Here is a 54,618-nt window from a genome sequence, read left to right as displayed (position 1 = left end):
GAACCACCCTGCTCCCCGCAGGCGCGTGGCAAGGGTGATCGGCCGACGCAGGATCAAGCACTTGCATGCGCTGCAACGACGCGCAGACGGCAATGTGAAGGTTTTTTTCCAAAATGCTTGCCGAACCTGCCCGACGTCCGTAATATGCGCGTCCTCGGCAGCGACATCGCTGCAACGAAACAAGTGGCCGAGTAGCTCAGTTGGTAGAGCAGGGGATTGAAAATCCCCGTGTCGGCGGTTCGATTCCGTCCTCGGCCACCACTTTCGAAGACCTGCAGAAATGCAGGTCTTTTTTTTCCGGAAGCCGTCGTTGAACACGGCTGCCACAGTATTTGGCCGAGTAGCTCAGTTGGTAGAGCAGGGGATTGAAAATCCCCGTGTCGGCGGTTCGATTCCGTCTTCGGCCACCATGTTTCGAGACCTGCAGAAATGCAGGTCTTTTTTTTTGCCTGCGCTGCTGGCTACGCCATCGCGGTTGACGAAACATTCACACCGGCGCACGCGCGGCCACCTACGCTCAGGTTCCATGCCTGGAGCCTGCCGATGAAGCTGCGCCCTGCCCTGTCTGCCTGCCTGCTGCTGATGGCTGCCCCGGCATCCGGCGCCGATCCCGTCCGCGCGGTCAGCGAACTGGACATCGATCGCTACGCCGGCCAGTGGCACGAAATCGCCCACCTGCCCGTGTCGTTCCAGAAGAAATGCGTGGGCGACATCACCGCCCATTACGGGCTTCGCAGCGATGGTCGCATCAGCGTCAGCAACGCCTGCCGCATCGAAAGCGGCGATCGCATCGTCGCAGAGGGGGTAGCGCGCCCGGTTGCGGGTGAGCCCGGCCAGCTGCAGGTCCGCTTCGCCCCCGACTGGCTGAGCTGGGTGCCGCTGGTCTGGGCCGACTACTGGGTGATCGCGCTGGACCCGGAGTACCAGTGGGCAATGGTCGGTGAACCGGGCCACAAATATCTGTGGATCCTGTCGCGGCCGCCGGAGATGGATCGCAACGTCTTCAACCAGCTCAAGGCGAAGGCTGAAGCCATGGGCTACGACCTGGCGCCCCTGCGCGTGATGGCGCCCCTGCGCGACCCGCCGGCTGACTGAGCCGCGCACGCGGCACCTGCAATCCAGCACCGCGCACGCCTGGTGGCCATCTTCACGCGCTACCCTCTGCGGCGGGTCGCCACAGGCGATCCATTCCACCATACGCCGTAGTATGCTTATCCCACGCACCGCCTCCAGAGGACCTGCGCCCATGCTCCACCGCTTCCGTACCGTCTTGATCGTCCTGTGCACCCTGGCCCTGGCCGCTTGCGGCGATGGCATCGTCAAGCGTGTATCTGAACCGGCAGCGAGCCTGCAGCAGCTGACCGTGCAGGCAAATGGCGACTGGACCGTGGCACTGCGCCTGCAGAACTACAGCTCCATGCCGATGAGCTTCGACGATGTCTCGCTGGCACTGACCGTCGGCGATGCCGAAGCCGGCGCGCTGTCAGCCAAGCCGGGTATCTCCATCGGTGGCGTTTCCGCCGACGTCATCAACGTCACTCTCAAGCCGAGCCCGACCGCACGCCTGGTGATCGCCGATGCACTGGCCGGCAACCGCACCCTCGCCTACAGCCTGAAGGGCACGGTGTCGGCCACGCCGCAGGAAAAGAAGCAGCGCACCTTCGATATCAGCAGCCGCAGCACGCTCAACCAGGCCCCGGGCCTGCCCGGCGTGCTGCGCTGACCCCCGCCTTCCGCAGTGGCGCCCCGCGCCGCTCCCCCTGTCCCTGATCAAATCGAGACGCACCGATGAGCAGCTACACCGCCCCGCTTTCCGACCTTCGTTTCGGCCTGCACGATGTGCTCAAGGTCGAGCCGCTGTTTGCCCGCCTGGGCTTCACCGACGCCACCGCCGACGTGGTCGATGCCGTGCTGGAAGAAGCCGGTCGTTTCAGCGCCAGCGTGCTGGCGCCGCTCAACAGCGTAGGCGATGAGATCGGCTGCGTACTCGATCAGGCCAGCGGCGAGGTGACCACCCCGCCCGGCTTCAAGCAGGCCTACGACCAGTTCGTCGACGGCGGCTGGACCGGCCTGACCGCCTCGCCGGAGCTGGGCGGCCAGGGCCTGCCGCATACCCTGGGCGTGCCACTGAACGAAATGATCAATGCCGCCAACCTGGCCTGGGGCAACTTCCCGCTGCTTTCGCACGGCGCCATCGAAGCGCTGAAGCAGCACGGCGAAGCGTGGCAGCACGAAGCCTTCCTGAAGCCGCTGATCGAAGGACGCTGGACCGGCACCATGTGCCTGACCGAACCGCATTGCGGCACCGACCTGGGCCTGCTCAAGACCAAGGCCGAGCCGAATGCCGACGGCAGCTATTCGATCACCGGCACCAAGATCTTCATCACCGCCGGCGAGCACGACCTGACCGGCAACATCGTGCATCTGGTGCTGGCCAAGCTGCCTGACGCCCCGGCCGGCGCCAAGGGCATCTCGCTGTTTGTCACCCCCAAATTCAAGGTCGACCGCGACGGCAAGGTGGGCGAGCGCAACGCGCTGCGCTGCGGCTCGATCGAGCACAAGATGGGCATCAAGGGTTCGGTCACCTGCGTGATGAATTTCGATGGTGCGCAGGGGTACCTGGTCGGCCAGCCACACAAGGGCCTGCAGGCGATGTTCACCATGATGAACACCGCGCGCCTGGGTGTTGGCCTGCAGGGCATCGGCCTGTCCGAGCGCGCCTACCAGAACGCACTGAAGTACAGCCGCGAGCGCCTGCAGTCGCGCTCGCTGAGCGGTGCCAAGTTCCCGGACAAGGCCGCCGACCCGATCCTGGTGCACCCGGATGTGCGGCGCATGCTGCTGACCATCAAGTCGCTGGTCGAAGGCAGCCGCCTGCTGGCGCTGCACGCAGCCACCCTGATCGACGTCGCCCACCACGCAGAAGATGCCGGCGAACGGGAGCGCGCCGACACCCTGGTGAGCTTCCTGACCCCGATTTCCAAGGCCTGCCAGACCGAATGGGGCATCGAGAACACCTACAACGCCCTGCAGTGCTTTGGTGGCCACGGCTACATCCGCGAGCACGGCATGGAGCAGCTGGCCCGCGACGCACGCATCACCACGCTGTATGAAGGCACCACGGGCATCCAGGCGCTGGACCTGATCGGCCGCAAGACCGCGTCCAGCCAGGGTGCCGGCCTGAAGCTGATGTTGGCCGAGATCGAAGCATTCGCCAAGGAACACGAAGGCAACGAAGCGCTGGCCGAGTTCGTCGGCCCGCTGCGCGCCAAGGCTGCCGAATGGGGCAAGCTGACCATGGACGTATTGCAGCGCGCGGCGGCCAATCCGGACGAACTGGGCGCGGCCAGCTACGACTACCTGTTCTATTCGGGGTATGTGGTGCTGGCCTACTGGTGGGCCCGCAGCGTGGCTGCTGCCGATGCCAGCACGCACGGCGCGGCGTTCGCCCAGGGCAAGCGCGAGACGGCACGGTTCTACTTCGCCCGTGTACTGCCGCGCACCCTCAGCCATGCCGCGGCGATCCAGGCCGGTGCTGCCCCGCTGATGGCGATGGACGACGAACGCTTCGGCGCCTGAGCCGGGCGGCGCCCGGCACCTGCGGTAGTGCCGGCCGCTGGCCGGCAACCGCAACAGCAACAGCAACGGGACCCACCCCGCCGCCGACAGATTTCTGCTGCTGTTGGTAGGTGTCGACCTTGGTCGACACGGTACATCCACGCCGCGCGTGGATTAAAACCGCCGGAATCCATCTGGAGAAAAGCCCCCCTTTGTTAAGGGGGGCGCGCCAACGGCGCGGGGGATAGGAAGAATGCGCGGACCTGAATCCTGCGATTTGGGTTTCGCCCTCCAGGCGATACCCAAATCGCAATGATTCAGGTATAAGCTGTTTTCCCGATGGAGACAGACACTACACGCTTGGGTCTGATCGAAGCCGGAGCCTCGCTTTCTGCTCCGGGCGCCGAAGCATCGCCCAACGCCACGACGCTGCATCGCCCCGGTACGGTCCGGCTGCTTTCGCTTGATGCCCACGGACGCGTACTGGACTGGATCACCTGGCAGGACGCCGCCTGTCTCTATGCGCGCGAGGCCGTCGCCTGGACCCTTGGCGATCCCTGCCTGCACATCCATGGTGGGACAAATCGTCGCAGCGGGATGCAGAGTGGCATGGATCTGCACCCGATCATCGCCGCGCGCGGCCACGCCCGCTCACGCGCCATCGACCCCACTCCCAACCTGACCAATCCGGCACTGTTCGCCCGCGATGCCCATCTGTGCCTGTACTGCGGCCAGCAGTTCGGGCGCCCCACGCTCACCCGCGACCACGTCATGCCGTTGTCCAAAGGCGGCCTGGATACCTGGGAAAACGTGGTCACCGCTTGCTTCCACTGCAATTCGCGCAAGAGCGACCGCACCCCGCAGCAGGCCGGCATGCCGCTGCTGGCCGTGCCTTACCGGCCGAGCTGGATCGAGCATCTGATCCTGTCCAACCGCAACATCCTGGCCGACCAGATGGCGTTCCTGAAGGCGCAATTGCCCAAGCGCTCAAAACTGAGCACCTGAATCGCCGAAAATGCAACCCTCACCGTCCTGTCACGGGCGGCGGCGTTTGCTTGCCCCACCCCCGTTTGAGGGCGAAAATGGGCGTTCAGAACAAGTGCGAAGATGATGATCGACTCTGCCCGCTATCCCCGCCTCGCGCGCATCCAGACACCGGATGACCTGCGCACGTTCGACGAATCCGAATTGACGGCGGTCGCCGATGAACTGCGCGCCTACCTGATCGAATCGGTGGGCAAGAGCGGCGGCCACTTCGCCGCCGGCCTGGGCGTGATCGAACTCACCGTCGCCCTGCACTACCTGTACCAGACCCCGGTCGATCAGCTGGTCTGGGACGTGGGTCACCAGACCTACCCGCACAAGATCCTCACCGGCCGCCGCGACGAGATCCACACCGTCAAGCAGAAGGATGGCGTGGCGCCGTTCCCCAAGCGCGAGGAAAGCGACTACGACACCTTCGGTGTTGGCCACTCCTCGACCTCGATCTCTGCAGCGCTGGGCATGGCCATCGCGCGCCAGACCGAAGGTGACGACCGCAAGGTCGTGGCTGTGATCGGCGACGGCGCGATGACCGCCGGCATGGCGTTCGAGGCGCTGATGCACGCTGGCGGCATGGAGCCGGAACCGAACCTGCTGGTGATCCTCAACGACAACAACATGTCGATCTCCGAGGCCGTGGGCGGGCTGACCAAGATGCTCGGCCGCGCCACCGGCAGCCGTACCCTCAATGCGCTGCGCGAGGGCGGCAAGAAGATCCTCGGCGACAAGAAGAACAACCCCGCGCGCTTCGTCAAGCGCTGGGAAGAACACTGGAAGGGCATGTTCGTGCCCTCCACCATGTTCGAGGAAATGGGCTTCCACTACACCGGCCCGATCGATGGCCATGACCTGCCGGCGCTGCTGTCCGCGCTGAAGACGCTGCGCACCTCCAAGGGTCCGAAGCTGCTGCATGTGATGACCACCAAGGGCAAGGGCTACCAGCCGGCCGAAGGTGACCAGATCGGTTACCACGCCGTGGGCCCGTTCGATCCGGACAAGGGCCTGGTGGCCAAGACCGGCGCCAAGAAGCCGACCTATACCGATGTCTTCGGCGACTGGCTGTGCGACGCCGCCGCCGCCGAGCCGCGCCTGTATGGCATCACGCCGGCGATGCGCGAAGGCTCCGGCCTGGTGCGTTTCAGCCGCGAATACCCGCAGCGCTATTTCGATGTGGCGATCGCCGAGCAGCATGCCGTCACGCTGGCTGCAGGCATGGCCACCCAGGGCGGCAAGCCGGTGGTGGCGATCTACTCCACCTTCCTGCAGCGCGCGTACGACCAGCTGATCCACGACGTCGCCATCCAGGACCTGGACGTGCTGTTTGCGATCGACCGCGCCGGCGTGGTCGGCCCGGATGGTGCGACCCATGCCGGCAACCTCGATCTGAGCTTCCTGCGCTGCGTGCCGAACATGGTGGTGATGGCGCCTTCCAACGAAGCCGAGTGCCGGCAGATGCTCAGCACGGGCCTGCAGCACCCTGGCCCGGCAGCAGTGCGTTACCCGCGCGGCTCGGGTACCGGCGTCGATGCCGGCACCGATCTGTCGACACTGCCGATCGGCAAGGCGGAGCTGCGCCTGCAGGGCCGTCGCATTGCCCTGCTCGCCTTCGGCAGCACGGTCGCCGCTGCCGAACAGGTCGGCCGCGAACTGGGCCTGAGCGTGGTCAACATGCGCTTCATCAAGCCGCTGGATCGCGAACTGGTACTGGCCATGGCCAACCAGCACGAGGCGCTGGTGACGATTGAAGACAACGTGGTGGCCGGTGGCGCCGGTTCGGCCGTAGCCGAACTGCTCAATGCCGAGGACGTGCTGCGCCCGATCCTGCACCTGGGCCTGCCGGACAGCTACCAGCACCACGCCAGCCGCGAAGACCTGTTGGCCGAAGCCGGCATCGACGCTGCGGGCATCCGCGCGGCGGTCCTCAAGCGCTGGCCGCAGCTGGCGGCCGGCAACCCGCCGCTGAGCGCGGCGGGTTGAGGTAGATCCACGCCATGCGTGGATGGAACCATCGTGCGGACCAACGGTCCGCACCCACCAAAACCCCACCTCAGCCGTAACTGACCGCCTCGACAAAGGCGCCGCTGGACTCCACGCGCACCGAGGCACGCTGCCCGGTGTCGGTGAAATGCAGGCGCGCCAGGGTTTCGGCGAAATCAAAGGCTCGGACACCGTCGCGGAACTCGATCGGCTCCGGCTTGTCCGGGTGCAGCACGCGCCACTGGCGCTGCTCACATTGCAGTCGAATCAACATGCGTTGCTCACTCCTTGAACAGCGTATCGATGACGAAAGTGGGGGAACACGCCAGCCGCGACCTGGGTCGCCGACGCGAACCGGGACGCACAAGGCGTCCCGGGAGTCGACAATACGAGGAAAGAATTGTGATCGCTATCAGATTTTTCTGATCTTCAGCCGATTGCGTCGACCGCTCAGTTCACCAGGAACTGGCCCCTGCAGCCGTTGCTGACCCAGACGCCGCCGCGGTCCCAGCCCCACGTCTGTCCTTCGATGCAGGCACTGCGCGAGTCCTGCTTTACCAGGCGCACGCCACGTCGAATCGGTGCCTCGCAATGCTGCTGTCGACGGTCATTGGAATGGCAGGCAATCACCTGACCACCGCCGCCCCACTGGCTTCCGCCCCACCCGTTGCCACCGCCGCCAGGCCGACCGTACTGGCCGACAAACTCGGCACGGCAGCCCTGGGTGACCCAGACGCCATAGCGCGACTGCCCCCAGGTCTCACCCTCCACGCACGGCGAGCCGGACAGCTGGCGGATCATGCGCGCGCGCCCTTCCAGCCGGCACTCGTTGCTGCGGCCCTTGATGGATTCGCAGCGCACGATGCCATTGCCACCACGGTCATCGTAGCGATCGTCGTAGCCATAGTTCTGCGCCTGCGCGCCACCGGCGGCGGCCATCATCGGCAACAGAGCGTACGCCACGGTACGCCAGGTGAGTCCCTTGCCCATTCCACGTCTCCAGCTGAATACGATGGAAGCAAGCATCGGGGATTCGTCGTCCGCCGCACAGAGGGGGCCGCGACGGCAGTTTCTCTTCGTTCAAGCAACCCAACTGGACCTGACTGCAACCGGCAGTCGCAGCACCTGGATTTTCTGTCGCTGCCTGCGTGTCCCGTCATGGGGCACGCCGCTGTCTCAGTGGCCGAAATGCAGCGCATCCACCGTGTTACCCAGTGCTTCCACCCGCACGGTGCTGCGCTGGCCGGTACGCCGATGGTGTTCGCTGGCCCGCATGGCGGCCGCATCAAAGGCGGCGGCGCCGGTGCTGAAGGCTTCGGTCGAGTGTGTATGCGGGTCCAGGACGGACCACCGCTGGGCGCGGCATTGGACGGTGATGACCATGAAGGACTCCTGCGGTTGCTGGAAGGAGGGGAACGGCCCTGGCGGGGTCGATCTCCGAGGCCATCACCGTAGCGAGCCACTAGGAGAAGACCTATCGGATTAATCCGAAAAGCCCGTGCCTGCATCTCAGAAAGCGCCGCCCATCACATCCCTGAGGCCATTTAGCAAACGGATTCCGTGACCCTTGTCACGAAGTCAGCGGCGCTTCACACTATCGTCACCAACAGGGGCCCCTTCCACATGCGCACCTCTCTGCCACTGCAGCGCTCGACGCTGTTGAAGTTCTATTTCGCCGCCAGTTACGTCGTGCTGATCGAGGAGCTGGTGCGGGCAACGCTGAGTTGAAGGTGCGTCTGCAGCGCTTGCGGCTGCCGCAGGCACCCCGCACACCGGTTTACGGTAGGAGCCCTCGATGAAAGCCTTGTTCCTGATCCCGTTGCTGGCGCTGTCTGCATGCGCCAGCCCGGACAAGACAGCCCCGCAGGCCGATGCCGCACCCATGCTCGGTGGCGACCGCGATGCGCACGGCTGCATCGGCTCGGCCGGCTACCAGTGGTGCGAGCACAGCCAGCGCTGCGAGCGTCCCTGGGAACTGGCCCAGGCCCAGGGCCTGGCCAACACCGCCGAGGCGATCGATGCCTACTGCGCGACGCCGGCATCGCCGGCGCGCCGATAAGAGGCGCCCGGCATGTCCGACCTCGTACCGCTTCCCGCGCTGGTACCCGGCCGCTACCGCCACTTCAAGGGTGGCGAGTACCAGGTGATCGATGTCGTCCGCTGTAGTGAAACACTGCAGCCGATGGTTCTCTATCGTGCCCTGTACGACGAAAGCGGCCTGTGGGTGCGCCCGTACCCGATGTTCTTCGAGCAGGTACCCGGCGAACACGGCCCGCAGGCACGCTTTACCCGGATCGACTGATCCGCGCAGCTCACACCATGCGCACGCCAACGCCGCGCATGCTGGGGCACCTCAGCCACGCCCAACCCGCATGCGCCACACCCTGCTGATCGCTCTTGCCATGGCCAGCGCCCCCGCACTGGCTGCGGAACCGCCGGGCTTCGACCGCCCCGGCATCGGCTTCGGAACCGATACCGTTCCGCGTGGCGCGCTCGCTGTGGAAGCAGGCCTGCCCTCTTACGAACGTGATCGCGACCGCGATGGCGTGCGCAGCACATCCTTGTCCAGTGACCTGCTGCTGCGCACGGGACTGGCCCCCGGCTGGGAACTGCAACTGGCCGCCACGCCGTGGCAGCGCCAGCGCGAACGCGTTGCCGGCCTGCCGAGCACGCAGCAGCGCGGCGCAGGCGACAGCACGGTAGGCGTGAAATGGGCCGGCCCCGGCAGTACCGAGCGCACGGCGTGGGCGCTGCTGGCCAGTGGCGTGATCGCACGCGGCGACGCGGCCTTCAGCGACGGCCGCCAATACACGCTGGCCGCCAGCGTCGAGCACAGCTTCAATGACCGCTGGAGTGGCAGCCTGTATGGCAGCCACCAGCGGGGCGAGGGCCAGCGCAGCACGACCTGGTCACCCGGTCTGGCATTGGCGGCGACCGAGCGCCTCGGCCTCTATCTCGAAGCCGGTTTCACCCACAGCAACCATCAGCCCGACCAGTCCATCGCCGGTGCAGGCCTGACCTGGATGCTGCGACCGAACGTGCAGCTGGATGCCTCGTTCGATCTCGGCCTGGACCGCAACAGCCCGGACCTGCAGTTCGGGACGGGTATCGCGTTTTACCTGGACTGAGCATCGGCACCACCGTCGCGGCGGTGGCGCGGTACAATCATACCGCCCAGTCGGTTTCATCCCCGCCATGCCGGATTCATCGCCCCGCCCCCGCCGCAAGGCGCCCGACGACGTGCGCAAGGCCCTGCTGCACGCCACTGCCCATACGCTTGGCCGCTGCGGGCTGGCGGCACTTACCGTGCAGGAAGTCGCACGCACGGCCGGAGTGAGCAAGGGCGCGCTGTTTCATCATTTCAGCAGCAAGCAGGATCTGATCGAAGCAACCATGGTCTCTCTCATCGCCGAGTTCGAGAGCAAGGTGCGAGCGGTATTGCAACAGTCGCCTGCCCGCCACGGCGGTTTCAGCCGCGCCTATGTGCAGGTGAATTTCGAACACCTGTTGCAGCAGGAACAGATCAACGACCTGGGCCTGAGCATGGGCAATCTGCTGGAGCCGGCACTGCTGGTCTACTGGCGCACGTGGATGCGCGCCATGCTGGAAGAGTTCCCGGAAGAAGCAAGCGAGCCCCGCCTGTATGCGGCGCGCTGCGTTGCCGATGGCTACTGGGCGACCGCCTATGGACGGCCTTTCGAAGAGGACGAACGCCAGAATGCGCTGGCGATGGCCGGCGAGGCGTTGAAACTCTGCGACCCCATCTAATCAGGAACCGGCAATGAATCCGTATCTCTATCTCGCCGGCGCGATCGTGCTGGAAGTCATCGCAACCTCACTGCTGAAGGCCTCCGATGGCATGACACGCCTGGGCCCCACGCTGGGTGCACTGGCCGGGTATGGCGTGTGCTTCTACCTGCTGTCACTGACGATGAAGTCGATCCCCACCGGCATTGCCTACGCCATCTGGTCCGGCGTCGGCATCGTGCTCATCTCGCTGATCGGCCTGCTGGTGTTCAAGCAGCGCCTGGATACGCCGGCACTCATTGGTATCGGCCTGATCTGCGCGGGTGTGCTGGTCATCAACCTGTTCTCGCACAGCAGCGCGCACTGAGCGCGCTGCCGTGCCATCAGGCGACCTTGCCTAGGCGACCTTCTTTGCCACGGTCATGCCGATCAGGAACAGCACGACGGCAATGATGATGCCGGCCCAGAACAGGAACTTGGCGATACCCACCGAAGCACCGGCAATGCCGCCAAAGCCGAGCGCGCCTGCGATAAGGCCGATGACAGCGAAAATGATGGCCCACTTGATCATGTCGATCCTTTCCCTTGCCGGGAATGTAAACAGTGGGCTCAGGCTAGGCGGACTGCGATGCCACAGGCGTGAACGCCCCGCCGCAGTGGCGTGAAACCGCCAGCTCAGCGCGGGCGGAAGCGCAGCAGCGCAACCGCGAAGGCAAGGAACACGCTGCCGACCAGGCGTTCGAACCAGCGCTTTGCGAACGGCTTTGCCAGCCAGCGGCGCAGGCCATGGCCACCGGCGGCGTACATCACATACCAGAACAGCTCGCAGGTGGCGAAGGTGGCCACCAGCACGGTGTACTGCATCGCCTGGCCACGCGCAGGATCCACGAACTGCGGCAGGAACGCGGCGGCGAACAACAACAGCTTGGGATTGCTCAACCCCACCAGCAGGCCGCCGCGGAACACCGCAGCGACACCATGCACCGGTTCCAGCGGCGCATCGGCATCTGCCACGACCGGCGCCTGCCGCCAGCTGTCCCGCCAGGCTTTCAGGCCCAGCCAGGCCAGATAGGCCACGCCGAGATAGCGCAGCACATCGAACAGCATCGGCGAGGATCGCAGCACCGCGCTCAGGCCAGCGGCCGACGCGGCCAGCACCAGCAGCATCGCCAGCAGGCACCCTGCCATGGCGGGCACGCTGCGGCGGAAGCCGAGGCCGACACTGCGGCCCAGGATGTGCAGCATGTTCGGGCCGGGCGTACCACACAGCACGAACACCGTTGCCAGGAACCACCACCAGGTATGCAGGGCCATCACTTCATTCGCCGGGAAACGGCCTGCAAGGATAGGGCGCAGGCACGTTCACCGCTACGTACAGTGCTGTGCCGATTCGATGGCTACAGCCTGGCCCCTGCGCGCGGGCGCAAGCTGTGCTGCAATGGCTGTCCCTGCCACGGAGACACGCATGAAGACCTTGGGCCTGATCGGTGGCATGAGCTGGGAGAGTTCGGCGCAGTATTACCGGCTCATCAACGAGGAGGTGCGCTCGCGCCTGGGGGGTGCGCACTCGGCGCCGTTGCTGTTGTGGTCGCTGGATTTTGCCGGCATCAAACAGCTGCAGCATGACGGCAACTGGGACGCCCTGGCCGTGGAAATGGTCGATGCCGCACGTCGGCTGCAGGCTGGTGGTGCCGAGTTGCTGCTGATCTGCACCAACACCATGCACAAGCTGGCCGGCCAGATCGAAGCGGCCTGTCCGCTGCCGCTGCTGCATATCGCCGATCCGACCGCCACCGCGATCGTGGAGGCGGGTTTCAAGCGCGTCGGCCTGCTCGGCACGGCCTTCACCATGGAGGAAGACTTCTACCGTGGCCGCCTGAGCGAGCGCTTCGGCCTGGACGTGCTGGTGCCCGACGCTGAAGACCGCAGCCGGGTGCACGCCATCATCTACGAAGAGCTGATCGCCGGCGTGGTCAGTGAGCATTCGCGGCAGGTGTATGTCCAGGTGATCGAGCGCCTGGTCGCCCGCGGCGCCGAAGCGGTCATCCTCGGCTGCACCGAGATCATGCTGCTGGTGCGGGCCGAAGACAGCCCGGTACCGCTGTTTGACACCACTGCCCTGCACGCACGCGCGGCGGTGGATGCCGCACAGGACTGCATCGCGTGATCGCGGGCAGCGTCGAGCCTGCTCGACGCTGCAGACGGATCAATCGCCGCTACCCTGCCTGGATTTCCAGCGAGGTCACCAGCCACTCCACCACCGGTGGCGAATCGCACAGGAAGAACACTGCATCACCACCACGGGCTTCGGTCATCATCCGGTAGACACTGATGGCCACGCCGGACTGGCTGGCGATGAAAATCTCGCCGCTGCGCGGCCCTTCTGCCTGCCGCGACACCAGCCGCAGTGCGTGGCGTGCCGCAACGGTATCGCCCGGTTCGGCCTCGCGGCTCAGTTCCGGCCCGCGCAGACCCCACGCAACAAAAACCCGCTTGCCCTTGAACGTCGTGTCCAGGACCTGCACGTCGGCCGTGCCTGCGCCGGCCGACCGATGAATGACGATACTGCTGATCAACGCAACCCCCTGTGGTCGTCGTGGTCCGCACATCCTTGTCCGCACCCGTGCAGGCAACCGGGCCGAAGCCCGGAGGCCGCGTCCACAGGCGCTGCAACGTGTAAATAACTGTAAGCCGATGCAATCGGATGTGCCCCGGATGATACGGGATGTAAACCACTGCATGTGCCGGCGAATACTTCTAAATCCGTCCTGAGCCGGCGAACGTGGCGTCCACCGCGTGGCCCCGCGCGTAGGCCATTCTTGCGCCCCGTCCCCCCTCCGAGGTTGCAATGAATCTTCGCCTGCTCCTGCCCGTGGCCAGCGCCGCGCTTGCCCTGCTGTTGGCCGCCACTGCCGTCTCGGCCCAGGATTACGGCAGCGGATCATCGCCGCGCATCACCTGCGAATCGCATTTCAACAAGACCCAGCAATGCCCGTTCGAAGGCCGCGCTCGACTGGCCCGGCAGTTGTCGGTTACCCGATGCGTGGAGGAAGACAACTGGGGCCAGCGCCGCGGCATGCTGTGGGTTACCGATGGTTGCCGCGCCGAGTTCGTTGCTGACGACCGCGGCAGGGGCCGCTGGCCGAGGCGAGATCGTGATGATGACGGCGAGCGGGTGGTCTGCGAGTCCTACGCGCAGAAGGAAAAGCAGTGCCGTGTCCGCGTCCGCCACGACGTACGGCTGGTCAAGCAGAAATCGGTCACCCCCTGCGTTGAAGACCGCAACTGGGGCTGGGACAGGCGGGGGATCTGGGTCAGCGACGGCTGCCGCGCCGAATTCCGCGTCTACTGAGGCCGGTGGTTGCCCACCCGTCCCGCTAGAATGACGCTCCCACAGCAGGAAGCACGGCATGGAACGCTGGTATCTGGCAACGTTGCTGTCACTGGTGCTGCATCAGATCGATGCTGCGTTCTGGCACGAGTGGCGGATGTTCCATGTACCAGGCGGCATCCAGGGCTTTCTGCTGTTCAACCTGGTTGCCATCGGCGTGCTGTTGCGTGGCTATCGCCAGGTTGTGCTGAAGCTGCCTTCTGCACGCCGCTACGCGCTGCTGTGCGGCGCGTTGGGCGTGGCCACCACACTCATCCATGCCGGCTTCGCCGCGCTCGGCCGCGACGAATTCAACCTGCCCCTTTCGCTGCTTGCGCTGCTTGCCTGCCTGCTCTGCGGCAGCGCATTGCTGCTGCGGAGCCGGCCGCGATGAACCTGCAGATACGGGCAGCGACAGACATCGATCTGCCGGCACTGATCGCAGTGGACAGTGTCGCTGCCGTCGACTCGCGGCGGCGTGCGCAGATCGGCCACTGGCTGGTGGAGGCCGAGGTGCACGTTGCCCTGCTCGATGATTCGGTGGTGGGCTACCGGGTGCAGCATCAGCACTTCTTTGCCGAGGCTTTCATCGAGATGCTGATGGTCGCCGGCCCGCTGCGCGGACGCGGCATCGGCAGCGCCCTGCTTTCCCACGCCACGTCACGCAGCGCGGGCAAGCGGCTTTTCAGCTCGACCAACCAATCCAACCTTGGCATGCAGCGGCTGCTGGCCACCGCCGGCTTCCAGCAGTGCGGCATCGTGCATGGGCTCGATGCAGGCGACCCGGAACTGATCTACCGCTACGCCGCAGGCTGAGCAAGGCAGGCACTGACGCGTGCCTCCAGCAGCGCCCTCAGCGCAGGATCCATGCAGCGGTAGTCGTCCGGGATATCCAGGCAGTGCAGTGCCTTGTATTCCAGCAGGCGGGCAAACTGTGCCTGCAGCCGATGCTGGTGCTTGGGCTCCATCACCAGGATGGCATCGGCCCAGCGGATATCCGCTGGGCCGATGGGCCGGCGTGCATGCGGGCTGGTACCCGCCGAACGCGCACTGAAGCCTGGCCGCTGCCGCCACATCGCTTCGGCGGTGGGGCTGCGCAGCTGGTTGCGGCTGCAGACGAACAACAGATTCATCATCCCTGATCCAGCAGTTGGCGCGGGCTGAGCACCGGATAGGTGAAGCCCAGCTGGCGCGCACGCAGCAGCTTGTCGCTGCGCGTATACATCAGCTTCCAGTTCTTTTCCGGCTTGTGGATCGGCTGTGGTGCCGTGTGGTCGCCACCGTGATGGCGGGCCTGCGTGCGCCTCCAGGCGCGGTTCCTGTGTGTATCCATGATCGTGTTCTCGTGGGTTACCGGGGTCAGCAGCCGCGGTAGTACGAGTGCGCGCAGGATACAACGGCGCAACAAAAAAGCCCACGCATTGCTGCGCAGGCTTGTCTGTTTCATCACAGTGGTCGGGACGGCCGGATTCGAACCGACGACCCTCTGCCCCCCAGGCAGATGCGCTACCAGGCTGCGCTACGCCCCGACTGATGCTGCGATGTGCCCGCCGGTGTGGCGGGCCGTGAAGTATAGCGGATCACGCTGGGTTTGGGTCACCGGCGAAGCAATTGCAGCACTTCTTCCAGTTCCATCCGCACCTGCTTGATGATCTGGTTGCTCAGCGCCGATTCCTCGCGTGCATCCGGACCGTCCAGGCGCAAGCGCGCGCCACCGATGGTGTAGCCCTGTTCGTACAGCAGGCTGCGGATCTGCCGCACCATCAGCACGTCATGGCGCTGGTAGTAGCGGCGGTTGCCGCGGCGCTTGGCCGGCTCAAGGCTGGGAAACTCGGTTTCCCAGTAGCGCAGCACATGCGGCTTGACGTCGCACAGTTCGCTGACCTCACCAATGGTGAAGTAGCGCTTGGCCGGAATCGGCGGAAGTTCGCGGTTACTGCCCGGATCCAGCATAAGCTTCCACCCTCTCCTTGAGCTTCTGGCCCGGACGGAAGGTGACTACCGTACGGGCGGAAATCGGAATTTCCTCGCCGGTCTTGGGGTTGCGGCCCGGGCGCTGGTTCTTGCGCCGCAGATCGAAATTGCCAAAGCCCGACAGCTTCACCTGACGTCCCTGTTCCAATGCTTCACGCAGCACATCGAAGAACGCGTCGACGAATTCCTTGGCTTCCCGCTTGTTCAGACCGACTTCGTCGAACAGCTTTTCCGCCATCTCCGCCTTGGTCAATGCCATTGCCTGCTACCCCCGAGTGCTGCCCGCTCAGCCGCGGATCCGGGCGTGGTGTTCACGCTCGATGGCAGTGACCGCCTCGGCCACCACCGCTTCCACGTCGCGGTCCGTCAGAGTGCGCGACTTGTCCTGCAAAATCAAGCCCATAGCGAGACTCTTGAATCCCGGCTCGACACCCTGGCCGACGTAGCGGTCGAACAGGTTCAGCTCGCGCAGCAACGGGCCGGCAGCCTGGCGAAGGGTTGCGGCCAGGTCGCTCCAGGCCACCTGTTCAGGCACCAGCACCGCCAGGTCGCGGCGCACCGCCGGGTAGCGCGACAGCTCGCCGGCGCGCGGCAGCGCACGCGCAGTCAACGCTTCCAGATCCAGCTCGAAGGCATACACGTCCACGTCGATGTCCATGGCCTTGGCCAGGCGCGGATGGACCTGGCCGATCCAGCCGATCGCCACGCCATCCCGCAACACTTCGGCCGAACGCGCCGGATGGCCGAAGGCGCGATCCGACGGACGGAATTCCAGCACCGCACCGCTGGCAGCAGCCAACGACTCCAGATCACCCTTCAGGTCATGGAAGTCGACCTTGCGGGTCGGCAGGCCCCACTGCACCGACTGCGCATCGCCGCAGACCGCCGCTGCCACGCGCGGGGTTTCCAGCGGCGCCGGCTGGCCGTCGCCGGCCTGCCGGGCGAACACGCGGCCGATCTCGAACAGGCGCACCCGGCCGAGCTGGCGCGCAGCATTGCGGCCCAGGGTGGCCACCAGGCCCGGAAGCAGCGCCGGACGCATCACTGCAAGTTCGGCCGACAGCGGGTTGGCCAGCGGCACCAGGTTATCGCGCAGCTGCCAGTGGCCCAGCAGGGCATCATCGACAAACGCGAAATTCACGGTTTCCTGCAGATCACGCGCCACCAGCTGGCGGCGCACGCTGAGCGTGTCGAGCTGGGTCTCGGTCGGCATGGCGATGCGCGAGGCGCCGCCCGGCAACGTGGTCGGAATCAGGTCGTAGCCGTGGATACGGGCCAGTTCTTCGATCAGGTCTTCTTCAATGGCGATGTCGAAGCGGCGGCTTGGCGCGGTCACCTGCCAGCCCTCGGCCGTGGCGCTCACGCCCATGCCCAGTGCGCGCAGGATGCGCTCCACTTCCGCATCTTCGATGCTGATGCCGAGCACGCGGACGATGCGGGCGCGGCGCAGGCCGATCGTGGCCTGCTGCGGCAGATCGCCTTGACGCACCGCTTCAGTGACCGGCGCCGGCGTGCCACCGGCCAGATCCAGCACCAGCCGGGTAGCGTATTCGATGGCAGTACGCGGCAGTGCCGGATCGACGCCACGCTCGAAGCGATGACCCGCGTCGGTATGCAGGCCCAGTTTGCGGCCACGGCCCATGATCGCGGCTGGCGCGAAGTGCGCGGCCTCCAGGAACACCGCTGTGGTGACATCGGTGACGCGGGTGTCGAAGCCCCCCATCAGGCCGGCCAGGCCCACCGCGCGATCCGCGTCGGTGACCACCAGGAAGCTGTCGTCCAGCGCGGCGTCGCGGCCGTCCAGCAGCTTGAGGGATTCGCCGGCACGTGAACGGCGAACGCCGATCGTGCCCTGCAGGGTGCCCAGGTCGTAGGCATGCATCGGCTGGCCCAGTTCCAGCATCACGTACTGGGTGATGTCCACCAGCAGCGAGACCGGGCGCACGCCACTGCGGCGCAGGCGCTCGGCCATCCACAGCGGCGTCTTCGCAGCAGCATTGACGCCTTCGATGACACGACCAAGGTAACGCGGCGCTTCGGCACCGGCGTCGAGCTGGATCGCCAGTTCACGGCTGCCCGTGGCGGCGATCGGCTCGGCGATGAAATCCAGCACTTCACTGCGGGTTGCCGCAGCCACGTCATAGGCGATGCCGCGGATGCTGAAGCAGTCCGCACGATTGGGGGTCAGCTTGATCTCGATGCTGGCATCCGGCAGGCCCAGGTACTCGACCAGCGCCTGGCCGACCGGTGCGTCGTCCGGCAGTTCCAGCAGGCCGGAAGCATCATTGTCCAGGCCCAGCTCCTTGGCCGAGCACAGCATGCCGTTGGACTCCACGCCACGCAGCTTGGCCGGCTTGATCTTCAACTCACCGATCTGCGCACCGACCATCGCCAGCGGCGCGACCAGGCCCGGGCGTGCATTCGGTGCGCCACAGACGATCTGCAGCAGTTCGCCCTGCCCGGCGTCGACCCTGCACACCTGCAGGCGATCGGCTTCCGGGTGGCGCACGGCGTCGACGATGCGTGCCACGACCACATGCTCAAAGCCATCGCCAAGCGCGGTCACCTCTTCCACTTCCAGGCCGATGGCGGTCAACACCGCACTCAGTTCATCGCGCGGGGCGCTGGTCGGGACGTGGCTGCGCAGCCAGTTTTCGGAGAATTTCATGGTGTCACCCTGGTGGGCCCGGCGCATGCGCCTGGGCCTGCGTTGTTGAGTCCGCCGGGCATGGCCCGGCGCTACCTGGTGGTTTACGCGAACTGCTTGAGGAACCGCACATCGTTCTCGAAGAACGCGCGCAGATCGTTGACGCCGTAACGCAGCATCGCAAAGCGCTCCACGCCCAGGCCGAAGGCGAAGCCGGTGTAGCGCTCCGGATCGATGCCGACGTTGCGCAGCACGTTCGGATGGACCATGCCGCAGCCGAGCACTTCCAGCCAGCGGGTGCTGCCATCGGGCTGCTGCCAGGCGATGTCCACTTCCGCACCGGGCTCGACGAAGGGGAAGTAGCTGGGGCGGAACCGCATCTCGAAATCGCGCTCGAAGAAGGCGCGCACGAATTCGGCCAGCGTGCCCTTCAGGTCGGCGAAGGTGGAATGCTCATCGACCAGCAGACCTTCCACCTGGTGGAACATCGGCGAATGGGTCTGGTCGCTGTCGCTGCGGTAGACCTTGCCGGCGGCGATCATGCGCAGCGGCGGCTGGTGCTCGCCCATGTAGCGCACCTGCACACCGGAGGTATGGGTACGCAGCAGGCGACCATCACCAAAGTAGAAGGTGTCATGCATGGCGCGCGCCGGATGATGCGGCGGGAAGTTCAGCGCCTCGAAGTTGTGCCAGTCGTCCTCGATCTCCGGCCCTTCGGACAACTCGTAGCCCAGCCGGCCAAAGATGCCGGTGATGCGCTCCAGGGTGCGGGTGATCGGATGCAGGCCTGCACGCTCGCCGCTGCGGCCCGGCATGGTGATGTCGATCGCCTCGGCAGCCAGTCGCGCGTCCAGCGCAGCGTCTTCCAGCACCGCCTTGCGCTCGCCCAGCGCGCTGCTCAGCGCGTCGCGGGCCTGGTTGATGGCTTCACCGGCCGCCTTGCGCTCGTCGGCCGGCAGCGCACCGAGCTGCTTGAGCTGCGAGGTGATGCTGCCGCTCTTGCCGAGCAGGGCCACGCGCAGCTGTTCCAGCGCGTCCGGGCTCTGCGCGGCGGCCACATCGGCCAGCGCCTGGGAAGTGAGGGATTGGATGTCGCTCATGGGTAGCCGGAACTCCAGTCGGTCTGCCATCGCGATGCGCGAAGGGTCGCGCCGTCGCCACCGCTTGCCGGTCGCCCGCCGTCTGCACGGCGGCGCCCGGCACAAAAAAGAATGGGGAAGGACTTGCGCCCTTCCCCATGCATTGCCTCTACCTGACACCGTTCTCCGCGAACGGCAACGGCATCGGGAAGGACTTATGCCGCCAGTGCGCCCTTGGCCTTTTCGGCCAGTGCAGCAAAGCCAGCTGCGTCGTGCACGGCGATGTCAGCCAGGACCTTGCGATCCAGGGTGATGCCAGCCTTCAGCAGGCCGTTCATGAAACGGCTGTAGCTCAGGCCGTTGATGCGGGCAGCCGCGTTGATGCGGGTAATCCACAGCGAACGGAAGTTGCGCTTCTTCTGCTTACGGCCGATGTAGGCGTACTGCTGTGCCTTGATGACCGCCTGCTTGGCGACGCGGAAGACCTTGCGACGGGCATTGTAGTAGCCCTTCGCCAGATCAAGGATTTTCTTGTGGCGGCGACGCGCCTGTACGCCACGCTTTACTCGTGCCATGTGTCAGTCCTCAGAGGTAGGGAAGCATGCGGTCCAGACGGCCTGCGTCTTCTGCGCGGACGTGATTCGTCTGACGCAGGTTACGCTTACGCTTGGTCGCTTTCTTCGTGAGGATGTGGCTACGGTTGGCGTGGCCGCACTTGTACTTGCCCGAGGCGGTCTTGCGGAAACGCTTGGCCGCCGCCCGGTTGGTCTTGATCTTGGGCATTGCAATGTCCTTGATGGGATATGACCCTGGTTTCTGACTGATCTGGCGGTGGCCTTGGCCACTCTTTCCGTCCTGCCATGATCGGCGTACGACCCGTCCTGGGTGGGTCGAGCCGGGCATGATACAGGCAAATCGGCCCTGTAACCAGCCCCCACACCCTTTTCACACGGGTTTCCACATCGGGACACGCAGCGCCTGTCCCACAAAAGCAAAAGGACGCCAGCGGCGCCCCTTCACCTTCATCCATTCAGCCGCCAGGCGCCCCGGAAGGCAGCCCGTCAGGCCTCAGGTCTTCTTCTTCGGCGCGATCATCATGACCATCTGACGCCCTTCCAGGCGCGGACGGGACTCGATGACGATGTCTTCACCCAGATCACCCTCGATCCGGCTGGCCATCTCGCGACCCAGTTCCTGATGGCTCATCTCGCGGCCACGGAAACGGATGTTGACCTTGATCTTGTCGCCTTCTTCAAGGAAACCACGCATCTTGCGCAGCTTGATCTGGTAGTCGCCCTCGTCCGTGACCGGACGGAACTTCACTTCCTTGATCTCGACCTGCTTGGTCTTCTTCTTGGCCTCGCTGGCCTTCTTCTGCGCTTCGAACTTGAACTTGCCGAAGTCCATGATCTTGCAGACCGGCGGATCAGCCTGCGGCTGGATCTCGACCAGGTCCAGACCTTCGTCCTCGGCCATGGACAGCGCTTCGTCGCGCGTCAGCACGCCGATCATTTCTCCGTCACTGCCGATCACGCGGACGCGCGGCACACGGATTTCCTGATTCTTGCGGTTCTGTTTGTTGTCAGGGGTACTGATATTGCGATCTCCCAAGGGTGTCGAACCCGGCCCGGGCGCCTTTGCGCACGGGCCGGACCTTTGATTACGCGCCCTCGGCCTGGAGCCGCTCGATGAAGGCCTGGAGGCTCATGCTGCCAAGATCCTCGCCAGAACGCGTACGCACCGCCACAGCGCCGTTTTCCTTCTCGCGGTCACCAATGACCAGCAGGTACGGCACGCGCTGCAGCGTGTGCTCGCGAATCTTATAGCCGATCTTCTCGTTACGCAAATCGGCGTTGACGCGGAAGCCTTGCTCCGCAAGGCTTTTGGTCACCGCAGAGACGTATTCAGCCTGCGCATCGGTGATATTGGCCACCACCACCTGGGTCGGCGCCAGCCAGACCGGGAACTGGCCGGCATGGTGCTCGATCAGAATGCCCAGGAAACGCTCCATGGAGCCGACGATCGCGCGGTGCAGCATCACCGGATGCTTCTTCTGGCTGTTCTCGTCCACATACTCGGCGCCGAGGCGGCCGGGCATCATGAAGTCGACCTGCATCGTGCCCAGCTGCCAGGTACGGCCGATGGCGTCCTTCAGGTGGTACTCGATCTTCGGGCCGTAGAAGGCGCCCTCGCCCGGCAGTTCCTGCCATTCCACCCCGCAGCTGGACAGTGCCGAGCGCAGCGCGCCCTCCGCCTTGTCCCAGGTGGCGTCATCGCCCAGGCGCGATTCGGGGCGCAGCGCAATCTTGACCTGGATCTCATCGAAGCCGAAGTGCTGGTACACCGCCAGCGCCTGCTGGTGGAACGCGGTCACTTCCGCCTCGACCTGGTCTTCGGTGCAGAACACGTGGCCGTCGTCCTGGGTGAAGCCACGCACGCGCAGGATGCCGTGCAGCGCGCCGGACGGCTCGTTGCGGTGGCAGGCACCAAACTCACCGTAACGGATCGGCAGATCGCGGTAGCTGTGCAGCCCCTGGTTGAACACCTGCACGTGGCCCGGGCAGTTCATCGGCTTGAGCGCATAGGTGCGCTTTTCCGATTCGGTGAAGAACATCGCGTCCTGGTAGTTGTCCCAGTGGCCGGACTTCTGCCACAGCGACACGTCCAGGATCTGCGGGCAGCGCACTTCGCCGTAGCCGGTCTTGCGGTAGACCTTGCGCATGTACTGCTCGACCACCTGCCACAGCGCCCAGCCCTTCGGGTGCCAGAACACCAGGCCCGGGGCCTCTTCCTGCAGGTGGAACAGGTCCTGCTGCTTGCCGATGCGGCGGTGATCGCGCATCTCCGCTTCCTCGATGCGCTTGATGTACGCATCGAGCTGCTTCTTGTCGGCCCAGGCGGTACCGTAGACGCGCTGCAGCTGTTCATTCTGCGCATCGCCGCGCCAGTAGGCGCCGGAGATGCGGGTCAGCTTGAAAGCCTTCAGGAAGCGCGTGTTCGGCACGTGCGGGCCACGGCACATGTCCACGTATTCCTGGTGGTAATACATGCCCATGGCCTGGATGTCATCGGACATGTCCTCGATCAGGCGCAGCTTGTAGTCCTCGCCGCGGGCCTTGAAGATCTCGATGACTTCCGCACGCGGCGTCACCTTCTTGATGACGTCGTAGTCCTGGGCGATCAGTTCGCCCATGCGCTTTTCGATCGCCGCCATGTCTTCCGGGGTGAACGGACGCTCGGAGTAGATGTCGTAGTAGAAACCCTCGGCGATCACCGGACCGATCACCATCTTCACGTCCGGGTACAGCTGCTTGACCGCATGGCCGACCAGGTGGGCGCTGGAGTGGCGGATGATCTCCACGCCCTCCTCGTCCTTGGCGGTGATGATGCGCAGGGAAGCGTCGTGGTCGATGACGTCACTGGCGTCGACCAGCACACCATCCACCGAACCGGCGATGGTGGCCTTGGCCAGGCCGGCGCCGATCGACTGGGCGACCTCCATGACGCTGACGGGGTTTTCGAATTCGCGGCGGCTGCCGTCGGGAAGAGTAATGGTGATCATTGCAGTGGCTTCGTGCAGGGCCCGGCTGAGCGGGCTGGAAAGCGTTCCCGGGCGGATGCCCGGACATGAAAAAAGCGCCGCGAGGGCGCCTGGAATGCAGGGCCTTCGGGGGCAGGTCAACAGTGGGCGGTGGTAGTGCTCATGTCGCACGCTCGGCCGGCGCTGGGCGCGGGCCACCTTGGTTCCAGGGAAAGAGTGCCAATGATCTTAAACCAGTGGCCGACAAAGCCCAAGCGGCGCCTGAATGGCGCTCGCTGGCGGCGTGAAAACGCAATGATTACCATGTCCGCGCAGCCGGCTTCCGTGCCAGCCTGCCCGCTTCCCCCAGGATCCTGCAATGCGCCACCCGCCCCGACCGGCAGCCGCCGGTCCCGCCCGTGCTCCGCGTTCACCGGCCACATGCCGGCCCCGGAGCCGACGATGATCACCGTTGGCCTGTCGACCCTGGGCTTCTGCAGCCTGGGCATGTTGTCAGCGATGTTCTCCGCGACGGCCTTCTATGCCGCCTCCCCCCACTGCCGCTGGCCGCGCCTGCGCCGTGCCGGGCGCCTGGGCCGGCAGATCGGGCTGGTCGCTGCCGTGGCCGCACTGTGGCTGTGGATGGCCGAGCTGGGCTTTGCCGCCGGTCTGGTGGCGATGCTGTGCACCTGGATGCTGGCGGCCATGCTGCTGCCGGCACTGGCCGCCTGGCACCGCCCCGATGCGGAGCCACGCTGATGTGGGCGCGCGGATTGGCGGGTATTTTCGCCGGCTTCTTCCTGGCCGCCGCCGCAACCGGCCTGGTGGCCTGGCTGCCGCCCGGCCCTTGGCAGAAGGCCCTGGTGCCCAGCCTGATCGCCTTCGTGCCACTGTGGATGCTGGCTGCACTGTGGGCCTTCAGCTTCCGCAGCGCGCTGCGCGCCTGGGTGGTGCTGCCGGTCTGCGCCGCCAGTGGTTTTGCCGTGCTCGGCCTGCTGCGCCTGAGTGGCGCGGTGCAATGAGATTGATCGCATGAAATTCAGTTCGCAGACCCTGCGCACGTTCACCACCCTGCACACCTGGGTCGGCCTGATCGCCGGTTTCGGCCTGTTCGTGGCCTTCTATGCCGGCGCGCTGACCCTGTTCCACCACGATCTGCCGCTGTGGCAGACACCGGGCGCGGCAACCGCGCTGCCGGCCGACCTGGATGATGCCCAGTACCTGCTCGACGATGTACTGGCCACCCATGCCGAAGCGCGCCGCCATGTCGGCATGACGTTCCCCGGCGCCGACCATCCGCAGCCGCTGGCCTACTGGCAGGCCGACGATGGCAGCTGGCGTTATGCGTGGCCGGGACAGACCGCCGGCAGCCCGACGCCGCCGCAGACCGGGTTGGCAGAACTGGTCAACGAGCTGCACTACAGCCTGGGGCTGCCGGTGGCCGGCATCTATGTGATGGGCATCGTCAGCCTGCTGTATGGCATGGCCCTGCTCAGCGGCCTGGTGATCCACCTGCCCAAGCTGCTGGGTGACCTGTTCGCGCTGCGCCCGGGCCGCAACCTCAAGCAGCAATGGCAGGATGCGCACAACGTGATCGGCGTGCTCAGCCTGCCGTTCCACCTGATGTTCGCGGTGACCGGTGCCCTGCTCTGCCTGGTGTTCATGCAGATGGCCGTGCTCAACCCGCTCATCTACGACGGCAAGGCCCTGCAGGCGGTGCCGACTGCGATGGATACCGCCCCGCTGCGCGCGGCAAGCGGCATCCCCGCTGCGCCGGGCAGCCTGCGCGTACTGCATGCGCGGGCACTGGAAGTTGCGCGTGCGCAGGGCGTGGCCAACTTCGAGCCGGCCTACCTGAAACTGGCCAATGGCGGTGATGCCAACGCCACCATCGAGATAACCGGTGAGGCCAGCGGCACGCTCGGCCCACTGGGCGCCGTCGCCCTGGACGTGGAAAGTGGCCGCCTGCTGGCCAGCCAGCTGCCCGGCCATCGCGATGCCAACCATGCCACGCTCAGTGCCGCCTACGCGCTGCATTTCGGCGAGTTCGGCAACGGCGTGGTGGTCTGGCTGTACTTCCTGCTCGGGCTCGGCGGCGCCTTCCTGTTCTATTCGGGCAACCTGCTGTGGATCGAGTCACGGCGCAAGCGCCGCCAGCCGCAGCAATCGCGCGCGGCGATCAACATGGCGCGGGCCACCGCAGGTGTCTGCATCGGCCTGTGCGTGGCGATCTCGGTGGCCTTCGTGGCTGCACTGGTGCTGGAGCGGGTGGCACCTGCGGCGGTTGATCCTGGCATCCGCTGGGCCTGCTTTGCGACCTGGGCGGCGTGCGCGCTGTGGGCATCGGCGCGCCGTCCCTCGCAGGCCGCGCGTGAGCTGCTGTGGGCAGCGGCAATCAGCACGGCGCTGGTGCCGGTGGCGCACGGCGCGCTCAATGGCGACTGGCTGTGGCTGGCCGCAGCACGCGGCCACTGGCCCCTGTTCTGGGTCGATGCGGTAGCGATGGCGATGGCTTTCGGCTTCGCCCGCCTGGCCGTTGCCAGCCAGCGGCGGGCGCGCAACGGTGACCCGAACAGCGTCTGGGCCGATTGAGCATCCGCCGGGCATGGCCCGGCGCTACCGAAGCGGTCAATCGCCGATGCGGGCCTTCTGCCACGGGCCGAGCATCGCGTTGAGCAGGCTGGCCTGTTCGTCGTCGCCGGTCAGTTCCCACATGAACACCCCGGCCAGCCCATGCTCGCGGGCGAACTGCGCTCGCAGGCCGATCGAACGCGGGTCTTCATAGCTGATGAAGATCTTCTGTTCCGGGTTGTACAACCACGGGCTCTGCGCCTGCGGCTGCCAGTGCTTCGTCCAGCCGGGCTGATCGAGATAGCGTGCCTTGATGACCCGCCAATCGCCGGCATCGGCCGGTGCGCTGTAGGCCTGGTACAGCCCGTCGGCGGATTCCCCGGTGACCTTGAACCCGCGGCCGTAGAACGGCACCCCCAGTACCAGCTTTTCGGCCGGCACACCGTGCTCACGGTAGTACTGCACTGCGCCGGCAACGTTGTTCCAACGGCGCAGCGCCGGCGCCAGCGGATCGGCCGGCACTTCCTGCAGCGGTGCATTGAAGGTCGACACCGACGAGAAGCCGGTGCCCATGTCGTAGCTCATCAGGTTGATGAAATCGAACACCTGGGCCAGCGCCGGCAGATCGTAGCTGGCAGCGGGATCGTACGGCCCGTCGGTCTGCAGGCGACCGGACGCCAGCGCCGCGGTCAGCAGCATCGGCTGCCGGATTTTCCTGCCCTGCGCATCAAGGGCGGTGCGGAAGGCCTGGGCCAGCCGGGTCAGGTTGGCGCGATCCTGCGGCCGATGTGCAAGCTCCTTCGGGCCACCACTGACCGGGAACTCCCAGTCGATGTCCACGCCATCGAAGCTGCCTGCATGGCGTTCGAAGAACAGCACCATGCACGAATCGACCAGGCGCTTGCGGCTGGCGTCGGTGAGGGCGGCATCGGAGAAGCCACCCGCGCCCCAGCCACCGATCGAGATCAACGTACGCAGGTGCGGATGCCTGCGCTTGAGCTCGGCCAGTGCGGCGAAGTTCGCCGGCGCCTCGGCGCCGATCGCGCAACGCCCGTCCTCGATGGTGGAGAACGCATAGAACAGATGGGTGAGCCGTTCGGCGGGGATGCTCGACACCGGGTAGCGCTCGGCGGAACCGCCGGGGTAGTACGCACCGAAGATCGGCGGTTGCGCCGGTTGCGCCTGCGCGGCGATGGGCAGGGCGGCGGCGATCAGCACTGCAAGTACTGCCACGGTCTGGCGGAACATGGACACTCCCGGGTCAAAGGCGCAGCCACGTTAGCAAACAGATGGGGCAATGGTGCCGATGTCCGTGCATGTCGTCCCATGGACAGGCACCCGCCGATGCAAACCGCCATTGAAGTGGCCCAGCCGTGCCTAAAACACCTCGCTGCAGGACAACACACGACCTGCTTCGGCTAAGGTGGCGCTGTATTTTCACCGGCACACGGACATGACCGAAGACCACGACGCAGACGGCGAGCTGCTTGACGACGAAACCCTGGAAAAGCTGCAGGCGATGGAGGCACGCGCCTACGCCGCGTTTGATGCGGGCGAGCTGGCCGATGCGGCCGCGCTGTTCGGCGAACTCATCGAACTGACTCCCGGCCTACCCAATCTGCACTACATGCGCGGTCTGGCGCACAAATACCTGCGTGACTGGCCCGCTTCACTGCAGGACAACCTGCGCTCGGAACAACTGCGCGACGAATTCGATGTCGCTACCGCGTGGAATGCCGGCATCGCCGCAACCGGTGCCGGCGACTGGGCGCAGGCGCGCAGGCAATGGACCCGATGCGGCATCACCCTTCCCGAAGGCGAAGGCCCGATCGAGGGCGATTTCGGTGTCGCCTGCGTGCGCCTCAATCCGTGGTCCGACGCCGAGACCGTCTACATGCGCAGGCTGGACCCGGTGCGCGCGCGGGTGGAGAACGTACCGTTGGTGGAGAGCGGGTTCCGTTTCGGCGACATCGTGCTGCACGACGGCGCGTCCACTGGCCACCGCACCTACGGTGAGCGCCAGGTGCCGGTGTTCAACGCCATGCAGCGCCTGCAGCAGTCGGACATGGCGACCTACGCGGTGTTCGTGCAGTGCGATACCGCCGAGGACATCGCCGCGCTGCGTGAACTGACCCTGCCAGGCATCGGCCTGGTCGAAGACTGGACGCATTCGGTACGCCACCTGTGCCTGCGCTGCAGCTATGGCACGCCACACCAGCATGATGACGCCGGCGACGACGACGAGGATGGCTGGGAACAGGAACGCAACCTGGGCATCGCCGCGCAGGGCCGGGCTGCGGTGGAAAAGCTGATGGCGGTGTGGATCGCAGGCGGCGCAGGCCGCGCGCTGGATGCGATCGAGCAGCGCGAGCATCCGCTGCCTGAGCCGGAACCCGGGCAGGTCTGGTGGCTGGGGCACGAAGAAGAGGAAGAAGAAAACGCATAGCGTCGAGCCGGCTTGATCGCCGTACGTGCGAGCCGGCAGACACGATTGACACTGCAGGCAAAGAAAAAGCGGGCCGAAGCCCGCTTTTTCATTCCAGCGATATCAGCGGCGGGGTGTCAACCAAGGTTGACACCTACCGTGATCGGCCGTTGGCCGATCACTCGGCGCTGGCGCCTTCGCCTTCTTCGACGGCCTTCATCGACAGGCGGATACGGCCCTGCTTGTCGACTTCCAGCACCTTGACCTTGACCACATCGCCTTCCTTCAGCACGTCGCCGACCTTCTCGACGCGATCGCTGGAGATCTGCGACACGTGGACCAGGCCGTCCTTGCCCGGCAGGATGGTGACGAACGCACCGAAGTCCATGATCTTGGCGACCTTGCCTTCGTAGATGCGGCCCGGCTCGACGTCCGAGGTGATCTGCTCGATGCGGGCCTTGGCGGCCTGCGCAGCGATGGCATTGACCGAGGCGATGACGATGGTGCCGTCATCCTGGATGTCGATCTGGGTGCCGGTTTCCTTGGTGATGGCCTGGATGGTCGAACCACCCTTGCCGATCACTTCGCGGATCTTGTCCGGGTGGATCTTGATGGTCAGCAGGCGCGGCGCGTAGTCCGACAGCTCTTCGCGCGGCGCGGTCAGGCCGTGGGCCATTTCGCCCAGGATGTGCAGACGGCCAGCCTTGGCCTGCTGCAGCGCCTGCTTCATGATCTCTTCGGTGATGCCTTCGATCTTGATGTCCATCTGCAGGGCGGAGATGCCCTCAGCGGTACCGGCGACCTTGAAGTCCATGTCACCCAGGTGATCTTCGTCACCCAGGATGTCGGACAGGACGACGAAACGCTCGCCTTCCTTGACCAGACCCATGGCGATACCGGCAACCGGGGCCTTCACCGGCACGCCGGCGTCCATCAGGGCCAGCGACGAACCGCAGACCGAAGCCATCGACGAGGAGCCGTTCGATTCGGTGATTTCCGACACGACGCGGATGGTGTACGGGAACGATTCCAGCGACGGCATCACTGCCAGCACGCCGCGCTTGGCCAGACGGCCGTGACCGATCTCGCGACGCTTCGGGCCCATCATGCGGCCGGTCTCACCCACCGAGTAGGGGGGGAAGTTGTAGTGGAACAGGAAGTTTTCCTTGTACTCACCGGAGACGGCATCGATGACCTGGCCATCACGGGCAGTGCCCAGGGTGATGGTCACGATGGCCTGGGTCTCACCACGGGTGAACAGCGAGGAACCGTGGGTACGCGGCAGCACGCTGGTCTTCACCGCGATCGGGCGGACGGTGTCCAGCGCACGGCCGTCGATGCGGACCTTGGTGTCCAGCACCGAGTTGCGCATGGTGCTGTATTCCAGCTCGCCGAATTCCTTCGACAGCTCGGCCGGGTTCCAGCCCTCGGCGGCAACACGGCCGGCCAGGGTCTCGACCACGTCCTTCTTGATCGCCGAGATGGCGTCGCGGCGCTGCAGCTTGTCACGCACCTGGAAGGCTTCGCCCAGGCGCGGGCCGACCGCTTCCTGCACGGCGCTGATCAGCGCGGTGTTCTTGGCCGGGGCTTCCCAGGTCGACGGCTTGGTGCCGGCTTCGACGGTCAGCTCGTTGATGGCGTTGATGACCTTCTGCATTTCGCGGTGACCGAAGGTCACGGCGCCCAGCATCACGTCTTCGGACAGCAGCGCGGCTTCGGACTCCACCATCAGCACGGCGTTGGCGGTACCGGCAACAACCAGCTCCAGCTGCGAATCCTTCAGCTCGGACACGGTCGGGTTGAGGATGTACTGACCATCCTTGTAACCCACCTTGGCGGCTGCGATCGGGCCCTTGAACGGGGTACCAGCCAGCGACAGTGCGGCCGAGGCACCGATCAGCGCCGGGATGTCACCGTCGATCTCCGGGTTCAGCGACATCACCGTGGCGATGATCTGGACTTCGTTCTTGTAGTCTTCCGGGAACAGCGGACGGATCGGACGATCGATCAGACGCGAGATCAGGGTCTCCTTCTCCGTGGCGCGGCCTTCGCGCTTGAAGAAGCCACCCGGGATGCGGCCACCGGCGTAGAACTTCTCCTGATAGTCGCAGGTCAGGGGGAAGAAGTCCTGGCCCTCACGCGCGCTCTTGGCGGCAACGGCGGAGACCAGCAGCACGGTGTCGTCGAACTTGACGATGACGGCGCCACCGGCCTGGCGGGCGATTTCGCCGGTCTCAAGCGTGACGGTGTGCTTGCCGTACTGGAAGGTTTTGGTGATTTTTGCCACGGATGGGTGTCCTTGGGGATGCTGTCTGCGAATTGGACCGTCGGCGACCCTTGCCGCCAGCGGGTGACCGGATCGTTCCGGCCTGAATCGGGATTACGGTGCTACAAAACAAAACCGCGGCGCATCGCTGCGCCGCGGGGGATTCGTTGCTTAGCGACGCAGGCCAAGCTTCTCGATCAGGGCCTTGTAACGCTCGACGTCCTTCTTCTTCAGGTAGTCGAGCAGGCTGCGACGGCGGTTGACCATCTGCAGCAGGCCGCGGCGGCTGTGGTGATCCTTCTTGTGGGTCTTGAAGTGGCCGGTCAGCAGTTCGATGCGGGCGGTCAGCAGTGCAACCTGGACTTCCGGGGAGCCGGTGTCAGCCGAGCTGCGCTTGTTGTCTTCAATGACCTTCTGGGTGTCGATCGACATAATCTTTTTTCTCTGTGATGCGTGGCCGGCAGGAACGTGCATTCACGCACCGCCAGGCTCGCCGTGGACTACAAGGATGAAACCTGCCTGCGCAGGCTGCCGCAAAACGGCCGCGAAATTGTAACGGCCAGGGGCTTCGGGGACAAGGTCCGGGACTGAACCGCCCTCCCCGTTCAGAGGTTGAAACGGCGTTGGGGGGCCAGCAGCCCGCTCTCGTCCACCTGCCCCAGCCCCTGAATCGTGGCGCCAGGACCGAACACGACCACCTGGCCCGACGGCCAGGCCGGGTCGCGCTGACGCTGGCCCACGCAGAAGCGGTGGGTCTGGTCGGCGTCCAGGTCGACCCGCGGGTACTCGGACAGGCCGGCCGCCAGCGGCAGCAGCAGTGCGTCCATGGCGGCCTCGTCCTGCGCTTCCACCAGCGCCCGCAGCTGCTCGAGGGTGACCATCGCCGGCGTACGGAACGGGTCCACCCACAGCCGGCGCAGGGCACTGATATGCGCACCGCAGCCCAGGGTTTCACCGAGGTCGCGGGCCAGGCTGCGGATGTAGGTGCCCGACCCGCAGGTGACCCGCAGCTGCAGCCGCTCGGGCTGCTGGTCCAGCACCTCGATGGCGTGGACCTTGACCTGGCGCTCCGGGGCCTGGATGACGTCGCCCCGGCGGGCCTTCACATACAGCGGCTCGCCACCCTGCTTTAGCGCTGAATAGATGGGCGCGCGTTGCAGGATGTCGCCCACCAGCGGTGCGATGGCCGCCTGCAGCGCCTCGGCGCTGATGGCCGGCACCGGTCGTTCGAGTAGCACCTGGCCCTCGGCATCATCGGTATCGGTGGTCTGCCCCAGCACGATCTCGGCGTCGTAGGCCTTGGCCGAGCCCAGCAGCAGGCCGGCGATCTTGGTCGCCTCGCCGAAGCACAGCGGCAGCAGGCCGGTGGCCAGCGGGTCTAGGCTGCCGGTATGGCCGCCCTTCTCGGCGCGGAACAGGCGGCGGGCCACCTGCAGTGCAGCGTTGGAGCTCATGCCGGTCGGCTTGTCGAGCAGCAGGATGCCATCCAGGCGGCGGAACTGAATTCGGGTCATGACGGGTACGGGTAGCGCCAGGCCATGCCCGGCGAGCGCGCAGCGCGGTCTGCATCAGACATCGCGCAGCCGGAATGCAACAACGCCGGGCATGCCCGGCGTCGCGCGGTTATTCGTCGTCGCCTTCGCGACGCTTCTCGGCGGCCACGGTATCGGGCAGATCGCGCAACAGGTTGTCGATGCGCTCGCCACGGTCGACCGAGTCGTCGTAGTGGAAATGCAGCTCCGGCACGTGCCGCAGCTTCATGGCGCGCGCCAGCTCCATGCGCAGGCCCCAGGCCAGTTCCTTCAGCCCCTTCACCGCTTCAACCGAACGTTCCGGCATCAGCGCGGTGACAAACACCTTGGCATGGGCCATGTCGCGGGTGATTTCCACGTCGGACACGCTCACCGAGGGCAACCCATGCTCGCGCACGGCGTTGTGCACCAGGGTGCCGAGCTCACGGCGCAGCTGGGCGGAGACACGGTCGGTTCGATGGAAAGTTTTGGGCACGAGGAGCTCTTGGTTCAGTTGTCGCCCGACCAACGGTCGGGCGCTACATCTACATGGTACCCGACCGTTGGCCGGGTTCTACAGCTTGGTAGGGCCCGACCGTTGGTCGGGCCACATCACATTACAGGGTGCGCGGCACTTCGATACGCTCGAAGCACTCGATCTGATCACCCGGCTTGACGTCGTTGTAGGCCTTCACCGCGATACCGCACTCGGTACCGTTGCGGACTTCCTCGACGTTTTCCTTGAAGCGGCGCAGCGATTCCAGCTCGCCTTCGAAGATCACCACGCTGTCGCGCAGGACGCGGATCGGCTTGTTGCGCTTGACCACACCCTCGATGACCATGCTGCCGGCGACGGCGCCCAGCTTGGAGCTGCGGAAGACATCGCGGACCTCGGCGATACCGATGATCTCTTCGCGGATCTCCACGCCCAGCAGACCGGAGGCCACCTGCTTCACCTGATCGATCACGTCATAGATGATCGAGAAGTAACGCAGGTCCACGCCGTTGGATTCGATGATGCGACGGGCCGAAGCATCCGCACGCACGTTGAAGCCGATGACGGTGGCCTTCGACGCAGCGGCCGAATTGGCGTCCGACTCGGTGATGCCGCCCACGCCGGAGTGGATCACGTTGATGCGGATGTCTTCGTTGGACAGTGCAACCAGCGCCTGGCTCAGTGCCTGCACCGAACCCTGCACGTCGGCCTTGATGACCAGGTTGAGGACCTGCTGGCCCTCGCCCTTGCCCAGGGTCGCCATGATGTCTTCCATGCGGCTGCCAGCGGTGGCGACCAGGCGCGACTCACGGCGCTTGGTCTCACGCTGCTGGGCAACGTCCTTGGCCAGGCGCTCGTCGTCGACGACGACGAAGTCGTCACCGGCTTCCGGCACGCCGGACAGGCCCAGGACCTGCACCGGGATGGACGGGCCGGCGAATTCCGGCTGCTTGCCGGTTTCGTCGAACAGCGCACGCACACGGCCGTACTGGATACCGCAGACCAGGTAATCGCCCTTCTTCAGGCGACCCTGCTGCACCAGCACCGTCGCGATCGGGCCGCGACCCTTGTCCAGCGAGGATTCGATGACCACGCCGTTGGCGCGGCCATCGTCGACAGCCTTCAGTTCCAGCAGTTCGGCCTGTACCGAGACGGCTTCCAGCAGGTCGTCGATGCCCAGGCCGGTCTTGGCCGAGATCTCCACCATCTGGGTGTCACCACCGAAGTCTTCGGCCACGACCTGCTCGGAGAGCAGCTCGTTCTTGACCCGCATCGGGTCGGCACCGGACTTGTCGATCTTGTTGATGGCCACGATCAGCGGCACACCCGCCGAACGGGCGTGCTGGATCGCTTCCTTGGTCTGCGGCATGACGCCGTCATCGGCAGCCACCACCAGCACCACGATGTCGGTCAGCTTGGCACCGCGGGCACGCATCGAGGTAAACGCGGCGTGGCCCGGGGTGTCCAGGAAGCTGATGACGCCCTTGGGCGTATCAACGTGGTACGCACCGATGTGCTGGGTGATGCCACCGGCTTCGCCGGTAGCGACCTTGGTGCGGCGGATGTAATCCAGCAGCGAGGTCTTGCCGTGGTCGACGTGGCCCATGATGGTGACCACCGGCGGACGCTGCACGGCTTCGCCCTGGTTCTCACCGGCGGAAGCCAGCAACGCGTCTTCGGCGTCGTTGTCATTGGCGCGGATGGCCTTGTGGCCCAGTTCTTCGGTGACCAGCGCAGCGGTGTCGTGATCGATGGACTGGGTGATGGTGGCCATCACGCCCATCTTGAACAGCGCCTTCACCACCTCGCCGCCCTTCAGCGCGAGCTTCTGCGCCAGGTCGGCCACGGTGATGGTTTCACCGATCGCCACTTCACGCACGACCGGTGCGGTCGGACGCTCGAAGGCATGCGGGCCGGAGTTGCCACCACCGCGCGACATGTCGCGACGGCCGGACATCGGACGGCTGCCCGGACGACCACGGTTGTTGCTGTTGTTGCTGTTGCCGCGACGGGCGCGATCGGCAGCGGACAGATGCATCTGGCCGGCGAAACGATCGCCCGGGCCACGCTCGTTGCGCGGCGCGCTGCGGTTGTTGCGGTCGTCGCTGCGCGGCGGTGCACCACGCGGAGCGGCCGGAGCCGCAGCCGGGGCGCGCGGCGGGCGCGGCGCGGTTTCGTCGATCGGTGCGCGCACCTTGGGCTGGCTGGCGGCAAGCGCCTCGGCAGCCTTGGCGGCGATCGCAGCTTCCTCGGCCGCCTTCTTCTCGGCCTCGGCACGTTCCTTGGCCGCAACCTCTTCCTCGCGCTTGCGGACGATTTCCTCGTCACGCAGGCGATCCTTCTCGGCCAGAGCCTGCTGCTCGGCGAGGTTGCGCGCACGCGATTCCTCGAGCTTGCGCAGGATATCGGCGCGCTCTTCGTCCGGGGTCATCGCGCGACCACCATCAGCCTTGACGTAGGTACGCTTCTGGCGCACCTCGACGTTCACCGTCGTCTTGCTGCGACCGGAATTGACCGTCACTTCCTGCTGCTTCCGGCGGTTGAGGGTGATCTTCTTTGCAGACTGATCAGTCTCTTCCGGGGCCTGCTCGGGCTTGCCGTGCGAACGGCGAAGGAAGCCCAGAAGCTTCACTTTTTCAGAACTGGTCACGACCTGGTCGGGACCGCTGAACTTCATGCCGGCACCGGCCAGCTGTTCCAGCAGTTTTTCGACCGGTGTATTGACCAGTTCGGCAAGCTTGCGGATGGTGGTTTGCTGCGACATTCGGATCCTATGATCTTGTGGGCGCCCCCCCGCATCTGGAGGTGGCGCGGATTCTACGCCCTGATCGGCTCAGGGCCCTGTTCATTGCCGGCTCATTCGCCGCGTTCCAGTCGGGCGATTTCCTCGGCACGCGCGGCCAGGATCAGCGCCGCGGCGCGCTCCTGGTCCAGCCCTTCGATGCCGAAGTCCATGACCTCGTCGGCGGCCAGGTCGGACAGATCCTCGCTGGTACGCACGCCGTGGCCGGCCAACGCATACGCGGTGGCTTCGTCCATGCCCTTCAGGGACAGCAGGTCCTGCGCCGGCTGGCCGTCTTCAAGGCCTTCCTCGACTGCCAGGGCCTCATTGAGCAGCGCATCGCGGGCACGTGCGCGCAGCTCTTCGACGATGTCTTCGTCGAAACCTTCCACGGCCAGCAGTTCGCCGACCGGGACATATGCGATTTCTTCGACGGTACCGAAGCCTTCGCTGACCAGGATGCCGGCGATTTCCTCGTCCACTTCCAGCTTGTCCATGAACAGCTGGCGGGCAGAGGCCTGCTCGGCTTCCGACTTGGCGGTGACCTGGTCCTGGGTCATCACGTTCAACTGCCAACCGGTCAGGCGGCTGGCCAGACGCACGTTCTGGCCGCCCTTGCCGATTGCCTGTGCCAGGCGGTCTTCTGCAACGGCCAGGTCCATCGAATGCTTGTCTTCATCGACGATGATCGACTGCACTTCGGCCGGCGCCATCGCATTGATGACGAAGTTGGCCGGGTTCTCGTTCCACAGCACGATGTCGACGCGCTCGCCATTGAGCTCGTTGGACACCGCCTGCACGCGCGAACCGCGCATGCCGATGCAGGCGCCGATCGGATCGGTGCGGGCATCGTGGGCCAGCACGGCGATCTTGGCGCGGTCGCCCGGATCGCGGGCACAGGCCTTGATTTCCACTAGGCCCTGGCCGACTTCCGGCACTTCCAGCTTGAACAGCTCGATCATGAACTCCGGGGCGGCGCGGCTGATGAACAGCTGCGGGCCACGCGGCTCCGAACGCACTTCGGCCAGGTAACCACGCACGCGGTCACCGGCACGCAGGACATCACGCGGGATGCCCTTGTCCTTGGGAATGAAGCCTTCGGCATTGCCGCCGAGGTCGACATAGATGTTGCCGCGCTCTGCGCGCTTGACCACACCGGTGATCAGCTCGCCCACGCGGTCGGCCCATGCATCGACCACCTGCTGGCGCTCGGCTTCGCGCACGCGCTGCACGATCACCTGCTTGGCGGCCTGGGCGGCGATACGACCGAAATCAGGGTTCTCGATCTGCTCTTCGATGTAGTCGCCGACATCCACGCCTTCGGCTTCGTCGATGGCGTCCATCAGGCGGATCTGGCGATCCGGCGATTCCATCACCACGTCATCGGCCACCACTTCCCAGCGGCGGTAGGTTTCGTAGTTGCCATCCTTGTGGTCGATGACAACGCGGGTCAGCACTTCCTCGTCGGGATAGCGCTTCTTCGCTGCCGAAGCCAGGGCGGCCTCGATGGCATCGAAGATCACTTCACGCGGCACGCCCTTTTCGTTGGCGACCGCGTCCACTACCAGCAACAGTTCCTTGCTCATTGGCTCACTCCGCGCGCGGCTTCTTTGCCGCCGGCTCGTTGGAAGAAGAATTCTTGTTCGGCTTCGGACGCTTCGGTGCCGGACCGGTCGGCTTGCTCGGGGCCAGCCCCAGCGCCACCCAGTCAGGCATGATCCGGGCCTTGTCGATGTTGTCGCTCGACACGACCACTTCGGCCTTGTCGACGATGAAGGTGATGGTGTCCTGCGCCTCGTCGACCGCTTCAATGCGGCCCTGCAGGCGCCGGCGGTTGTCCTGCGGCAGCTTCAGGGTGACCTTGGCCGATTCGCCGAGGTGACGACCGAACTGCTCCAGGTTGAACAGCGGGCGGTCGACGCCCGGCGAGGACACTTCCAGCGTGTAGTTGCCGCTGATCGGGTCCTCGACGTCCATCTGTGCCGACACTTCGCGGCTGACCCGCTCACAGTCGTCGACATTGATGATGCGCTCGGGCTGTTCCGCCAGCGGCACGTCGATGTAAAGGCGCAGGGTTGCACCACCGGGGGCCGGCAGATACTCAACGCCCAGCAGCTCCAGGCCCAGCGACACAACGGTCGGGGCGAGCAGATTCGCGATGTCGGTTGCCTTGTCGCTCACAGCCTGCCTTGATCTCTTGGTTGGGTGCCGGCCTTGGCCAGCGTGGAAACATGACGCCCCGAAAACGACGAAGGGCCCGCTGGGCCCCTTTTCCGGAAAGACTCCGGTGACTGGATTCCGGTTGCAACGCGCTGCGTAAGCGCACTGCGGCCCTCCTTGCGGGTGAATCTCCCAGGGGGAGCGTCGCCTTCAGGGGTACTTCTAGGCCGCTGATGATAGCCCCTGCACCGCTCTGGTGCAAGGCTTGGACCACCCCCGAACCTGCCCCTGCGCTCGCCGGGCGCGGCCCGGCGCTACCTTCCCGTGTCCGGACGAAACGCCGCGACGAACAACGGAAGACCCAAAGAAAAACGCCCTCGAAGCAGAGCTTCGAAGGCGCATTCTTTACTTGGTAGCGGGGGCAGGATTTGAACCTGCGACCTTCGGGTTATGAGCCCGACGAGCTGCCAGACTGCTCCACCCCGCATCAGAAGCGGAATTATGAGGGATAACTTCAAAACCTGCAAGCTTTTCCTCATTCATCAAACCGGTTGGCGCCGATTCGATGTGTTGGTAGCGGGGGCAGGATTTGAACCTGCGACCTTCGGGTTATGAGCCCGACGAGCTGCCAGACTGCTCCACCCCGCACCGGAAGTGTTTGAACTGCTGCCCCACTCTGGCGAGGGAGGCTCTCCGCAACGATGTTCTGGCTGAACCGCTGCAGTGACAACTCAGGCTGCGCATATTACACGAATCGCGCAGCTTTGTGTCAACTTTTATGCAATATGCGCAAATGCCTTCTGGCACCAGATCATGATCGGGTTCCAAGCCAGGCCCAGCGCCAGCAATGACAGTGCATTCACGCCCAGCACGACACCCAGCACGCGGTCCTTGCTGCGCGGCATGGCCTCGCCCACCGGCTCATCGAAGTACATGACCTTGATGACGCGCAGGTAGTAGAAGCAGCCCACCACCGCGCACAGCACGCCCAGGATCGCCAGCCACAACAGGCCACCGTTGATCGCAGCACCCAGCACGGCCAGCTTGGTCCAGAAGCCGAGGAACGGCGGAATGCCCGCCAGCGACGCCATGATGCACAGCACCAGGCCAGCCATCCACGGATTGCGGGCGTTGAGGCCCTTGAAGTCCTCGATGTTCTCGGCTTCGAAGCCGGCACGCGACAGCGCGATGATCGCGCCGAAGGCGGCGGTCGACATGATCGCGTAAGCCAGCGCATAGAACAGTGCAGCAGCGTAGCCCTGCGAACCACCACCGGCGATGCCCATCAGCAGGAAGCCGATGTGCGAGACGGTGGAGAACGCCAGCATGCGCTTGAGGTTGCTCTGCGCGATGGCCATCAGGTTGCCGATCACCAGCGACACCGCGGCCAGGCCGGCGATGACCAGCTGCAATTCGGTCGACAGCGGGCCCACGCCCATCTCCAGCAGGCGGTAGGCCATGCCGAAGGCAGCCAGCTTGGGTGCCGAGCTGATGAACAGCGCGATCGGAGCAGGCGCACCCTGGTACACGTCGGGCAGCCACATGTGGAACGGTGCGGCACCGAGCTTGAAGGCCACGCCGGCAATCATGAACACCGCGCCGGTGATCAGCAGCACGCGCTCTTCCGAATGCGGAATGGCCGCCTGGATGGCGTCCAGGTGCAGGCTGCCGGTGGCGCCGTAGATCAGCGACATGCCGTACAGCAGCAGGCCCGATGCCAGCGAACCGAGGACGATGTACTTCATCGCCGCTTCGGAGGCCAGGCCACTCTCGCGGTTGCTGGCGACCAGTGCGTAGGAGCACAGCGCCAGCAGTTCCAGGCCGAGATAGACCATCAGCAGGCTGCCGGCCGACACCAGGATCATCATGCCGGCGGTGCCGAACAGGATCAGCACCGGGATTTCACCCTGGAACAGCTTGCGCTCGCGCAGGTAGCCCCAGCCATAGACCAGGGTCAGGCCGCTGAGCAGCACGATTCCGGTCTTCATCACGTCCGCGGCGGTATCGCGCACGAACATGCCATGGAAGACCTCCCCCTGCCCGCCCACGCCGGTGGCCAGCATGAACAGCACGACGGCCAGTGCGGCGACCGAGAACAGGTGGGTGACGATCTTGTTCCGCTCGCTGACGAACAGGTCGAGGATCATCAGGGCGAAGGCACTGCCGATCAGCACCAGCTCGGGAGCGAGCGGTGGCAGATCAGCGGCGGTCAGTGGCAGCAGCGGCGAGGTGGTCATTATCAAATCCTGGAATCAATTCGCTGTTGGGCCCGGTCAGAGCAGCTTGCTGGAGGCGATCTGCATGGCCAGCTTTGCGATCGAAGGCTCCATCAGGTCGGTCAGCGGCTTGGGGTAGATGCCCAGGGCCAGCACGCCAATGGCGAACACGCCCAGCACCAGCCATTCGCGGCCGTTGATGTCCTTCAGTTCGGCAACATGGCTGTTGGCCACCTCGCCGAAGAAGACGCGCTTGTACAGCCACAGGGTGTAGGCGGCGCCGATGATCAGGGTGGTGGCTGCGCCCAGGGCGATCCACGGGTTCCGCTGGAACGCGGCGAGGATGACCATGAACTCGCCAACGAAACCGCTGGTGCCCGGCAGGCCGGCATTGGCCATGAAGAACAGCATGGCAAAGGTGGCAAACCACGGCATCACATTGACCACGCCGCCGTAATCGGCGATGCGGCGGCTGTGCATGCGGTCGTACAGCACACCGACACAGGAGAACATCGCACCGGACACGAAGCCGTGCGAGACCATCTGCACCATCGCGCCCTGCAGGCCGAGACGGGCGGCATCGACATTGCCCGGTTCACGCACCAGCCACAGGGCAATGAAGGTGCCCAGGGTGACAAAGCCCATGTGCGCGATCGACGAATAGGCGATCAGCTTCTTCATGTCGTCCTGTACCAGGGCGACCAGGCCGACATAGATCACCGCGATCAGCGACAGCGCGATCACCAGCCATGCCCATTCGTGCGAGGCATCCGGGACGATCGGCAGGTTGAAGCGCAGGAAGCCGTAGCCACCGATCTTCAGTGCGATGGCGGCCAGGATCACCGAACCGGCGGTCGGTGCTTCCACGTGCGCGTCCGGCAGCCAGGTGTGCACCGGGAACATCGGCACCTTCACCGCGAAGGCGATCAGGAAGGCGAAGAAGATCCAGGTCTGCTCCTGGCCGGACAGGCGCAGCGCATACAGGTCGGCCAGCTGGAAGCTGCCGCCCTTCATGTACAGGTAGATCAGCGCCACCAGCATCAGCACCGAGCCGAGGAAGGTGTACAGGAAGAACTTCAGCGCGGCGTAGATGCGGCGCGGGCCACCCCAGACACCGATGATCAGGAACATCGGGATCAGCATCGCCTCGAAGAACACGTAGAACAGCATCGCGTCCGTGGCCGAGAAGATACCGACGGTGACGCCTTCCAGGATCAGGAAGGCGGCCACGTACTGGTTGACGCGCTTGTCGATCGCGCTCCAGGCACCGATCAGGGCGAGCACGCTGACCAGGGTGGTCAGCAGGATCAGCGCTACGGCGATGCCGTCCACGCCCAGGTTGTAGCCGATCTTGTAGGTCGGGATCCAGGCGTGGGTCTCGACGAACTGCAGCGCGTCGATGCCCGGGTTGTAGCCGCTCAGCAGCGAGAGACTCGCCACGAAAGTCAGCACCGCGACGCCCAGGGACGCCCACCGGGCGGTCTGCGCATCACGAATCGCAAGGATCAGGGCACCGCCGAGAATCGGCAGCCAGATGAGGACACTGAGTAGAGGCCAGTTCGACACGTCTTCTTATTCCGTACAGGTCATCAACGCAGGTAATGCATCAGCACGCCCAGAAGGGCAATCAGGCCGATGATCATCGCGAAGGCGTAGTGATAGAGGAAACCGGATTGGGTACGGCGCAGCACGCTGGCTGCGACGTCCACAACACGTGCCGAGAGATTGACCACGCCGTCGACGATGTTGCTGTCGATCCAGCGTGCGACCTTGCCGAGCTTGACGCTGCCGCCGGCAAAGCCATCGATCCACAGCTTGTCGAAGCCGTACTTGTTTTCCAGCACCGACACCAGCGGGGCGAAGGTCTTGCGCGCCTTGCCCGACAGGTCCGGCTTCCACAGGTAGAACAGCGCGGCCAGCAGGAAGCCCGCCAGGGTCAGCCAGAACGGCGGCAGCATCATGCCGTGCAGTGCGAACGCCACCGGACCATGGAACTCCTCGCCGAGGAAGGCCACGGTGTTCTTGGCCGGATCGTAGAACTCGACCACACCGGTGAAGAACGTCTGCGCCTGGCCCTTGATGGCTTCATGGGCGTGATGGCCCAGCCAGTCGGTGCCGTGCAGCATCGGACCGATGCTGAAGAAACCGATGGCGATCGACGGGATGGCCAGCAGGATCAGCGGCAGGGTCACCACCCACGGCGTTTCGTGCGGCTCATGCGGACCGTGGCCATGGCCGTGGTCGTCATGCGCGTCATGCGCGTCGGCGTGGTGTGCGTCGTGCGCCGCGTGCTCGTCGGCATGGCCGTGGCCATGGGCATCATGCGCGTCGCGGAAGCGTTCCTTGCCATGGAAGGTCAGGAACAGCAGGCGGAAGCTGTAGAAGCTGGTCACCAGCACGCCACCCAGCACTGCCCAGTAGCCATAGGTGGCCACCCAGCTGTTCTGCATGTGGGCATGGATCTCAGCCGCCTCGATGATGGTGTCCTTCGAGTAGAAGCCGGAGAAGAACGGCGTACCGACCAGGGCCAGCGTACCGATCCACATGGTGACGAAGGTGATCGGCATGTACTTGCGCAGGCCGCCCATCTTGCGCATGTCCTGCTCGTGGTGCATCGCGATGATGACCGAGCCGGCACCCAGGAACAGCAGCGCCTTGAAGAAGGCGTGGGTCATCAGGTGGAACACGGCGGCCGAATAGGCCGACACGCCCAGCGCAACGGTCATGTAACCGAGCTGGGACAGCGTGGAGTATGCGACCACGCGCTTGATGTCGTTCTGCACGATACCGATCAGGCCGGTGAAGAAGGCCGTGGTGGCACCGATGAACAGGATGAAGTTCAGCGCGGTCTGCGACAGCTCGAACAACGGCGACATGCGGGTGACCATGAAGATACCGGCGGTCACCATCGTCGCGGCATGGATCAGCGCCGAGATCGGGGTCGGGCCTTCCATCGAATCGGGCAGCCACACGTGCAGCGGAACCTGGGCGGACTTGCCCATGGCGCCGATGAACAGGCAGATGCAGATGATGGTGGCGATCGACCAGATCATCGGATCATCGAGCAGCTGCATGCCGAACAGCGTACCGTCCCAGATCTGCAGCTTGGCTGCCGGATCGGCGAGGATGCCGGCCTGCGAGAACACCTGCGAGTAATCCAGGGTGCCGAACACCCACAGCACGCCGGCGATGCCCAGCAGGAAGCCGAAGTCACCGACGCGGTTGACCAGGAACGCCTTCATGTTGGCGAAGATCGCGGTCGGGCGCTTGAACCAGAAGCCAATCAGCAGGTACGACACCAGGCCCACCGCTTCCCAGCCGAAGAACAGCTGCAGGAAGTTGTTGCTCATCACCAGGGTGAGCATCGAGAAGGTGAACAGCGAGATGTAGCTGAAGAACCGCTGGTAGCCCGGGTCATCCTGCATGTAGCCGATCGTGTAGATGTGGACCAGCAGCGACACGAAGGTCACCACCACCATCATCATCGCGGTCAGCTTGTCGACCATGAAGCCTACGTGGGCCGAGTACTGGCCGACTTCGAAGAACGTGTACAGGTTCTCGTTGAACGGCTGCGCCCCGCCCCACAGCAGCTGGTAGAGCGTGTGCATCGACAGGCCGCAGGCAACCGCGACGCCGAGGATGGTGATGGCCTGGGCGCCGAAGCGCTTGACCTGGCGACCGAACAGGCCGGCGATGATGCTGCCGAACAGCGGTGCGAGCACCACTGCGATCAACAGACTCTTGGAGAGAGTGATTTCCATCTGTGGATCAGCCCTTCAACGAATCGACTTCGCCGACATTGATCGTTCGGCGGGTACGGAACAGGGTCACCAGGATGGCCAGGCCGATGGCGGCCTCGGCAGCAGCCACGGTCAGGATGAAGAACACGAACAGCTGGCCGGCCGTGTCCCCCAGTTCCCGCGAGAACCCGACGAAATTGATGTTGACCGACAGCAGCATCAACTCGATGGACATCAACAGGACGATGATGTTCTTGCGGTTGAGGAAGATGCCGGCGAGGCTGATGCAGAACAGCACCGCGCCCAGCGCCAGGATGTGGCCCAGAGTGATCATGCCTTGGTTTCCTCTTCGCCCGCGGCCGGCTTGGTGTTGCTGTGGATCAACGGCTGCTCGGCATCCATCTTGACCACGCGCAGGCGGTCACGTGCCTTGACCATGGTCTGCTGCGACGGGTTCTGCGTCTTCAGGCCTTCGCGACGGCGCAGGGTCAGCATCACCGCGGCGACCACGGCCACGGTCAGGATGACGGCGGCGAACTCGAACGGCAGCAGGTATTCGGTGAACAGGCTGCGTGCCAGCCAGGTGACGTTGGAGCTGTCGGCGGCGAGCGCTGCGGCGTTGTCGGCCGGGAACGGATTGACCGCCCTGCCCTTCACGCCGATCAGGATCAGCATCTGCACCAGCATCGCCACCGCCACGATCAGGCCGACCGGCAGGTAGCGCACCCAGCCCTCACGCAGTTTGTCCGGGTCGATGTCGAGCATCATCACCACGAACAGGAACAGCACCATCACCGCACCGACGTAGACAAGCACCAGTGCCACACCGAGGAACTCGGCGCCGACCAGCAGCCAGACGCAGGCGATGGAGAAGAAGGTCAGCACCAGGCACAGGACAGCATGCACGGGGTTGCGCACGCTGATCACCGCAGCGGCCGAAACCGTTGCCGCGATGGCGAAGACCCAGAAAGCGATATTTACCCAATCCATCTCTCGACCTCAGCGGTAAGCGGCATCGGCGGCACGACGCTCGGCGATCTCGGATTCGAGACGGTCGCCCAGGGCCAGCAGCTGCGGCTTGGTAACGATGTTTTCGCCACGATTCTCGAAGTGGTACTCGAGGATGTGGGTCTCGACGATCGAGTCCACCGGGCAGCTTTCCTCGCAGAAGCCGCAGAAGATGCACTTGAACAGATCGATGTCGTAGCGGGTGGTACGGCGGGTGCCGTCTTCGCGCTTGGCCGAATCGATGGTGATGGCCAACGCAGGGCACACCGCTTCGCACAGCTTGCAGGCGATGCAGCGCTCTTCACCGTTGGGATAACGGCGCAGGGCGTGCAGGCCACGGAAGCGCGGCGACTGCGGGAACTTCTCCATCGGGTACATCATCGTGTACTTGGGCTTGAAGCTGTACTTCAGCGTCAGCCACAGACCCGCCAGCAGTTCGAGCAGCAGCAGGCTTTTGAAGTAATGGGTAATCCTGTTCATCACTCAGACGCCCTTTTGAATCACGCCGAAGAACACCATGACGGCGGTAACCGCGATCCAGAAAATGGTCAGCGGGATGAAGACCTTCCAGCCCAGGCGCATGATCTGGTCATAGCGGAAGCGCGGGAAGCTTGCACGGAACCAGATATAGGCACTGGCGAAGAAGAAGACCTTGACGAACAGCCACGGCCAGCCGCCCTTCCAGATCCAGTCGATGAACGGCGAGATCTCGCCCGGGTTGACCCAGCCCTGGATCGGGCTCAGCCAGCCGCCGAGGAAGAAGATCGAGATCAGGAAGCTGATCAGGATCATGTTCGCGTATTCGGCCAGGAAGAACAGTGCGAACGCACCGCCGGAGTACTCCACCATGTGGCCGGCGACGATTTCCGATTCGCCTTCCACCACGTCGAACGGCGCGCGGTTGGTTTCGGCAACGCCGGACACCCAGTACACGACGAACAGCGGGAACAGCGGGATCAGGAACCAGTCGAAGAAGCCGGAATTACCGGCCTGGGCCAACACGATGTTGCTCAGGTTGAGACTGCCCGAAGCGATCATCACGCCGACCAGGGCAAAGCCCATCGCGATTTCGTAGCTGATCATCTGTGCCGAGGCGCGCATGGCGCCAAGGAACGCGTACTTCGAGTTGGAGGCCCAACCGGCCAGGATCACGCCATAGATGCCCAGCGAGGTCATCGCCAGCAGGTACAGCAGGCCGGCATTGGCGTTGGACAGCACCAGCTGGTTGTCGAACGGCACCACCGACCAGGCGGCGAAGGCCGGCGCCAGGGTGATCAGCGGCGCCAGCAGGAAGATCGCCTTGTTGGCGCTGCTGGGCTGCAGGACTTCCTTGAACAGCAGCTTGAAGACGTCGGCGAAGGCCTGGAAGATGCCCATGCCGACGTACATCGGACCGTGGCGGACATGCATCCAGCCGATCAGCTTGCGTTCCCAGACCACGTAGAAGGCCACCGAGACGATCACCGGGACGGTGATCACCAGGATCTTCAGGATGATCCAGAGCAGCGCGCCGATGTCACCCAGGCCAAGCAGCCACTGGTGCAGCGGATCGACCGCGTTAATCAGCAATTCGTTCATGCAGCCACCACCGAGACACGAGCGGCACCCAGCGGCGCGGTTGCGCCGTGGCCCGATTCAATCCAGACCGAACCCACAGCGACGCGGGCGTCCACCACCACCGGCAGGGTGGCCTTGCCGGCATCGGTGCCGACCTTGGCCATCTGCCCTTCCTGCAGCTGCAGTCGGGCGGCGTCTTCGGCGTTGAGCACGATGCGCGGGGCGTTGTTGAGCGGATGCGACTGCAGTGCCGGAGCGCGACGGACCACCGCATCGGTGCGGTAGATCGCAGCGGTCGAAGCCACTTCCAGGCCTTCGCCCAGCAGCGCCGGCTGTGCCGAAGAAGCAACCTGCACGGTCACCGGCGCCAGGCTGGCACGCAGGCCGGCCAGGTCGATGAACTCGAAGCCGGCCACGGCCAGCTCGCCGCCCAGCGCACGCAGCACACGCCAGCCTTCACGGGCCTCGCCCGGCAGCTTGCCGCCGGCGCGTGCCGACTGCTCGCGACCATCGAGGTTGGTCAGGGTGGCGTCGATTTCCGGCAGCGCGCCGATCGGCAGGATCACATCGGCAACGTCGCGGGTCGAGGCACAGGCGAACTGGCTGAAGGCCACCACCTTGGCGCCGACCAGCGCCTTGCGCGCGGCAGGTGCATCGGCGAAGTCCAGGCCCGGTTCCAGGCCGTACACCACGTATGCCCGGCGCGGATCGGCCAGCATCGCGGCCACATCCTTGCCGGCCGGCAGCACGCCTGCGCGGGTCAGGCCAACGGCGTTGGCGCCCTGCGGGATGCGGCACAGCTTGGCACCGGTGGCGGCAGCGAAGTCACGCGCAGCGGCGCGGATCGCGGCGGCCTGCGGGTGGTTCTCGGCGATGCCGCCGACGATCAGCACGGTGTTGGTACCGCCCTGCACTGCCGAACGCAGCTCGGCGTTGGCCAGTGCGTCGGCGAACTTCGACGGCGCCACGATCTGCTTGCCGGCAATGCTGAAAGCAAAATCGAAATCGACCGGGTTGACCACGTGGATCTTCGCGCCGTTCGTCGTCTGCGCCTTGCGCAGGCGGGCATGCAGCAACGGCAGCTCGTGGCGGATGTTGCTGCCCAGGACGACGATGCGGTCCGCGCCTTCGATCTCGGCCAGCGGCAGGCCGAAGACCTCGGCGGTGGCGGCGTCGGAGAAATCACGGTTGTTGATGCGATGGTCGATGTTGCTCGAGCCCAGGCCGGTGGCCAGGCGGGCCAGCAGCGCGCCTTCCTCGTTGGAGGTGGACGGATGCACCAGCACGCCCAGGTTGTCGCCCTGGTTGGCCTTGAGGATCTCGGCAGCGGCAGCCAGGCCTTCGGCCCAGCTCACTTCCTTCCACTCGCCATTGACCTTGCGCAGCGGCTTGACCGCACGGTCTTCGCTGTACAGGCCCTGGTGCGAGTAGCGGTCACGGTCGGACAGCCAGCACTCGTTGACCGACTCGTTGTCGCGCGGCACGGTGCGCAGCACTTCGCCGCGACGCACGTGCAGGAACAGGTTCGAACCCATCGCATCGTGATAGCCGAGCGACTCGCGCGCGGTCAGCTCCCACGGACGGGCGCGGAACTGGAACACCTTGTTGGTCAGCGCACCGACCGGGCACACATCGACCACATTGCCCGAAAGCTCGGTGGTCAGCGGCTTGCCGTCGTAGGTGCCGATCTGCAGGTTTTCACCACGGTACATGCCACCCAGCTCATAGGTACCGGCAACGTCGGCGGTGAAGCGGACGCAGCGGGTGCACTGGATGCAGCGGGTCATCTCGGTGGCGACCAGCGGACCCATGTCCTCGTCCGGCACCACGCGCTTGCGTTCGTTGAAGCGGCTGACCGAACGGCCATAGCCCAGCGATACGTCCTGCAGTTCGCACTCGCCGCCCTGATCGCAGATCGGGCAGTCCAGCGGGTGGTTGATCAGCAGGAACTCCATCACCGAGCGCTGGAACTTCAGCGCCTTCTCACTGCGGGTGGCGACCTTCATGCCGTCCATCACCGGCGTGGCGCAGGCCGGCGCCGGTTTCGGCGACTTCTCCACGTCCACCAGGCACATGCGGCAGTTGGCGGCGATCGGCAGCTTCTCGTGGTAGCAGAAGCGCGGAATCGAAATGCCCGCCTTGTCGGCGGCCTGGATGATCATCGAACCCTTGGGCACGACCAGCGACTTGCCATCGATCTCGATGGTGACGTGGTCCGGTGGCACGCTGGGGGTCACTCCAGGATTATTGGGTTGCGCGCTCATGCAGCGGCTGCCTCCACCTTCTTGCCGTCAACCATCGAATGACCGTTGACGATGTAGTACTCGAATTCGTCCCAGAACTGGCGCAGGAAGCCCTGGATGGGCCATGCCGCCGCTTCGCCGAACGCACAGATGGTGTGGCCTTCGATCTGGCCGGCCACGGCCTTCAGCTGGTGCAGGTCTTCCATGGTCGCCTTGCCGGCGACGATGCGCTCCAGCACGCGGTGCATCCAGCCGGTACCTTCACGGCACGGGGTGCACTGGCCACAGGATTCCTTGTGGAAGAACTGGCTGATGCGGCAAGCGAACTTGACACAGCAGACGCTGTCATCCAGCACCACGACCGCACCGGAGCCCAGGCCGGAGCCCAGCGCACGGATGGTGTCGTAATCCATCGGCAGGCCCTTCAGCTCGGCCGCGGTCAGCACCGGCATCGACACGCCACCGGGGATGGCCGCCTTCAGGGTACGGCCCGGCTTGAGGCCGCCCGCCATTTCCAGCAGGTCATCGAAGGTGGTGCCGAGCGGCACTTCGAAGTTGCCGCCCTTCTGCACGCAACCGGACACCGAGAAGCACTTCGGTCCGCCGTTGGCAGTCAGGCTGAGGCCCTTGAACCACTCCGGGCCGTTACGGATGATCGCCGGCACCGAACCATAGGTTTCGGTGTTGTTGATCGTCGACGGCTTGCCGTACAGGCCGAAGTTGGCCGGGAACGGCGGCTTGTAGCGCGGCTGGCCCTTCTTGCCTTCCAGCGATTCCATCAGTGCGGTTTCTTCACCGCAGATGTAGGCGCCGGCGCCGAGGGCACCGTAGATGTCGATGTCCACGCCCGAGCCCATCACGTTCTTGCCCAGCCAGCCGTTGGCATAGGCATCGGCCAGGGCCAGCTCGAAGTGCTCGAAGGGCTCGTGGTGGAACTCACCGCGCAGGTAGTTGTAACCCACGGTGGAACCGGTGGCGTAGCACGCAATGGCCATGCCTTCGATCACCGAATGCGGGTTGTAGCGCAGGATGTCGCGGTCCTTGCAGGTGCCCGGCTCGGATTCATCCGAGTTGCAGAGGATGTACTTCTGCACGTTGCCCTTGGGCATGAAGGACCACTTCAGGCCGGTCGGGAAGCCTGCGCCACCGCGGCCGCGCAGGCCCGAAGCCTTGACCATCTCGATGACCTGCTCCGGCGGGATCTTCTCTTCGAGGATCTTGCGCAGGGCAGCGTAGCCGCCGGTCTTGAGGTAGCTTTCGTACGACCACGGGGTGTCGTAATGCAGGGTGGTGTAGACCACCTGGTGCGGCAGCGGCGCGGGGCCGACCGGACCCTTGGATTCGTGATGATGTGCCATGACCTTACTCCAGCCCGTCCAGCAGCTCGTCGACCTTTTCCAGCGTCAGACGCTCATGGTAATGACCATTGATGACCATCATCGGCGCACCTGCGCAGCCGGCCAGGCACTCTTCCTCGCGCTTGAGGTAGACGCGACCGTCAGCGGTCGACTGGCCATTCTTGATGCCCAGCTTCTTTTCGCAATGGCGAACGATGTCTTCGGCGCCATTGAGCCAGCAGCTGATGTTGGTGCAGATGGCCACGTTGTTGCGGCCCACCTTCTCGGTCTCGAACATCGAGTAGAAGCTGGCGACCTCGTAGGCCCACACCGGCGGCAGGTCCAGGTACTTGGCCACGCCGGCGATCAACTCGTCGGTCAGCCAGCCCTGGTTCTGCTCCTGGGCAGCATGCAGACCCTGCAACACGGCAGAGCGCTTGCGGTCCGGCGGGAACTTGGACAGCCAGTGATCGATGTGAGCGCGGGTTTTGTCGCTCAGCACCACCATCGGGTCGACGTCGCGCGCCGCCTCGAAATTACCTGTCGCCTTCATCGGCCGACCTCAGCAAAATGCATAACGTGAAATTGCAGAAACTGCGGCGCCGGCTTGCGCCGGCTGCCTGCAGCGGGCGTTGGCGTGGCGGACGGCATTACCGGTCAACCTCGCCGAACACCAGATCGTAGGTACCGATCATCGCCACCACGTCGGCCAGCATGTGGCCACGCACGATCGAATCGATCGAGGACAGGTGGGCGAAGCCCGGTGCACGCAGGTGAACGCGGAAGGGCTTGTTGGCACCATCGGAAACCAGGTAGCAGCCGAATTCGCCCTTGGGCGCTTCAACGGCGGCGTAGGTTTCACCGGCCGGCACGCAATAGCCTTCACTGAACAGCTTGAAGTGATGGATCAGCGCTTCCATGTCGTCCTTCATGTCCTCGCGCTTGGGCGGAGCGACCTTGAAGTTCTTGACCATGACCGGGCCGGGGTTGGCCTTCAGCCACGCCACGCACTGCTTGATGATGCGGTTGGATTCGCGCATCTCGGCCACGCGGCACAGGTAGCGATCGTAGCAATCGCCTTCCTTGCCCAGCGGAATGTCGAAATCGACGGCATCGTACTTGGCATACGGGCGCTTCTTGCGCAGATCCCAGGCGATGCCCGAGCCACGCAGCATCACGCCGGTCATGCCCCACTGGTGGGCCAGCTCCGGGGTGACCACACCGATGCCCACCGTACGCTGCTTCCAGATGCGGTTGTCGGTCAGCAGGGTCTCGTATTCGTCGACACGGCCCGGGAATTCGTTGGTGAAGTTTTCCAGGAAGTCCAGCAGCGAACCTTCGCGCGCGGCGTTGAGGTTCTTCAGGGCCTTGCCCTTGTGCCAGCGCGATTCCTTGTACTTCGGCATGTGGTCCGGCAGGTCGCGGTAGACGCCGCCCGGACGGTAGTACGCGGCGTGCATGCGCGCGCCGGAGACCGCTTCATAGCAGTCCATCAGCTCTTCGCGTTCGCGGAACGCGTACAGCATCACCGCCATCGCGCCCAGATCGAGGGCGTTGGAACCCAGCCACATCAGGTGGTTGAGGATGCGGGTGATTTCATCGAACAGCGTGCGGATGTACTGCGCGCGTTCCGGCGCCTCGATCCCCATCAGGGTCTCGATCGAGCGCACGTAGGCGTGCTCGTTGCACATCATCGACACGTAATCCAGGCGATCCATGTAGCCGATCGACTGGTTGAACGGCTTGGACTCGGCCAGCTTTTCGGTGCCACGGTGCAGCAGACCCACGTGCGGGTCGGCACGCATGATGGTCTCGCCGTCCATTTCCAGGATCAGGCGCAGCACACCGTGCGCGGCCGGATGCTGCGGGCCGAAGTTCATGGTGTAGTTGCGGATTTCCTGCCGGCTTTCGGCAGCGTTGCTGGCGAAGGCTTCGCCGGCCTGGTGTACGTGGCTCACTTCACTGCCTCCTGCGAGCGCTCACCGGCAGCGGTCTGCAGGCGGGCGTCGTCGCGGATCACGCGCGGCACGCCGACACGCGGCTCCACCGAGGTGACCGGTTCGTAGATGACGCGCTTCTTTTCTTCGTCGTAGCGCACTTCGACGTTGCCGATCAGCGGGAAGTCCTTGCGGAAAGGATGGCCGACGAAACCGTAGTCGGTCAGGATCCGGCGCAGGTCCGGGTGGCCTTCGAAGATCACGCCGTACAGGTCGAACGCTTCGCGCTCGAACCAGTTCAGGCCCGGCCAGATGCCGGTCAACGAGGACACCACCGGCAGCGCTTCGTCAGGGGCGAAGCAGCGCAGGTGCAGCATCAGGTTGTGCTGGTACGAACGCAGCTGCGCGACCACGGCGAAACGCTGGGTCGGCATGTGCTGCGGACGGGCGCCATCGGCACTTTCCTCGCTGGGGAATTCACCCCAGGCGAAGCGGCCCTGGGCCTTGCCCTCGACACCGCGGCTGAAGCCCTGCGAGGACACATCGGCGGTGTCCCATTCGTCGGAACCATAGCCAAGGTAATCGACACCGCAGAGGTCCACGGCCTGCTCGAAACCAAATTCGTCACGCAGCGCCAGGGCGCTGGCGTGCCACTCGGCGGCAGGCACTTCCAGCGTCACTTCGCCGCGGGGTTCGACCACGATGACCTTCGCACCTGCGAAACGTGCGGAAAGTCGGTCGATGAAGGATGCTTGCTCTGCCATGGGGGCTTGGCGCGCTCTAGTCAGGTGAAGGGGTCAGCGGGCGATGGTCTGAGTACGCCAGATCTTCTTCTGCAACTGCAGGATCCCGTACACCAGCGCCTCGGCGGTCGGCGGGCAGCCCGGGACGTAGACGTCCACCGGCACCACGCGATCACAACCGCGCACGACAGAATAGGAGTAGTGGTAATAGCCACCGCCATTGGCACAGCTGCCCATCGAGATCACCCACTTGGGGTCGGGCATCTGGTCGTAGACCTTGCGCAGCGCCGGGGCCATCTTGTTGACCAGGGTACCGGCAACGATCATCACGTCGGACTGACGCGGCGACGGGCGGAACACCACGCCGTAACGGTCAAGGTCCAGGCGCGCGGCGCCAGCGTGCATCATTTCGACCGCACAGCAGGCCAGGCCGAAGGTCATCGGCCACATCGAGCCGGTGCGTGCCCAGTTCAGCAGGGCATCGACGCTGGTGGTGACAAACCCCTTTTCCAGCAGCGGGTTGTCGCCTTCCGGCCGCAGGATGTCGTCAACCCGCCCTTCCGGGACAGGATTGGTCATCAGGCCATCGAGAGTCTGAATCACTCCCATTCCAGCGCTCCCTTCTTCCAGACATAGATGAAACCGAGGAACAGCATGCCGACGAACAGGCCCATGGTGACGAGCGAACGCGCGCCCAGCTCCATGAAGACCTGGGTCCACGGCACGATGAAGATGATTTCCAGGTCGAAGACGATGAACTGGATCGCGATCAGGTAGTAGCGCACGTCGAACTTCATGCGCGCGTCTTCGAAGGCTTCGAAGCCGCACTCATACGGCGACAGCTTTTCCAGATCGGGGCGGCGGGGGCCGAGGAATCGGCCAACCAGCATCAGCGTAATGCCGATACCGGTGGCAACGATCAGAAACAGCAGAGACGGCAAATATTCGGCCAGCACAGCGATTCTCTCTTGCCTCTGCCGCTGCGCCTGCAGGCGCTTTGGCATGGGGGAGTGGACGGGAAACTGCCTGGCGCCTTGCGCGCCAGACCAACCCGCTTTACTTACAAATGGTGCCCAAGAGGGGACTCGAACCCCTACGACCTAAGTCGCTACCACCTCAAGGTAGTGCGTCTACCAATTCCGCCACCTGGGCAAACGATCGCATCAGACTATCTTCCCGATGCGCCGCGTATTGTAACCGTCTTCAGTCTTTCTGGGAGCCTTCCGAAGGCTTTTCTTCACCAGAAACCGAAGATTCCGCCTGAGCCGGCACAGTTGCGGCCGGAACCGGGGCGGCCGGGACCGCATCCGCCTTCGGAACCGCCGGCAATTCGCCCGCCGGAGCGGCCGGAGCACTGGCCGCCGGGGCGGACATCAGACCCAGATCCTGGTCGGCCGCCGGGCGATTGCCGTGGCCGGCGTACCAGGCCATGAAGAGGCTGATACCGAAGAACACCACGGCCAGCCACTTGGTCGACTTGGACAGGAAGTTGGACGCACCACGCGCGCCGAACACAGTACCCGAGGCGCCGGCGCCGAAGCCCGAACCTGCAGCCGCACCCGAGCCACGCTGCATCAGGATCAGCGCGACCATGGCTACGGCAACCAGCACGTAGACGACATTGAGGATCAACATCAGCATTGAAAATCCGCCCTCGGACTGAAGTGCCGGCAGCTGGCCGGCGACCATAACTAATTGTTTGCCGCCGCCTGTGCGATGGCCAGGAAGTCGGCGGCCACCAGCGAGGCGCCACCAACCAGCCCACCATCGACATCCGGCTGCGCGAACAGTTCCCCGGCATTGTCGGGCTTCACGCTACCGCCGTAAAGAATGGGCAGTGAATCAGCAATTCTAGCATCGATGCGCGCGACTTCGCCACGAATGAACGCGTGCACCTGCTGGGCCTGCTCCTTGGTCGCGGTCCGGCCGGTGCCAATGGCCCAGACCGGTTCGTAGGCAACCACGGCATTGGCGAAGCCCTCGGCCCCGACCTGCTCCAGCACCGGTGCCAGCTGGCTGGCGATGACCGCTTCGGTCTGCCCCGCCTCGCGCTGCTCAAGGGTTTCACCCACGCACAGTACCGGCACCAGCCCGGCATGCAGGGCGGCAGCAAACTTGCGCGCGACCAGCTCGCTGCTTTCATTGTGGTACTGGCGACGCTCGGAATGGCCGACCAGACCGTAGCGGGCCCCCACCTCATGCAGCATGGCCGCGCACACCTCACCGGTGTATGCCCCCTTTTCATTGCTGCTGACGTCCTGCGCACCAAAGGCCAGGCCGGTCTCGCCGAAGTCTTCGACCAGCTCGCCCAGGTACGGCATCGGCGGCAGGATCACCACCTCCACCCCGCTTTTGGGCAGCCCGGCGGCCACCTGCCCCAGCAGGTCGGTAGCGAATTGACGGCTGCCGTGCAGCTTCCAGTTTCCGGCGACGATCTTGCGGCGCATGAGCGGGTGGCTCCTGTGTGAAGTCAGCCGGTCATGATACCCGCTGCAGGAAAAATCCGTTTCTTTGTAAGCGGTTACATGGATTTTCAGCCAACGGCGCAGCCCCTCGTGACGGGTATTGGGTTGGCCGCGGAGAGCCCGGGGGGATTGGGGGCCTGGCCCGGGGGGGGGGGGGGGGGGGGGGGGGGGGGCGGCGGCGGGGGCGGGGGCGGGCGTCAGTCCTCGGCCGCCCGCGGCGCCCCCCCCCGCCCCCCCCCCCCCCCCCC

General features: G+C 65.0%; 58 protein-coding genes and 6 tRNA genes. 20 read left to right on the top strand and 44 right to left on the bottom strand.

Annotated features, from left to right (window positions below; genetic code table 11):
- The first annotated feature begins 185 nt into the window (after nt 1-185).
- The 7 genes from ACVOLJ_RS04950 (at nt 186) to dxs (ending at nt 6,576) form a co-directional block, all read left to right on the top strand.
- Nucleotides 186-261, top strand: a tRNA-Phe gene (locus ACVOLJ_RS04950).
- A gap of 73 nt (nt 262-334) precedes the next feature.
- A tRNA-Phe gene (locus tag ACVOLJ_RS04945) sits at nt 335-410 on the top strand.
- A gap of 133 nt (nt 411-543) precedes the next feature.
- On the top strand, nt 544-1,095 hold the full coding sequence (locus tag ACVOLJ_RS04940) for a lipocalin family protein (protein WP_475280301.1): 552 nt from the start codon (nt 544-546) through the stop codon (nt 1,093-1,095).
- 151 nt (nt 1,096-1,246) lie between these two features.
- Nucleotides 1,247-1,723 carry an LEA/WHy family protein gene (locus ACVOLJ_RS04935; protein WP_475280302.1) on the top strand — a complete coding sequence of 159 codons (477 nt, stop codon included), beginning with the start codon at nt 1,247-1,249 and terminating at the stop codon, nt 1,721-1,723.
- Between the two features lie 65 nt (nt 1,724-1,788).
- Complete coding sequence (locus tag ACVOLJ_RS04930; RefSeq protein WP_481563602.1) at nt 1,789-3,579, top strand: acyl-CoA dehydrogenase C-terminal domain-containing protein; 1,791 nt, start codon at nt 1,789-1,791, stop codon at nt 3,577-3,579.
- 318 nt (nt 3,580-3,897) lie between these two features.
- Nucleotides 3,898-4,563 (top strand): HNH endonuclease, encoded by a 666-nt coding sequence (locus tag ACVOLJ_RS04925; protein ID WP_475280304.1) that lies wholly within the window; start codon nt 3,898-3,900, stop codon nt 4,561-4,563.
- 105 nt (nt 4,564-4,668) lie between these two features.
- Complete coding sequence (gene dxs, locus ACVOLJ_RS04920; RefSeq protein WP_481563601.1) at nt 4,669-6,576, top strand: 1-deoxy-D-xylulose-5-phosphate synthase; 1,908 nt, start codon at nt 4,669-4,671, stop codon at nt 6,574-6,576.
- Between the two features lie 70 nt (nt 6,577-6,646).
- On the opposite strand, the gene ACVOLJ_RS04915 is transcribed toward dxs, so the two are convergent.
- The 3 genes from ACVOLJ_RS04915 to ACVOLJ_RS04905 all read right to left on the bottom strand — a co-directional run bounded on the left by ACVOLJ_RS04915 (nt 6,647) and on the right by ACVOLJ_RS04905 (nt 7,959).
- The gene (locus tag ACVOLJ_RS04915; RefSeq protein ID WP_475280306.1) at nt 6,647-6,850 is read right to left on the bottom strand and encodes a hypothetical protein; all 204 of its coding nucleotides are present in this window, start codon (nt 6,848-6,850) and stop codon (nt 6,647-6,649) included.
- A 176-nt stretch (nt 6,851-7,026) separates the two neighbouring features.
- Nucleotides 7,027-7,566, bottom strand: a complete 540-nt coding sequence (locus tag ACVOLJ_RS04910; RefSeq protein ID WP_475280307.1) for a DUF3011 domain-containing protein — start codon at nt 7,564-7,566, stop codon at nt 7,027-7,029.
- A gap of 186 nt (nt 7,567-7,752) precedes the next feature.
- Nucleotides 7,753-7,959 carry a hypothetical protein gene (locus ACVOLJ_RS04905; protein ID WP_475280308.1) on the bottom strand — a complete coding sequence of 69 codons (207 nt, stop codon included), beginning with the start codon at nt 7,957-7,959 and terminating at the stop codon, nt 7,753-7,755.
- A 412-nt stretch (nt 7,960-8,371) separates the two neighbouring features.
- Here ACVOLJ_RS04905 and ACVOLJ_RS04900 point away from each other — a divergent pair, with 412 nt between their 5' ends.
- The 5 genes from ACVOLJ_RS04900 to ACVOLJ_RS04880 all read left to right on the top strand — a co-directional run bounded on the left by ACVOLJ_RS04900 (nt 8,372) and on the right by ACVOLJ_RS04880 (nt 10,690).
- Nucleotides 8,372-8,635, top strand: coding sequence for a hypothetical protein (locus ACVOLJ_RS04900; protein ID WP_481563600.1), 264 nt, complete (start codon nt 8,372-8,374; stop codon nt 8,633-8,635).
- Nucleotides 8,636-8,647: 12 nt separating this feature from the next.
- Nucleotides 8,648-8,878, top strand: coding sequence for a DUF1653 domain-containing protein (locus tag ACVOLJ_RS04895; protein WP_475280310.1), 231 nt, complete (start codon nt 8,648-8,650; stop codon nt 8,876-8,878).
- A 70-nt stretch (nt 8,879-8,948) separates the two neighbouring features.
- Entirely contained in the window at nt 8,949-9,704 is a 756-nt protein-coding gene (locus ACVOLJ_RS04890) for a transporter (protein ID WP_475280311.1), read from the top strand.
- 112 nt (nt 9,705-9,816) lie between these two features.
- On the top strand, nt 9,817-10,344 hold the full coding sequence (locus tag ACVOLJ_RS04885) for a TetR/AcrR family transcriptional regulator (RefSeq protein ID WP_475280312.1): 528 nt from the start codon (nt 9,817-9,819) through the stop codon (nt 10,342-10,344).
- A 13-nt stretch (nt 10,345-10,357) separates the two neighbouring features.
- Nucleotides 10,358-10,690 (top strand): SMR family transporter, encoded by a 333-nt coding sequence (locus tag ACVOLJ_RS04880; protein WP_475280313.1) that lies wholly within the window; start codon nt 10,358-10,360, stop codon nt 10,688-10,690.
- A gap of 30 nt (nt 10,691-10,720) precedes the next feature.
- Here the strand turns inward: ACVOLJ_RS04880 and ACVOLJ_RS04875 are convergent, their stop codons facing one another.
- Complete coding sequence (locus ACVOLJ_RS04875; protein WP_475280314.1) at nt 10,721-10,894, bottom strand: DUF1328 domain-containing protein; 174 nt, start codon at nt 10,892-10,894, stop codon at nt 10,721-10,723.
- Between the two features lie 104 nt (nt 10,895-10,998).
- Entirely contained in the window at nt 10,999-11,637 is a 639-nt protein-coding gene (locus ACVOLJ_RS04870) for a LysE family translocator (protein ID WP_475280315.1), read from the bottom strand.
- A 124-nt stretch (nt 11,638-11,761) separates the two neighbouring features.
- Here ACVOLJ_RS04870 and ACVOLJ_RS04865 point away from each other — a divergent pair, with 124 nt between their 5' ends.
- Nucleotides 11,762-12,490: an aspartate/glutamate racemase family protein gene (locus ACVOLJ_RS04865; protein WP_481563599.1), complete on the top strand. Its 729-nt coding sequence runs from the start codon at nt 11,762-11,764 to the stop codon at nt 12,488-12,490.
- Nucleotides 12,491-12,539: 49 nt separating this feature from the next.
- On the opposite strand, the gene ACVOLJ_RS04860 is transcribed toward ACVOLJ_RS04865, so the two are convergent.
- Nucleotides 12,540-12,899, bottom strand: a complete 360-nt coding sequence (locus ACVOLJ_RS04860; RefSeq protein ID WP_475280317.1) for a hypothetical protein — start codon at nt 12,897-12,899, stop codon at nt 12,540-12,542.
- A 272-nt stretch (nt 12,900-13,171) separates the two neighbouring features.
- On the opposite strand from ACVOLJ_RS04860, the gene ACVOLJ_RS04855 reads away from it, so the two are divergent.
- From ACVOLJ_RS04855 to ACVOLJ_RS04845, 3 genes are read left to right on the top strand one after another with little or no spacing between them, the layout of a single operon-like run.
- On the top strand, nt 13,172-13,675 hold the full coding sequence (locus ACVOLJ_RS04855) for a DUF3011 domain-containing protein (RefSeq protein WP_475280318.1): 504 nt from the start codon (nt 13,172-13,174) through the stop codon (nt 13,673-13,675).
- 58 nt (nt 13,676-13,733) lie between these two features.
- Nucleotides 13,734-14,087, top strand: a complete 354-nt coding sequence (locus ACVOLJ_RS04850; protein WP_475280319.1) for a DUF6713 family protein — start codon at nt 13,734-13,736, stop codon at nt 14,085-14,087.
- Nucleotides 14,084-14,509 carry an N-acetyltransferase family protein gene (locus ACVOLJ_RS04845; RefSeq protein ID WP_481563598.1) on the top strand — a complete coding sequence of 142 codons (426 nt, stop codon included), beginning with the start codon at nt 14,084-14,086 and terminating at the stop codon, nt 14,507-14,509. Before ACVOLJ_RS04850 ends, ACVOLJ_RS04845 begins: the two co-directional genes overlap by 4 nt.
- Here the strand turns inward: ACVOLJ_RS04845 and ACVOLJ_RS04840 are convergent.
- The 11 genes from ACVOLJ_RS04840 to thrS form a co-directional block, all read right to left on the bottom strand.
- The gene (locus ACVOLJ_RS04840) at nt 14,494-14,826 is read right to left on the bottom strand and encodes a low molecular weight protein tyrosine phosphatase family protein (RefSeq protein WP_481563597.1); all 333 of its coding nucleotides are present in this window, start codon (nt 14,824-14,826) and stop codon (nt 14,494-14,496) included. The two genes, ACVOLJ_RS04845 and ACVOLJ_RS04840, sit on opposite strands and share 16 nt — an antisense overlap.
- Nucleotides 14,826-15,026 (bottom strand): hypothetical protein, encoded by a 201-nt coding sequence (locus tag ACVOLJ_RS04835; protein WP_475280322.1) that lies wholly within the window; start codon nt 15,024-15,026, stop codon nt 14,826-14,828. Before ACVOLJ_RS04835 ends, ACVOLJ_RS04840 begins: the two co-directional genes overlap by 1 nt.
- Before the next feature lie 119 nt (nt 15,027-15,145).
- A tRNA-Pro gene (locus ACVOLJ_RS04830) sits at nt 15,146-15,222 on the bottom strand.
- Nucleotides 15,223-15,289: 67 nt separating this feature from the next.
- Nucleotides 15,290-15,646, bottom strand: coding sequence for a MerR family transcriptional regulator (locus tag ACVOLJ_RS04825; RefSeq protein WP_005410431.1), 357 nt, complete (start codon nt 15,644-15,646; stop codon nt 15,290-15,292).
- Nucleotides 15,627-15,926 carry an integration host factor subunit alpha gene (locus tag ACVOLJ_RS04820; protein WP_005410432.1) on the bottom strand — a complete coding sequence of 100 codons (300 nt, stop codon included), beginning with the start codon at nt 15,924-15,926 and terminating at the stop codon, nt 15,627-15,629. Before ACVOLJ_RS04820 ends, ACVOLJ_RS04825 begins: the two co-directional genes overlap by 20 nt.
- A gap of 27 nt (nt 15,927-15,953) precedes the next feature.
- Nucleotides 15,954-18,335: a phenylalanine--tRNA ligase subunit beta gene (gene pheT / locus ACVOLJ_RS04815; RefSeq protein WP_481563596.1), complete on the bottom strand. Its 2,382-nt coding sequence runs from the start codon at nt 18,333-18,335 to the stop codon at nt 15,954-15,956.
- A gap of 83 nt (nt 18,336-18,418) precedes the next feature.
- Entirely contained in the window at nt 18,419-19,414 is a 996-nt protein-coding gene (gene pheS / locus ACVOLJ_RS04810) for a phenylalanine--tRNA ligase subunit alpha (protein ID WP_481563595.1), read from the bottom strand.
- Nucleotides 19,415-19,608: 194 nt separating this feature from the next.
- Entirely contained in the window at nt 19,609-19,968 is a 360-nt protein-coding gene (gene rplT / locus ACVOLJ_RS04805) for a 50S ribosomal protein L20 (RefSeq protein ID WP_005410435.1), read from the bottom strand.
- A 10-nt stretch (nt 19,969-19,978) separates the two neighbouring features.
- Entirely contained in the window at nt 19,979-20,176 is a 198-nt protein-coding gene (gene rpmI, locus ACVOLJ_RS04800; RefSeq protein WP_002811096.1) for a 50S ribosomal protein L35, read from the bottom strand.
- Nucleotides 20,177-20,461: 285 nt separating this feature from the next.
- Entirely contained in the window at nt 20,462-21,004 is a 543-nt protein-coding gene (infC, locus tag ACVOLJ_RS04795; protein ID WP_089236282.1) for a translation initiation factor IF-3, read from the bottom strand.
- Nucleotides 21,005-21,053: 49 nt separating this feature from the next.
- The gene (gene thrS, locus ACVOLJ_RS04790; protein WP_475280325.1) at nt 21,054-22,955 is read right to left on the bottom strand and encodes a threonine--tRNA ligase; all 1,902 of its coding nucleotides are present in this window, start codon (nt 22,953-22,955) and stop codon (nt 21,054-21,056) included.
- Nucleotides 22,956-23,375: 420 nt separating this feature from the next.
- Between thrS and ACVOLJ_RS04785 the strand changes: the two genes are divergently transcribed.
- Genes ACVOLJ_RS04785 through ACVOLJ_RS04775 form a run of 3 tightly spaced genes read left to right on the top strand, consistent with a single transcriptional unit; the run spans nt 23,376 to nt 25,505 of the window.
- The gene (locus ACVOLJ_RS04785; protein ID WP_475280326.1) at nt 23,376-23,672 is read left to right on the top strand and encodes a hypothetical protein; all 297 of its coding nucleotides are present in this window, start codon (nt 23,376-23,378) and stop codon (nt 23,670-23,672) included.
- A complete protein-coding gene (locus ACVOLJ_RS04780; RefSeq protein WP_481563594.1) occupies nt 23,672-23,935 on the top strand; it encodes a hypothetical protein in 264 nt (87 codons plus the stop codon). The genes ACVOLJ_RS04785 and ACVOLJ_RS04780 overlap by 1 nt, the downstream gene beginning before the upstream one ends.
- Nucleotides 23,936-23,945: 10 nt before the next feature.
- Nucleotides 23,946-25,505 carry a PepSY-associated TM helix domain-containing protein gene (locus tag ACVOLJ_RS04775; protein ID WP_481563593.1) on the top strand — a complete coding sequence of 520 codons (1,560 nt, stop codon included), beginning with the start codon at nt 23,946-23,948 and terminating at the stop codon, nt 25,503-25,505.
- 36 nt (nt 25,506-25,541) lie between these two features.
- Here the strand turns inward: ACVOLJ_RS04775 and ACVOLJ_RS04770 are convergent, their stop codons facing one another.
- The gene (locus tag ACVOLJ_RS04770) at nt 25,542-26,732 is read right to left on the bottom strand and encodes a glycoside hydrolase family 18 protein (protein WP_481563592.1); all 1,191 of its coding nucleotides are present in this window, start codon (nt 26,730-26,732) and stop codon (nt 25,542-25,544) included.
- Between the two features lie 205 nt (nt 26,733-26,937).
- On the opposite strand from ACVOLJ_RS04770, the gene ACVOLJ_RS04765 reads away from it, so the two are divergent.
- A complete protein-coding gene (locus tag ACVOLJ_RS04765; RefSeq protein WP_475280330.1) occupies nt 26,938-27,930 on the top strand; it encodes a tetratricopeptide repeat protein in 993 nt (330 codons plus the stop codon).
- Nucleotides 27,931-28,087: 157 nt separating this feature from the next.
- Here ACVOLJ_RS04765 and pnp read toward each other — a convergent pair whose 3' ends face one another.
- The 26 genes from pnp to tpiA all read right to left on the bottom strand — a co-directional run bounded on the left by pnp (nt 28,088) and on the right by tpiA (nt 54,352).
- Complete coding sequence (gene pnp, locus ACVOLJ_RS04760) at nt 28,088-30,196, bottom strand: polyribonucleotide nucleotidyltransferase (protein WP_481563591.1); 2,109 nt, start codon at nt 30,194-30,196, stop codon at nt 28,088-28,090.
- A 150-nt stretch (nt 30,197-30,346) separates the two neighbouring features.
- Nucleotides 30,347-30,607 carry a 30S ribosomal protein S15 gene (rpsO, locus tag ACVOLJ_RS04755; protein WP_005410445.1) on the bottom strand — a complete coding sequence of 87 codons (261 nt, stop codon included), beginning with the start codon at nt 30,605-30,607 and terminating at the stop codon, nt 30,347-30,349.
- A gap of 173 nt (nt 30,608-30,780) precedes the next feature.
- Nucleotides 30,781-31,689 carry a tRNA pseudouridine(55) synthase TruB gene (gene truB, locus ACVOLJ_RS04750; RefSeq protein WP_481563590.1) on the bottom strand — a complete coding sequence of 303 codons (909 nt, stop codon included), beginning with the start codon at nt 31,687-31,689 and terminating at the stop codon, nt 30,781-30,783.
- Between the two features lie 109 nt (nt 31,690-31,798).
- Complete coding sequence (gene rbfA, locus ACVOLJ_RS04745) at nt 31,799-32,182, bottom strand: 30S ribosome-binding factor RbfA (protein WP_475280333.1); 384 nt, start codon at nt 32,180-32,182, stop codon at nt 31,799-31,801.
- A 121-nt stretch (nt 32,183-32,303) separates the two neighbouring features.
- Nucleotides 32,304-34,946 (bottom strand): translation initiation factor IF-2, encoded by a 2,643-nt coding sequence (gene infB, locus ACVOLJ_RS04740; RefSeq protein ID WP_475280334.1) that lies wholly within the window; start codon nt 34,944-34,946, stop codon nt 32,304-32,306.
- 92 nt (nt 34,947-35,038) lie between these two features.
- The gene (gene nusA, locus ACVOLJ_RS04735) at nt 35,039-36,550 is read right to left on the bottom strand and encodes a transcription termination factor NusA (protein ID WP_099819062.1); all 1,512 of its coding nucleotides are present in this window, start codon (nt 36,548-36,550) and stop codon (nt 35,039-35,041) included.
- A 4-nt stretch (nt 36,551-36,554) separates the two neighbouring features.
- Complete coding sequence (gene rimP / locus ACVOLJ_RS04730) at nt 36,555-37,145, bottom strand: ribosome maturation factor RimP (protein WP_475280335.1); 591 nt, start codon at nt 37,143-37,145, stop codon at nt 36,555-36,557.
- A 389-nt stretch (nt 37,146-37,534) separates the two neighbouring features.
- A tRNA-Met gene (locus ACVOLJ_RS04725) sits at nt 37,535-37,611 on the bottom strand.
- Nucleotides 37,612-37,695: 84 nt separating this feature from the next.
- Nucleotides 37,696-37,772: transfer RNA gene (locus tag ACVOLJ_RS04720), tRNA-Met, on the bottom strand.
- A gap of 128 nt (nt 37,773-37,900) precedes the next feature.
- Nucleotides 37,901-39,361 (bottom strand): NADH-quinone oxidoreductase subunit NuoN, encoded by a 1,461-nt coding sequence (nuoN, locus tag ACVOLJ_RS04715; RefSeq protein ID WP_481563589.1) that lies wholly within the window; start codon nt 39,359-39,361, stop codon nt 37,901-37,903.
- A gap of 36 nt (nt 39,362-39,397) precedes the next feature.
- Nucleotides 39,398-40,906: an NADH-quinone oxidoreductase subunit M gene (locus ACVOLJ_RS04710; protein WP_481563588.1), complete on the bottom strand. Its 1,509-nt coding sequence runs from the start codon at nt 40,904-40,906 to the stop codon at nt 39,398-39,400.
- Between the two features lie 23 nt (nt 40,907-40,929).
- The gene (nuoL, locus tag ACVOLJ_RS04705) at nt 40,930-43,101 is read right to left on the bottom strand and encodes an NADH-quinone oxidoreductase subunit L (protein ID WP_481563587.1); all 2,172 of its coding nucleotides are present in this window, start codon (nt 43,099-43,101) and stop codon (nt 40,930-40,932) included.
- Nucleotides 43,102-43,108: 7 nt separating this feature from the next.
- The gene (gene nuoK, locus ACVOLJ_RS04700; protein WP_033831640.1) at nt 43,109-43,414 is read right to left on the bottom strand and encodes an NADH-quinone oxidoreductase subunit NuoK; all 306 of its coding nucleotides are present in this window, start codon (nt 43,412-43,414) and stop codon (nt 43,109-43,111) included.
- Nucleotides 43,411-44,070, bottom strand: coding sequence for an NADH-quinone oxidoreductase subunit J (locus ACVOLJ_RS04695; protein WP_475280339.1), 660 nt, complete (start codon nt 44,068-44,070; stop codon nt 43,411-43,413). Before ACVOLJ_RS04695 ends, nuoK begins: the two co-directional genes overlap by 4 nt.
- 9 nt (nt 44,071-44,079) lie before the next feature.
- The gene (gene nuoI / locus ACVOLJ_RS04690; protein ID WP_005417924.1) at nt 44,080-44,568 is read right to left on the bottom strand and encodes an NADH-quinone oxidoreductase subunit NuoI; all 489 of its coding nucleotides are present in this window, start codon (nt 44,566-44,568) and stop codon (nt 44,080-44,082) included.
- Nucleotides 44,569-44,571: 3 nt separating this feature from the next.
- The gene (gene nuoH / locus ACVOLJ_RS04685; protein WP_475280340.1) at nt 44,572-45,666 is read right to left on the bottom strand and encodes an NADH-quinone oxidoreductase subunit NuoH; all 1,095 of its coding nucleotides are present in this window, start codon (nt 45,664-45,666) and stop codon (nt 44,572-44,574) included.
- On the bottom strand, nt 45,663-47,909 hold the full coding sequence (gene nuoG / locus ACVOLJ_RS04680) for an NADH-quinone oxidoreductase subunit NuoG (protein ID WP_481563586.1): 2,247 nt from the start codon (nt 47,907-47,909) through the stop codon (nt 45,663-45,665). Before nuoG ends, nuoH begins: the two co-directional genes overlap by 4 nt.
- Nucleotides 47,906-49,246: an NADH-quinone oxidoreductase subunit NuoF gene (gene nuoF, locus ACVOLJ_RS04675; protein WP_481563585.1), complete on the bottom strand. Its 1,341-nt coding sequence runs from the start codon at nt 49,244-49,246 to the stop codon at nt 47,906-47,908. Before nuoF ends, nuoG begins: the two co-directional genes overlap by 4 nt.
- A gap of 4 nt (nt 49,247-49,250) precedes the next feature.
- A complete protein-coding gene (nuoE, locus tag ACVOLJ_RS04670; RefSeq protein WP_025876204.1) occupies nt 49,251-49,778 on the bottom strand; it encodes an NADH-quinone oxidoreductase subunit NuoE in 528 nt (175 codons plus the stop codon).
- Nucleotides 49,779-49,875: 97 nt separating this feature from the next.
- Nucleotides 49,876-51,183, bottom strand: a complete 1,308-nt coding sequence (locus ACVOLJ_RS04665; protein ID WP_475280343.1) for an NADH-quinone oxidoreductase subunit D — start codon at nt 51,181-51,183, stop codon at nt 49,876-49,878.
- Complete coding sequence (locus tag ACVOLJ_RS04660; protein ID WP_475280344.1) at nt 51,180-51,926, bottom strand: NADH-quinone oxidoreductase subunit C; 747 nt, start codon at nt 51,924-51,926, stop codon at nt 51,180-51,182. Before ACVOLJ_RS04660 ends, ACVOLJ_RS04665 begins: the two co-directional genes overlap by 4 nt.
- A 33-nt stretch (nt 51,927-51,959) precedes the next feature.
- Nucleotides 51,960-52,514 (bottom strand): NuoB/complex I 20 kDa subunit family protein, encoded by a 555-nt coding sequence (locus ACVOLJ_RS04655; RefSeq protein WP_025876198.1) that lies wholly within the window; start codon nt 52,512-52,514, stop codon nt 51,960-51,962.
- Nucleotides 52,505-52,861 carry an NADH-quinone oxidoreductase subunit A gene (locus ACVOLJ_RS04650; RefSeq protein ID WP_005414075.1) on the bottom strand — a complete coding sequence of 119 codons (357 nt, stop codon included), beginning with the start codon at nt 52,859-52,861 and terminating at the stop codon, nt 52,505-52,507. The genes ACVOLJ_RS04655 and ACVOLJ_RS04650 overlap by 10 nt, the downstream gene beginning before the upstream one ends.
- A gap of 111 nt (nt 52,862-52,972) precedes the next feature.
- Nucleotides 52,973-53,057, bottom strand: a tRNA-Leu gene (locus tag ACVOLJ_RS04645).
- Between the two features lie 51 nt (nt 53,058-53,108).
- On the bottom strand, nt 53,109-53,546 hold the full coding sequence (gene secG / locus ACVOLJ_RS04640; protein WP_025876192.1) for a preprotein translocase subunit SecG: 438 nt from the start codon (nt 53,544-53,546) through the stop codon (nt 53,109-53,111).
- 50 nt (nt 53,547-53,596) lie between these two features.
- Nucleotides 53,597-54,352 carry a triose-phosphate isomerase gene (gene tpiA, locus ACVOLJ_RS04635; RefSeq protein ID WP_475280345.1) on the bottom strand — a complete coding sequence of 252 codons (756 nt, stop codon included), beginning with the start codon at nt 54,350-54,352 and terminating at the stop codon, nt 53,597-53,599.
- Nucleotides 54,353-54,618 lie beyond the last annotated feature (266 nt).

It is taken from the genome of Stenotrophomonas sp. STEN046 (genome assembly GCF_056759755.1).
Note: the sequence above shows the minus strand (reverse complement) of the source record. Positions and strands in the feature narration are given on the sequence as shown.

Bases quoted from the DNA above. Each gene is read 5' to 3' on its own strand.
- truB (WP_481563590.1), bottom strand. From the start codon at position 31,689: ATGACCCGAATTCAGTTCCGCCGCCTGGATGGCATCCTGCTGCTCGAC.
- nuoG (WP_481563586.1), bottom strand. From the start codon at position 47,909: ATGAGCGCGCAACCCAATAATCCTGGAGTGACCCCCAGCGTGCCACCG.
- ACVOLJ_RS04660 (WP_475280344.1), bottom strand. From the start codon at position 51,926: ATGGCAGAGCAAGCATCCTTCATCGACCGACTTTCCGCACGTTTCGCA.
- rpmI (WP_002811096.1), bottom strand. From the start codon at position 20,176: ATGCCCAAGATCAAGACCAACCGGGCGGCGGCCAAGCGTTTCCGCAAG.
- ACVOLJ_RS04850 (WP_475280319.1), top strand. From the start codon at position 13,734: ATGGAACGCTGGTATCTGGCAACGTTGCTGTCACTGGTGCTGCATCAG.
- ACVOLJ_RS04855 (WP_475280318.1), top strand. From the start codon at position 13,172: ATGAATCTTCGCCTGCTCCTGCCCGTGGCCAGCGCCGCGCTTGCCCTG.
- ACVOLJ_RS04870 (WP_475280315.1), bottom strand. From the start codon at position 11,637: ATGGCCCTGCATACCTGGTGGTGGTTCCTGGCAACGGTGTTCGTGCTG.
- nuoL (WP_481563587.1), bottom strand. From the start codon at position 43,101: ATGGAAATCACTCTCTCCAAGAGTCTGTTGATCGCAGTGGTGCTCGCA.
- ACVOLJ_RS04900 (WP_481563600.1), top strand. From the start codon at position 8,372: ATGAAAGCCTTGTTCCTGATCCCGTTGCTGGCGCTGTCTGCATGCGCC.
- ACVOLJ_RS04925 (WP_475280304.1), top strand. From the start codon at position 3,898: ATGGAGACAGACACTACACGCTTGGGTCTGATCGAAGCCGGAGCCTCG.
- ACVOLJ_RS04845 (WP_481563598.1), top strand. From the start codon at position 14,084: ATGAACCTGCAGATACGGGCAGCGACAGACATCGATCTGCCGGCACTG.
- nuoH (WP_475280340.1), bottom strand. From the start codon at position 45,666: ATGAACGAATTGCTGATTAACGCGGTCGATCCGCTGCACCAGTGGCTG.
- ACVOLJ_RS04910 (WP_475280307.1), bottom strand. From the start codon at position 7,566: ATGGGCAAGGGACTCACCTGGCGTACCGTGGCGTACGCTCTGTTGCCG.
- ACVOLJ_RS04930 (WP_481563602.1), top strand. From the start codon at position 1,789: ATGAGCAGCTACACCGCCCCGCTTTCCGACCTTCGTTTCGGCCTGCAC.
- pheS (WP_481563595.1), bottom strand. From the start codon at position 19,414: ATGAGCGACATCCAATCCCTCACTTCCCAGGCGCTGGCCGATGTGGCC.
- nuoK (WP_033831640.1), bottom strand. From the start codon at position 43,414: ATGATCACTCTGGGCCACATCCTGGCGCTGGGCGCGGTGCTGTTCTGC.
- ACVOLJ_RS04780 (WP_481563594.1), top strand. From the start codon at position 23,672: ATGTGGGCGCGCGGATTGGCGGGTATTTTCGCCGGCTTCTTCCTGGCC.
- nuoI (WP_005417924.1), bottom strand. From the start codon at position 44,568: ATGAACAGGATTACCCATTACTTCAAAAGCCTGCTGCTGCTCGAACTG.
- ACVOLJ_RS04835 (WP_475280322.1), bottom strand. From the start codon at position 15,026: ATGGATACACACAGGAACCGCGCCTGGAGGCGCACGCAGGCCCGCCAT.
- ACVOLJ_RS04875 (WP_475280314.1), bottom strand. From the start codon at position 10,894: ATGATCAAGTGGGCCATCATTTTCGCTGTCATCGGCCTTATCGCAGGC.
- rpsO (WP_005410445.1), bottom strand. From the start codon at position 30,607: ATGTCGATCGACACCCAGAAGGTCATTGAAGACAACAAGCGCAGCTCG.
- nuoN (WP_481563589.1), bottom strand. From the start codon at position 39,361: ATGACCACCTCGCCGCTGCTGCCACTGACCGCCGCTGATCTGCCACCG.
- ACVOLJ_RS04825 (WP_005410431.1), bottom strand. From the start codon at position 15,646: ATGCTGGATCCGGGCAGTAACCGCGAACTTCCGCCGATTCCGGCCAAG.
- ACVOLJ_RS04915 (WP_475280306.1), bottom strand. From the start codon at position 6,850: ATGTTGATTCGACTGCAATGTGAGCAGCGCCAGTGGCGCGTGCTGCAC.
- ACVOLJ_RS04820 (WP_005410432.1), bottom strand. From the start codon at position 15,926: ATGGCATTGACCAAGGCGGAGATGGCGGAAAAGCTGTTCGACGAAGTC.
- thrS (WP_475280325.1), bottom strand. From the start codon at position 22,955: ATGATCACCATTACTCTTCCCGACGGCAGCCGCCGCGAATTCGAAAAC.
- ACVOLJ_RS04935 (WP_475280302.1), top strand. From the start codon at position 1,247: ATGCTCCACCGCTTCCGTACCGTCTTGATCGTCCTGTGCACCCTGGCC.
- infB (WP_475280334.1), bottom strand. From the start codon at position 34,946: ATGTCGCAGCAAACCACCATCCGCAAGCTTGCCGAACTGGTCAATACA.
- ACVOLJ_RS04940 (WP_475280301.1), top strand. From the start codon at position 544: ATGAAGCTGCGCCCTGCCCTGTCTGCCTGCCTGCTGCTGATGGCTGCC.
- secG (WP_025876192.1), bottom strand. From the start codon at position 53,546: ATGCTGATGTTGATCCTCAATGTCGTCTACGTGCTGGTTGCCGTAGCC.
- ACVOLJ_RS04905 (WP_475280308.1), bottom strand. From the start codon at position 7,959: ATGGTCATCACCGTCCAATGCCGCGCCCAGCGGTGGTCCGTCCTGGAC.
- ACVOLJ_RS04770 (WP_481563592.1), bottom strand. From the start codon at position 26,732: ATGTTCCGCCAGACCGTGGCAGTACTTGCAGTGCTGATCGCCGCCGCC.
- ACVOLJ_RS04890 (WP_475280311.1), top strand. From the start codon at position 8,949: ATGCGCCACACCCTGCTGATCGCTCTTGCCATGGCCAGCGCCCCCGCA.
- ACVOLJ_RS04765 (WP_475280330.1), top strand. From the start codon at position 26,938: ATGACCGAAGACCACGACGCAGACGGCGAGCTGCTTGACGACGAAACC.
- rplT (WP_005410435.1), bottom strand. From the start codon at position 19,968: ATGGCACGAGTAAAGCGTGGCGTACAGGCGCGTCGCCGCCACAAGAAA.
- ACVOLJ_RS04695 (WP_475280339.1), bottom strand. From the start codon at position 44,070: ATGGATTGGGTAAATATCGCTTTCTGGGTCTTCGCCATCGCGGCAACG.
- ACVOLJ_RS04785 (WP_475280326.1), top strand. From the start codon at position 23,376: ATGATCACCGTTGGCCTGTCGACCCTGGGCTTCTGCAGCCTGGGCATG.
- nuoE (WP_025876204.1), bottom strand. From the start codon at position 49,778: ATGAAGGCGACAGGTAATTTCGAGGCGGCGCGCGACGTCGACCCGATG.
- ACVOLJ_RS04655 (WP_025876198.1), bottom strand. From the start codon at position 52,514: ATGGGAGTGATTCAGACTCTCGATGGCCTGATGACCAATCCTGTCCCG.
- ACVOLJ_RS04840 (WP_481563597.1), bottom strand. From the start codon at position 14,826: ATGAATCTGTTGTTCGTCTGCAGCCGCAACCAGCTGCGCAGCCCCACC.
- ACVOLJ_RS04865 (WP_481563599.1), top strand. From the start codon at position 11,762: ATGGCTGTCCCTGCCACGGAGACACGCATGAAGACCTTGGGCCTGATC.
- tpiA (WP_475280345.1), bottom strand. From the start codon at position 54,352: ATGCGCCGCAAGATCGTCGCCGGAAACTGGAAGCTGCACGGCAGCCGT.
- ACVOLJ_RS04775 (WP_481563593.1), top strand. From the start codon at position 23,946: ATGAAATTCAGTTCGCAGACCCTGCGCACGTTCACCACCCTGCACACC.
- ACVOLJ_RS04880 (WP_475280313.1), top strand. From the start codon at position 10,358: ATGAATCCGTATCTCTATCTCGCCGGCGCGATCGTGCTGGAAGTCATC.
- nusA (WP_099819062.1), bottom strand. From the start codon at position 36,550: ATGAGCAAGGAACTGTTGCTGGTAGTGGACGCGGTCGCCAACGAAAAG.
- pheT (WP_481563596.1), bottom strand. From the start codon at position 18,335: ATGAAATTCTCCGAAAACTGGCTGCGCAGCCACGTCCCGACCAGCGCC.
- nuoF (WP_481563585.1), bottom strand. From the start codon at position 49,246: ATGGCACATCATCACGAATCCAAGGGTCCGGTCGGCCCCGCGCCGCTG.
- dxs (WP_481563601.1), top strand. From the start codon at position 4,669: ATGATCGACTCTGCCCGCTATCCCCGCCTCGCGCGCATCCAGACACCG.
- ACVOLJ_RS04895 (WP_475280310.1), top strand. From the start codon at position 8,648: ATGTCCGACCTCGTACCGCTTCCCGCGCTGGTACCCGGCCGCTACCGC.